The organism is Salmonirosea aquatica, from assembly GCF_009296315.1.
GTDB lineage: Bacteria > Bacteroidota > Bacteroidia > Cytophagales > Spirosomataceae > Salmonirosea > Salmonirosea aquatica.
Genome location: NZ_WHLY01000002.1, coordinates 6,357,024 through 6,414,269, shown reverse-complemented (window position 1 = coordinate 6,414,269; position 57,246 = coordinate 6,357,024). Strand labels below are relative to the sequence as shown.

The following is a 57,246-nucleotide window of genomic DNA, read 5'->3' as shown; positions in this document are numbered from 1 at the left end:
CCAGCTTGCGGCTCATGTCATCCTGAATGTACTCCATCGACTCGTCGAAGTAGAATTTCTTGTCAGGGTTGCCTTTGAAAATACTAATGGCCGTGCGCAGGGCGTTCGAACTTTCCTTGACGATCTTATACTCCGTCTCCTTCAACTTGACCTTGATTTCGGTTTCCTTGATAATATAGTCGGCGCTTTTGTTCACTTTTTCCATGAATTCCAGAATGGTCTTCATGTTGCGTTGGAGCGGGAAAAGTTTCTCGTTCATCTCCTGCAGGCCCGCACCTTCAATAGTGGCCAGTTGGGCGGTTTCGCGCATCCCGGGCTTGTGCGAGAGTTCGCTGGCCTTGTTGGCTTCAGCAAACTTCTGCTTGATCATCTCGTTGTTCTCATTGATTTTCTTATTGAGACGTACAAGTTGTCCGGCCAGGGTGTTGATCTGCCCCTGCATTTTCTCGCGCTTGTCTTTCAGGTCGCTGATATAAATTTTCATAATCGCGATCGGGTCCAGCTTGACAATGGTACCCGTGATTTTGCGCATGAGCGTCTTGAACAGAAAGAACACCGCCGTACGTACATCGCGGCTGGTAAACAGGAAGATGAGCCCAGCCAGGGCCGCCAGCAGAATGCCCAGGTACAGGGTGTTCTGCGTTACTTCAATGAGAAACAGCGCGATGATATTCCAGTAATAGAGAATCAAAGCACCTGCCGCGCCCAGAAAGAGCATGGACGTAATACCTTCTGGCTTCGACCAGTACGACTTTTTGGTATCCTCTGCGGAACCACCTATTTGAGAAAAGTCAGCCATTGTTTTGGAGTTTAAAGTGTATAAAGGGTCCGCTCTTGCGGATTGGGAGTGTAGGAGTCCAAGTGCTAGGGTATAAAAGTCTTTTTCTGACTCGTAAACCTTTCAACTCATACACTCATAAAATCTAGTTCAAATATTTCTTAATCTTTGCCAAATCAGAATTGATCTGCTCCACCATGCTATGGTAGGTGATGTCGTAACTATCGCGATTGGCGTTGATTTTCGCGCTTTGTTCCTGAATATCGCCATTGATCTTCTCCAGCCGTCCGTTGTTGGCGTTGATTTTTTCCTGCAACTCCACGATCTGCCGGGCATAGGTTTTATTGTCCTCCTGCAACTTGTTGAGCTCCTGATTGAGGCTGCCTACGCGGTCGCTGATCGCTTTTTCCACATCTTTCAGAAAGCTGGTCCGGTCACGATCCAGCACACCCACATACTGGTTGGCGGAAGTGGACAGGATCGAAGTATCCCGAACACCCTGAGCCATGGCCTTGAAGCTAGCCCAGGAGGCCTGGTACTGTTTTTCTTCGCTCAACCCCAATCCTTCCATGCTTTTCAGGGCTTGTTTGAATTCAAAGTAGTCGGGGCCAGGTAGGTTGGCTTTTTCGAGTAGCTCGACAAAATGTTCCACAAACTTGCGGTCTACCTCGGCGGTACCCGCCGCATTGACGACATTCGGGGTCTGTGCCGGAGGGACTGCCGGAGCAATTGGCTCGGAAGGGGTAGGGGTAGGGGATTTGCCTTCTGGATCCTTAATAAAAAAGCCCAGCAGTTTATCTCCCAAACTCTTTTCAGATTCAGGCATTTTAGTAGTGGTTTAGGCGTAATGGTAAGTAAATAACCAGTCGGTTCGCTTTTGCTTCCAAAAGGAAGGGGAGTATATTTACCCCGTCTTTCCCTGCTCCAGCGTTGTTTTGGTATGTCAATATTACTAAACCTGCGAGGATTTTTCAATATCCGATTTGGATGAGCGGTTGCGGGGTCTGATGATCCCTTGTAAAAAATGGACGGTTTTTCAACCTAATCTTCTCAACGGCATGTTTCAACTAGGTTTCAACAGCGCTATACTCGCCGATTTCAGTTTCGAGCATATGGTCGATTTCGCGGCTCAGCATGGTTTCGGTTGTGTGGAGGTCATGTGCTGGCCCAAGGATAATGCAGACGCCCGGCGCTACGCGGGAGTATCGCACATCGACGTAATGAAACTCGACGGTTCAAAAGTAAAGGACATTCGGCACACGCTGCGCACGGCCAATGTGGGCATTTCGGCGCTGGGGTACTATCCCAATCCGCTTGATCCGGAACCGAAAAAAGCGAGTTATTTTGTGGAGCATATCAAAGAAGTGATCCGGGGAGCGGCCAAGCTTGGGGTACCCACAGTAACAACCTTTGTAGGCCGTGACCCGGCCAAAAACATTACTGACAATCTCAAGACCTTTGCCGAGGTATGGCCGGGCATCGTGAAGGTAGCCGAGGATAATAACATCAAGCTGGCCATTGAGAATTGCCCCATGTTCTTTACGAACGACGAATGGCCGGGCGGTAAAAATCTGGCGATCAGCCCAGCGGTCTGGAACCGGATGTTTGAGATTATCCCTAGCCGGGCGTTCGGATTGAACTACGACCCCTCGCATATGATCTGGCAAATGATGGATGAGATCAAGCCTATCTACCAGTTCCGGGAGCGGCTGCACCACATTCACCTGAAAGATGTGAAAGTGTATAAGGATAAGCTGGATCAGGTGGGCATCATGGCCAATCCATTGGAATATCATTCGCCCAAACTGCCCGGACTGGGCGACGTGCGATGGCGCGATTTCTTCGCCGCACTCACCGACGTGCGCTACCGGGGGCCCGTGGTGATCGAGGTAGAGGATAAAGCCTACGAAACCAATATAACCGATGTGAAGTCGGCGATCCTGACAAGCCGCAATTACGTGAGCCAGTTTTTGGGATAAATGCCCTTATAACGGCAGCGCCCGGCCAGAATTGGCCGGGCGCTGCTACAATACATGAACCTCCTCCAAAGTGTTTGAAACACTACTTCAGTCAAGCCGCATGGTGCTATCCTGACGAGCTGGAGTCTGTTTTATTGCATATCGCTTTTCAGCTGTCTCAGGCATTACGGTACTGCCGGGAGTTTTGTAGTGGTGCGGTGAATGGAATGGGTTCAGGTATACTTCCCGGCCCGATTCTGTTCCCAACAAGACGCGAGAGCCTGGCCGGGATGCATATTTCGGTGTGTGACTAAAGCGATTGCCCCGGCGAGGCTCCACAATGGCATTGGCTGCCGTTCCTTCCGGAGCAGCCTGCATGGCTTTGGCCTTTTTTGCTTTATTGGGATGCTTATAGTTGTTTACCGAATAGCCGGGATCGACTATTGTATTGCTCTGGGCCGATACGGTATTGGCGATAAATAGAAATGTTGCGACCGCTAAGGCGCTATATAGTAGCTTTTTCATGTTTGTATGTTGATTAGGTGAGTTGTTAGGCCATTATACTATAATTGGCCCGAGGTCAAATAAAATATAATTTTATATTATAATCAAATTCGGAATATTAGTTGGATTCGTGATGATTTAGTGATAATATACAGAATATTATCCATTTTTCCGACTGAAACTGTTGTTTTGCAAACTACTTTATTGCGTTTTTGCAAAAAATAAGAGAAAATGACCCTTTTATGAAAGTGTTATTTGAAAAAAGGTAAATTTTAGAGCTTGAAAATTTTTTGCAATCTTGATATCTGCAATGAAAGCAGATAGACTGATTTCCTATCCCAAATCAAGTATCCTCGTGGCCGTACGTTTTATGAATCACCTGATTGTTACCATTTGGATCAGTATTTTGGCAGGAAATTTTATTTCCTGCTCATCGGTCTCATCGGACAAGCCCTACCGCTATAATGGGGCAAAAATAAAAGGCGTCTCGTTCGTGGCTCCGCGTGATTCGCTGGCCGATACCACCTATGTGCCGGTCAAACAAATTAACGCCGAATGGGTAGCCCTGATGCCCTATGGTTTTACCGAGGGAGGTACCCCCAATTTTGTATACGGTAAAAACAACCAGTGGAAATGGTGGGGTGAATCGCCCCTGGGAGTGGCGCACTGCGTGCAGATGGCCCACGCCCAAGGGCTGAAAGTGATGCTGAAGCCGCATATGTGGATTGGGCACGGTACTTTCACGGGGCACTACGACCTGACCAACGAGGAAGACTGGAAGACTTTTGAAAAAGGGTACGGAGAATATCTTTTGAATTTTGCCCGTATTGCCGATACCACGCATGTCGAACTGTATTGCATTGGTACCGAAATGCAAACCTTCGTGAAGAAACGCCCGCAGTTCTGGTTCCAGATTATCCGGGACATTAAGAAAATCTATAAAGGGCAGCTCACCTATGCCGAAAACTGGGATGTGTACCAGGAGGTACCTTTCTGGCAGGAGCTGGATTTCATAGGCATCGACGCGTACTTCCCCCTTTCAGAGGAGCAGTCCCCGACTTGCCGGAACTGAAAAAAGGGTGGCAGAAACACCTCAAAGCCATGGCGAAGTTAGCGGCCAAAGTGCAAAAGCCGATTCTGTTCACCGAATATGGCTATACAAGCAGCGACTACGCCACCCGGCGTCCCTGGGAATCCGAACGCGGTGCTGCCGAGAATGAAGCACTGCAGGCCAGAGCCTACGAAGTACTGTTTGGCGAAGTGTGGACCAGTGACTGGATGGCCGGGGGTTTTGCCTGGAAGTGGTTTCCCAATCTGCGGAGCGGCGACCGGGCTCGTGATCCTTTTTCACCCCAAAACAAACAGGCGCAGGTTGTGATGGGAGAGTACTATGGAAAAACCACTTATTGATTAGGTACCTCATTGAGCAATTGCTGGATCGACGTGCGGATGGTACGGCAAATCGTATCAGTCGGCAGATCGTTCGCATCCGTTCCGAACGGATCTTCAATTTCTTCGGCAATGACTTCCAGGCTACCCAGGATGTAAAAAACGAACATAACAAAAGGTACCACCAGATAGTGCAGGCTGAATACGAAGCCGAGGGGTAGGGTTATGCAGTATGTGAAGATGAATTTTTTGAGAAACGAGCTGTATGAGAAGGGGATCGGCGTATTCTTGATGCGCTCGCAGGCCCCGCAGATATTCATGAAGGCTTCGAGTTCGGGCTTGATCAGCAGCAGGTGTTCCGGCAGAAGTACCCCTTTCTTTTGCAGTTGAATGACTTTCTTTGAAATTGCCGATGAAAATTGCAACGGGACGTGCTCCTGGCTTTGGATCGCACTAAGCGGAAAAGCGGCACTATCTTCAAACTCTGAGGGCAGGTACTTCTTCCGCAAATGGTTTTTGAGCGAAAAAGCGAAATTGGGTATGGTAGCGTGAAAATAGGTTCTGTTTTCCCGATCGTTTTCATCCAGCAGCGCATCCATTTTCAAAGCCAGGTTGCGGCTGATATTGACCAGGGTACCCCATTGCTTACGGCCTTCCCACCAGCGGTCATAGGCGGTGTTCGTTCGGAATACCAGCAGTAATGAAATGACGAACCCCAACAGCGAATGCATCAGGGAGACATTTTTTAAATCCGAATTTTGGCCGATTTTCCAATAGTCGATGATGAGATAGGCGAGCAGGGTAGCATATACCCCGATCGAAATCAGCAGCGGCAGAAGCTTGCGTACCGTATCGGCCCGCGGGAAAAAGAAAATGAACCGGAACCACTCCTTGGGATTGTAATCAACCATAGGTTTTAAGCCATTTTTACGTCCTTGAGCTTGGTGAAAATTGCCTTGAAACACCGGGCGGTCAACTGAGCGTCTTCCAGGGCATTGTGGGTATCCTCTTCACGCTCAAATCCAAAAAAGCCCGATACCGCCCCTAGGCTCAGGGACCGGGGTACCGAGATGCCGTTCTTTTCCAATATCATAAAATACAGGTAGGAAACCGTGTGCAGATCCAGCATTTTGTTGTTATAGGGCCAGTGCATTTTCTCGTTCCGGTAGGCAAAGCGTAAGAAATTGATGTCATATATCACGCTCTGACCGCAGATGATTACTTTGGAAAGCGGCCCGCCGTTGGTTTTGGACTTGATCCATTTTTCAAATTCGGGAATCACATCGTAAATCATTGGAGCGTCTTCCAGATCGTCCAGCGAAAGACCATGCACTTCTTCCGATTTGGCCGTAAAGGCTTCCTCATTTTCGGGATACACATTCTGCAGGTAGGTACCCAGGGCGTTCCATTGATCGTCAAAGAGTTCGGCGCCCAATTGGATGATTTCATTCCAGCCGGGCTCGGGGCCCGTCATTTCAATATCGAGGACAAGGAAAGGCATTTTTTGTAGATATGAGATAGGAGATATGAATTATGAGATAGGTTAGGTCACGATCGGCGGCTATTTTTGCAACAAAAGTAGCTAATTCTGCTTCTTGGTTTGAATAGCTGGTACCTTCCTATTTCAGGAAAACTCTTATTGGCTACGAGCGATTCTCATAAATATCTAATAATTCATATCTCCTATCTAATGAAGCCGTCCATCGATTATACCAAAGTACCTTCCCCTTGTTACGTACTGGACGAAAAACTGCTCCGCGCCAATCTGGAACTTATCGACCGCGTGCAGAAGGAGGCAGGCTGTACCATCATTCTGGCGTTGAAGGCCTTTTCCATGTATAGTGTTTTTCCGATCGTGGGGGAGTACCTGAGTGGGGCCACAGCGAGTTCGCTGAACGAAATAAAACTGATCAACGATTTTCTGGGCGTCAAAGCGCACACCTACATTCCGGCCTATTTGGACCGGGAGTTCGACGAGGTGCTGCAACGCAGCAGCCATATTACATTCAACACACTCAGTCAGTTCAATCGGTTTAAGGATCGGGTAGGGGACTACAATGCCCAAAATCCCGAACAGAAAATTTCTATGGGGATTCGGGTCAATCCGCAATATTCGGAAGTGGAAGCCAATATGTACAATCCTTGTGTACCTGGTTCCCGGCTGGGCGAAACCTGGGATAAATTTGGGGGTACCTTGCCCGAAGGGGTGGAGGGAATTCATTTTCATACCCTCTGTGAAAATGGTTCAGACACGCTGGAACGTACGTTGGCCGCGCTGGAAGCCAAATTTGGCGATCTGCTTCACCAAGCCAAATGGCTCAACATGGGCGGCGGCCACCTGATGACCCGCGAGGGCTACGACATTGCCCGGCTAGTGCGGTTGGTGAGAGGAATTCGGGAAAAATACGATCTCGAGGTGATTCTGGAACCGGGCTCGGCCATTGCCTGGCGGACAGGTACCCTGGTGTCTACGGTACTGGATATCATGGATAGTCAGGGCATTCAGGTGGCGGTGCTGGACGTTTCCTTCGCCGCCCACATGCCCGACACGCTCGAAATGCCCTACAAACCCTACATCGTAGGGGCTCACCACGAACCTGTGGCTGGTAAGCCAACCTACCGCCTAGGGGGCATGACTTGCCTGGCGGGCGACTTCATGGGTGATTATTCGTTTGATAAACCCCTGGCGGTAGGTGATCAACTGATTTTTGAAGATATGATTCACTACACGATGGTGAAGACGACGACCTTCAATGGCGTGAATCTGCCTTCCATCGGGATCTGGCAAGCCGACGAAAGTTTTCGCCTGGTGCGAAGCTATGGGTACGAGAGCTTTAAGGATCATTTGTCATAAAACCAGAAACGAATAGCCAAAAGCCCATTGCTTTTTAGTACCTTTGTTTCCCGTAATCAAAGAAAAAAAGCAACGTCTTATGGCTTCTAACGGGCAAAAGACCGCTAAGTACATTTTCGTTACGGGCGGCGTCACTTCATCACTAGGCAAGGGTATCATTGCCTCCTCACTGGCCAAATTACTGCAATCCAGAGGGCTTTCAGTCACCATTCAGAAATTCGATCCCTACATCAATGTAGATCCGGGTACACTCAATCCCTACGAACACGGGGAGTGCTACGTCACGGACGATGGGGCCGAGACCGATCTCGACCTGGGGCACTACGAGCGTTTTCTGAATGTCCGTACTTCCCAGGCCAACAATGTCACCACGGGCCGTATCTACTACAACGTCATCATGCGCGAGCGGCGCGGTGATTTTCTGGGCCGCACCGTGCAGGTGGTACCCCATATCACCGACGAGATCAAGAAAAACATGATGCTGCTCGGGGAAACCGGGGAGTATGATGTAGTCATTACCGAAATCGGCGGCTGTGTGGGCGACATCGAGTCGCTGCCTTTCATCGAGGCCGTACGGCAGATCAAGTTTGAATTGGGTGAAAACGATACCCTGATTATTCACCTTACGCTGATTCCTTACCTGTCGTCGGCGGGTGAGCTCAAAACCAAACCTACCCAGCACTCGGTGCGCATGTTGCAGGAAGCGGGTATTCAGCCCGATATTCTGGTGTGCCGCACCGAACATCCACTACCGACCGACCTGCGCAAGAAAATCGCGCTTTTCTGTAACGTCCAGGTTAATTCCGTAATCGAAGCCATGGATGCCGAAACCATCTATGATGTACCCCTGCTCATGCGTAAAGAGCGCCTGGACCAGCGGGCGTTGTATATGCTCGATATTTACAATGATCAGGACGCTGAGCTGGATTCGTGGAAGGATTTCATTTCCAAGCTTAAAAATCCAACCGATTCAATCCGGATTGGACTGGTAGGTAAGTACGTCGAATTGCACGATGCCTATAAATCCATCGCCGAATCATTTATTCATGCGGGTGCCGTCAATGAGTGTAAGGTCCATATCGAATGGATTCATTCCGAGTCGCTTACGCCGGAAAATGCCATTGAAAAACTTTCCGACCTGGATGGAGTACTGGTAGCGCCGGGCTTTGGGGAGCGGGGAATCGAGGGTAAAATTGAGGCGATTCGCTACGTACGTGAAAACGGTATTCCCTTCTTTGGGATTTGTCTGGGTATGCAGATGGCCGTGATCGAATTTGCCCGTAATGTGCTGGGGCTTGAAGGAGCGCATTCCTATGAAATGGATAAAGAGGCCAAGCATGCTGTGATCAACCTGATGGATGACCAGAAGGATGTGACCAATAAAGGGGGTACCATGCGTCTGGGAGCCTATACGTGCAAGATTAAGAAAGATTCGATGGCCCACCGGATCTACGGAAAAACCAGCATTACTGAGCGGCACCGCCACCGGTACGAGTTCAACAACGCCTACCTCAAGGCTTTTGAAGAGGGGGGTATGAAAGCCACGGGCATCAATCCCGAAAACAACCTGGTGGAGATGATGGAGTTGCCGAATCATCCGTTTTTTATCGGAGTTCAGTTCCATCCCGAATTAAAAAGTACCGTAATGAGCCCTCACCCCCTGTTTGTGAATTTTGTGGAATCCGCTTTGGCTTACTCTTTGCAGAAACGCGCTGTGATGCAGTAGGTTAATGGAATCATCACGAACAATAATCCCAATCCATAAAAATCTTCCTTACCTTTGCAGTCCCAAATCCGGCAATCGCAGAAAGTATATTAGTTCGCTGCGTACCTCTAATCCCGGATTTGAGACTACTTTTTTATAATTCATTGCCTACTAATGGAAAGAAATCAAGTTATTGGCCTGGTGCTCATTCTGCTCATGCTGATCGGGTACCAGGTGTTGGTGCCGCGGGAAGAACCTACCCCTGTCACGCAGGAACAAGTTACCCAGGCTACCCCGGCCCCTGCCGTGTCCGATACCCTCTATGGACCTGCGGCGGCCACCGCGCCGGATACCGCCCGACTCAAAGAAACCTATGGTGATTTTGCGACAGCAGCCCAGGGGCAGGCGCAGGATCTGACGATCGAAACCAACGATGTTCGGGTAGTATTCTCGAATAAAGGAGGAGTGATGAAGGAGGTGATGTTGAAAAAATACAAAACCTATGATCAGAAGCCACTCTATCTAATATCGGATAAGCACAGCCGCTTTCAGCTCCAACTGCCCACCCAGCGGGGAAATATGGATCTGGCCAATCTCTATTTCACTACCACGGCCACCAACCGTACCCTGGCGGAAAATGATTCGGCCCTGGTCACGTATCGTTTGGCTTTATCTGATAATCAGTTTGTTGAGCAAACGTATCTGGTACGGGGATCAGGTTATGTGATCGATTATGGAATCAAGAACCAGGGGGTAGGACAAGCAGATAAGCCGATGTTGTTCAACTGGCAAAACGACATGCTCCAGTTCGAGAACGACATGCAGGAAAACCGCAAGGTCGTTACCATCAACTATTATACCGACGAGTTGGAGAGCCTGTCGCCGACCCCCGACAGTAATGTGGAAGCCGATGCCGAAAGTCCGGTGCAGTGGTTTACCATGAAGCATAAGTACTTTCTGGCCGGCCTGATCGCCAAAAATGCACCTTTACAGGATGTCAAACTGGAAGCGAAGGTCAATCCTGCCGACAGCACGATCGTGAAAACCCTCGACGTGAAAGCTACCCTGGCTTCCGCGGCTGCACAGGATGGCACTGCCCGATTCCAGTATTATCTAGGCCCTAACGACTACCAGATACTGAAAAACTTACCCATCGAGAACTTTGACGAAAACGTGTACCTGGGTTATGCTTTTCTTAAACCCATCAACAAGTATTTTCTGGTACCCCTCTTTACTCTGCTGGAAAATGTTTTCTCCAACTACGGTATCCTCATCATTTGCCTGGTGCTGATCGTCAAAACCCTGCTGACTCCCCTCACCTACAAATCGTACGTGAGTATGGCCAAGATGCGGGTACTGGCCCCCGAACTGGCCGAACTAAAGGAAAAGAACGGGGATGACATGGCCAAACAACAGCAGGATCAGATGAAGCTCTATCAGCAGGTAGGCGTGAGTCCGCTCAGCGGTTGTGTGCCCGTGCTGGCTACCATGCCCATCCTGTTTTCACTGTTCTTCCTGTTTCCCAATCTGATCGAACTGCGTCAGGAGTCGTTTCTATGGGCCAAAGATCTTTCGACCTACGATTCTTTCATCAAGCTACCCTTTACATTGCCCTTTTATGGTAGTCATGTGAGTTTATTCACACTAATGATGACCGCCTCCAGCATTGCCTATGCCTACTATAACAATCAGATGACGCCGACCCAGCCGGGACCCGTGAACATGAAGTTCCTGAGCTACGTCATGCCTCTGATGTTCATGTTCGTGCTGAATAATTTTCCGGCGGGTCTTACCTTCTACTATTTTGTCTCGAACGTCGTTACCATTGGCCAGCAGTTGATCATCCGCCGGTTTGTAGATGAGGACAAGATCAAGCGGATTCTTGATGAGAACCGTGCCAAGAATGCCAACGGACAAAAGAAGCAGTCGAAGTTTCAACAGTACCTGGAAAAAACGCTGCAAGCCGGGGAGGAAGCCAAAAAGAAGCAGGCTGAGCTTGAGAGAAAACAGGGAAAACGTAAATCAAAAAATTGATAGTCATCCAATTTGAAAGGTAGGGGTAGCGTTTTGCTTGGCAAACGGTACCCCTGTTTTTTAGATTGCCAGTCTTTTCGTATTTTACTGGTTAAACCATCACCCCGACAAAAGTCCCTATGACTCGGTTTCGTAATGTACTTTTTGCCTGTTTTGCACTGATTGCGGTGGAGGCACAGGCCCAGCTTTTCGATCAGCCGGAACGCAAGTTTATGGAGGGCATGAGCTTTTACCGCCAGGGGAAATTCGAAGCGGCCATGCGGGAGTTCGGTGATATTACCTCCAGCAATGCCAATGATACCTACGCGCCGCTGGCTCATTTCTACTATGCCCTGTCGGCCCATATGATGAAGCGGTACAACGAAAGCAACCTGATGCTGCGCCAGTTGCTGACCCGCTATGCCACCTGGCCCCAGCGCGACGAAGCTTACTACCTGCTAGCCAATAATTATTTCGAACTGGGAGACTTCCGGCGCGCCTTCGACTTCCTCAACCGGATTGGAGATCCTTCGCTGGGTAAAGACGTTCAGGGAATCAAACAACATTTTCTTGCGGGACAGAAAGACCTGCAGGTGCTGAAATCATTGAATTCGGAATATCCCAACGACCGCGTGGTGGCGCTGGCACTGGTGCAATTGATCCAGAAATCCTCGTCTTCCAAAGCCGATCTGGAACTATCCGATCGGCTGACCAATCAGTACGGTATCGAAGTAGCCAAGCCGGAACCGACAGCCGTAGATCCTACTGCTACCAAAAATCCACCCTACGAAAAGAAATGGACGAAGGGGTACTATAACTTGGCGGTACTGTTTCCCTTTCGATTGGACGAATTGAAAGCCAACAAGCGGTATCTGCCCAATCAGTACGCCTACGACTATTATTCCGGCATGCAGGTGGCCCGTCAGCAGCTCAAATCCGAAGGTATCCTGATCAATATCCAGGCCTACGACGTGGGAAATGAAGAGGATAAGATCCTGGAAATGGTGAACAATGTACATTTCCGGCAGGCGGACCTTATTTTCGGCCCACTCTACTCACAGACTTTCGAGATGGTAGCCGACTACGCCAATCTTAACAACATTGCCCTGCTCAATCCCCTGGCTACGGATAGCAGTATACTGGTCAATGGCAAACTGGTGTACCTCGCGCACCCTTCTCTGCAAACCCAGGTCCGACAGGCCGTCCGGCTTGCCAAAACCAAAAACCGGTTACCCCTGGCGGCCATTTACTATGGCCACAACGCCAAGGATTCGTCCATGGCTTTCGCCTACCGCAGCGAATTGATTCGTGCGGGGGGAAAAGTACTGGAAATAAAGGAAATAGATGGTTCGGCTTCGGTGTTGAATGAGCAGATGTCGAATTTTGAAAAGGAGAAACCTAACCATGTGGTACTGTTTTCCACCGATTCAAAAGCAGGACCTTCGCTCATGAACGTACTGGCGGGTCGGCAGCTGAACGGAATTCTGGTCATCGCGGTAGCCAACAGTTTTGATTTCAATCGAGTGCGGCCCACCGGCTACGGCGGAAATCTGTACCTGATCGAAACGGACTACGTGGATATTATGAAAGATAGCGTCAAAACTTTCCAGAAAGACTATTTTGACAAAACCAACACCCTACCTTCTGTGTATTCGTACCAGGGGTATGATCAACTTCTGTTTTTTGGGCGCATGATCGGCAAGTACAACGAGCGCATGAAAGACGGAATTGAGCTCCGGAAATATGTGGACGATTACCTGCTTTCGGGCTTTGATTATACCAAGTCACGCGAAAATTCCGTTTCCGCCATTCTCGAATACAACGACACGCGCTGGGTACCCTGGCCCAATTGACCCTTCTAGCCAAAAGTTTCCGCTGTAATTAGCTATCCCTAAATACTTTCTTACCAGCCATTCGCTTACCAATCGTATGAATATTCCCACCAGTCAGGCACTTTTCGAAAAAGCCAATCAGTTCATTCCAGGCGGCGTCAATTCGCCCGTTCGTGCCTTTAAGGCCGTAGGAGGTACCCCTCTTTTTATCAAGTCGGCCAAAGGACCTTATATTTTTGACGAAGACGGCAACCGGTACCTTGAGCTGATCAATTCCTGGGGTCCGATGATTTTGGGCCACGGGCACGAATTGGTGGAAAAAGCGGTTTCGGATGCCGTCCAGCATTCCTTTTCGTTTGGTGCTCCGACCCGGCGGGAGGTGGAAATGGCTGAGCGCATCGTCGGTATGGTACCTTCGGTCGAGAAAGTGCGTATGGTGAATTCAGGTACCGAAGCCACCATGTCAGCCATCCGGGTGGCCCGGGGCTTCACGGGGCGCGACAAAATCATAAAGTTTGAGGGGTGCTACCACGGTCATGCGGATAGCTTCCTGATTGCGGCAGGCAGCGGGGCGGTTACCTTTGGTACCCCCGACAGCCCCGGGGTACCCAAAGGGGTAGCTCAGGACACCCTGACCGCACCCTACAACAACCTGGAAGCGGTGCAGCTGTTGGTCGATGCCAATCCCGGCCAAATTGCTGCCATCATCATTGAGCCCGTCGTGGGCAACATGGGATGCGTCCTGCCCGAAACAGGCTTTTTGGAAGGATTACGGTCTATCTGTGACAAAGAAGGAATCATCTATATTTTTGATGAAGTGATGACCGGTTTCCGACTTTCGAAAGGCGGTGCCCAGGAGCGTTTCGGTGTACTACCCGACATGACAACCCTGGGTAAAATCATCGGGGGAGGTATGCCCGTGGGAGCGTATGGCGGAAAAGAAGAAATCATGAATTACGTCTCACCCGCTGGTCCCGTGTATCAGGCAGGTACCCTGTCGGGAAATCCCATTGCGATGGCAGCCGGCCTGGCGATGCTCGACTACCTGGACACGCATCAGGAAATATATCTGCAACTGGATCAATCGGGAGTGAAGCTGGCGCAGGGTTTTAGGGCGAGCATGGAGAAGTTAGGATTGAACTACACCGTCAACCAGATCGGCTCGATGTACACATTGTTCTTCACCGATCAGGTCGTACGTGATTTCCCTTCCGCCAAATCATCGGATCTGGGATTGTATGGCAAATACTTCCACGCCATGCTCAATCGGGGAATTTACCTGGGAGCTTCCCAATTCGAGAGTATGTTCCTGTCCACGGCCTTAGAGGATAGCCATCTGGAGGAAATCATGCGGGCAAATGAAGAATCCCTGAAAGAGATTCTGGCTGAACACCCGTGAACAAATCGCAATACAAGGGGAAGAGTTGACGTACAAGATAGAAAACACTGTCAACTGTCCCCTGTCAACTGACCACTAATTTGCGTACCTACTCCATTGTAGTACCCGTTTTTAATCGTCCCGAAGAACTGGACGAACTGCTGGAAAGCCTTACCCGGCAGCAGTACCGCGACTTCGAGGTCATTGTGGTGGAGGATGGCTCGACCAGGACGGCTTGGGAGATCGTAGACAAGTACAATACCCGACTCGACATTCACTATTTTTTTATCGAAAACGTCGGACAGGGTTTTGCCCGCAATTACGGTTTCAGCAAGGCCAAGGGCGACTACCTGATCGTGTTCGATTCGGATACCATCATCCCGCCCCACTACCTTACTACCGTCGACCAGCGCCTCAGCCGGGAATTTCTCGATGCGTATGGCGGCCCCGACCGGGCCGATGCTAATTTCACTACCCTTCAAAAAGCCATCAGCTACGCCATGACGTCATTTTTCACGACGGGGGGTATCCGGGGGAAAACCAAAAATGCGGGAGGAGCTTTTCAGCCCCGTAGCTTCAATATGGGGATGTCGCGGCGGGTATTCCAGGAAACAGGTGGTTTTGCCAAGCGTGACATGGGGGAAGATATTGAACTGGGCATCCGCTTGCGGAGCCATAATTACCGCATGGGCCTAATTCCCGACGCTTACGTATACCACAAACGGAGGGGTACCTTTCGTGATTTCTGGAAGCAGGTGCACTCCTTTGGCCGCACCCGTTTTTTACTTGACGAGCTGCATCCCGGGCTTGGTCTTATCAAGCCAGTTCACGCTTTTCCGGCGTTTTTTGTTGTATTTTGTGGATTTATTCCGCTATGGTACTTCGCATTTAGCCCTTTTTTCTGGATATCGCTGGCGGTATTGGGGCTTTTTGTCGGAACAATTTTCCTGGACTCCCTTGTTAAAAACAAGAGCCTGGCCGTCGCATTTTTAAGTATAGGGGCCTCTTTTGTGCAATTATTCGGCTATGGTACTGGGTTCCTGAGGGAAGGTGCCCGCCGTATTTTCTGAGGCAAGTGACTATTTGACGCAGTAATAGATCAATTCGCCGGCGGGTAATGCGTACCGTTTTACCTCTTCCTGGGTGAGTTCGTCCATCACAAAGCGATCTTCTTTGACCTTGAATCCGCCTTTGGCTAGTTCTTGTGCGTAATCCCGCCCAAACAGCCGTAAATGGTCGTTCTGCCAAAAATGCTTCTCCCGTTCCTGCGGATCAGTGATACTGTCGTCTTCGTACGTGGTGGCGCGAGCCAAATCCTGCGGGGACTGAATGATGGCCCAGCCGCCCGGCTTGAGCACCCGATGCAGTTCGCTGGTAGCCTTTACATAATCGTCCACGTGCTCCATGACGTGGTTGCAAAAAGCTACGTCGAAGGTGTTGTCCGGAAAAGGGATGGCATGAATGTCCATTTTTACCTTGGCGAGCGGCGATTCGATGTCGGCCGTGATGTAGTCCAGATTATTCATACGCTCGAAGCGGTCAATGAAGCAGTATTCGGGCGCTACGTGCAGTACTTTGAGCGGAGCGGTGAAGAAGTTGGTTTTCCGTTTGAGGTAGAGGTACATCAGGCGATGACGTTCCAGCGCCAGGCAGTTGGGACACAGGGCGTTGTCGCGACCTTTGCGGCCGTAGGGCAAGAATTTGCCGTACTGATGGTCGCAGACCGGGCATTCCACTGCATTGCCCGGATGAAAAATGCCCAGAAACCGAGCCGACCAATGACCGATCCGTTGCAGGAAAGGACGCGGAAAATGCCTCAGTACAAAGCTTATGATGGTTTTCATGCGCTATTTCGTAGGAATCCTATTATTTTTGATTATTCACACAAAACGATCCAAGAATGTATTTAGATAAATCTGACGCTACCCCCCCCGGAAAGAAATTGATTTCCAACATGTCTACCCAAACCAAGTGGATGCTCCTGGCGCCGCTGGGCCTGGTGCTGGTAGGCTATGGCCTGTGCGTATTCAGTGAGGCCGGGCACTTGAAACACACCGGCAGCCCCACCATCGAATGGGTGCTTCTGGGTACCTATAGTCTGGTTCTGATCAACGGCGGGCTCTGTATTTTTGGTCAGGCAATCCGATACCGGGTACTGGTGGATGTGCGCCGCGAAACCCGGAGGAGTATCCGCAAGCTGGAAACCAAGCTGTCGAGCCGCGAACGCAACAAGCGCTCACGCGACCGGAAAAGAAAAAGCTCCACCAAATCCAATTGACAGAGCTTCTTTCCACGTGTATCGTCCTTAAATAGTCCCTTCGGCTTATTTTTTCGTATTCTTGGCCGCAAATTCGGCTTTGATGGCTTCAACGTCCACGTTCTTGATGTCCGGCTTACGGAGCAAATCCTTGATTTGGGCCGTCCGATTATTGGCCCTTGTCTTGTTTTTCTGCCCTTTGCGTTTCAAATCCGTTACTCCCATGGTAGTCTGTCTTGTTTTTTGTTAAAGAACCGCAAAAGTAGCGGTTTATAATTAAAAAAAGCAGACATAGGGCGAAAAGTTGCCCATGCTCCCTACCTTTGCCCAAAATTAGAGGAATGCTATCAGCGGAACGCCGACCGGCCATCGCTTTTAGCCCGTAGCCACCCCCGTTATGTCAAAACCCAGCCTTGCCCGTGGTACGCGCGACTTTGGCCCCGAACAAATGGTCAAACGGACGTTTATCCTCGACACCATACGCCAGACCTTTCAGCGCTTCGGCTTCCAGCCCCTCGAAACCCCTACCATCGAGAACCTATCGGTACTGATGGGAAAATACGGAGAGGAGGGCGATCAGCTGTTATTCAAAATCCTGAATTCAGGCGAATTTTCGGCCAAGCTTACTGCGCAGGACTGGCAAGGCGATGCCAAACAACTTACCACTAAAATCGCCGAAAAAGGACTGCGCTACGATTTGACGGTACCCTTTGCGCGCTATGTTGTCATGAACCGGGGCACCCTGGCCATGCCTTTCAAGCGCTACCAGATTCAACCCGTTTGGCGGGCCGACCGACCCCAGAAAGGAAGGTACCGGGAATTCTACCAATGCGACGCCGACGTGGTCGGCACGGATTCGCTGCTGTGTGAAGCCGAAATCGTAATGATGCTGCACGAAAGTCTGCGGAATTTGGGTATTCAGCATTTTACGGTCAAGATTAACAATCGTAAAATTTTGACCGGAATTGCCGAGGTGATCGGTGCGCCCGGCCTCGAAGGGCCATTGTGTGTGGCTATCGACAAACTCGACAAGATTGGCCGGGAAAAAGTGATGCAGGAATTGCACGAGCGGGGCTTTACCGAAGAAGGTACCTCGAAGCTGACCCCTATTTTTGACATTTCAAGCGAAAAACAACCTTTTGCAATTTTGAAAAACTGGCTCAGTTCGTCTGAAATAGCCCTGAAAGGCATTGAGGAATTGAAGCAGGTGTGGAGTATGGTCGAAGATTTTGGACTGGAAAACCCCCAGCTTCAATTTGATGTTACGCTGGCGCGAGGGCTTTCGTACTATACCGGCGCCATTTTTGAAGTGAAAGCCCACCAACCCGATGGTACCCCCGTGCATATCGGCAGCATCAGTGGGGGCGGACGCTACGACAACCTGACGGGTACCTTCGGGGTACCGGGCTTGTCGGGCGTAGGTATTTCGCTGGGTGTGGACCGGATTTATGATGTCATGGAAGAACTTGACCTGTTTCCGGCCGACCAATCCATCACTACCCGCGTTCTGCTAACCAACTTCGATGAAGCCGCTGGACGGTACGGGTTACGGATTTTGAAAAGTTTGCGCGATGCGGGAATCAATGCCGAGATGTACCCCGATGCCGTAAAGCTGAAAAAGCAACTCGATTATGCCGATCGCAAGCAGGTACCCTACGTAGTACTGATTGGCTCCCAGGAAATGGAAACGGGACTTTTGACCCTGAAAAATATGAAAACGGGCGAGCAAAATGCCGTCTCTGTCAACGAAATTATTGAACTAGTCAAGGCGGGTCTGGGCAGTTGATTCAACAGCCGACAGCCAATAGCCGAAAGCCAATACAATGAACGAAGTACTACGCATTGCCGTACAGAAATCCGGGCGACTCAGTGAGGATTCGCTCAAATTGATCAAAGAATGCGGGATTCGCTTCGATAGCGGAGCGGGAAAACTCAAAACCGCCGCCTCGAACTTCCCCGCCGAAATATTGTTCCTCCGTGACGACGACATCCCCGGCTACGTGGAAGATGGCGTGGCCCATATCGGTATCGTGGGCGAAAATGTATCGGTAGAAACAAACCGCGAGGTGGATACGGTACATCGACTGGGCTTTTCCAAATGCCGCCTATCCATTGGTATTCCCAGGGGAGTACCTTACACATCCATTCATGACCTGGACGGCAAAAGCATTGCCACGTCCTATCCCCGTTTGTTGGGTACCTATCTGGCTGAAAATGGAGTGTCGGCGCAAATTCACGAAATCAGTGGCTCGGTGGAAATAGCCCCCAGCATTGGCCTGGCCGAGGCGGTCTGCGACATTGTCAGCTCGGGAAGTACCCTGCTGAGCAATGGCCTGCAGGAAGTCGAGGTGATTTTCCGTTCGGAGGCCGTGATGATCGCCAGCCGCAATCTGAACGGCACTCAGCAGAATTTGCTGGATCAGCTCTTGTTTAGGATCAAGTCGGTGCAGACGGCCAAAAACCATAAGTACATCCTGCTGAACTGCCCCAACGAAGCGGTGGAAGCCGTGACACGTTTCCTACCCGGCATGAAATCGCCTACTGTGATGCCGTTGGCGACCGAAGGCTGGTGTTCGATTCATTCGGTGATCAATGAGAATGATTTTTGGGAAAATATCGAGAAAATCCGTCTGGCTGGAGCCGAGGGGATTCTGGTGATTCCCATTGAAAAAATGATTTTGTAGTATAAAATGACGTACGATTGTCGACCTTTGATTTTTACCGGGTCGCACCGAACGGTTAAGTAAAGCAGCGATCAAAGGGTACGCATTTCGCCCAAAATAAATCCATGAAAATACTTTCGTTTCCCAAGCGCACGGAATGGCCCTATCTGCTGGCGAGGCTTACCCTGGATCTGGCCGACATCGAACAGAAGGTGGCACCGATCATGCAGCGGGTTCGCCAGGAAGGTGACCAGGCGCTGCGGGATTTTGCCCTAGAATTTGACCGGCAGGAACTCGGGGAGATTGCTTTTCCGGAGGCCGCCTTTGATGAAGCGGAGGGTACCCTGGATGGAAATTTGAAGAAGGCCATCCAACAGGCCTATCAGAATATCAAGAAATTTCACGAAGCGCAGCGCCAGCCGGTCGAGAAGATCGAAACCATGCCGGGTGTTACCTGCTGGCGCAAAAGCGTGGGCATCGAAAAGGTAGGTATTTACATTCCCGGTGGTACGGCACCGCTGTTCAGCACCGTCCTGATGCTGGGAATTCCCGCCCAATTGGCGGGTTGCCGCGAGATGGTCCTGTGCACACCCAGCGATCACCCGGCCATCCTGTACGCCGCCCGTTTAGTGGGCGTAACGAAGGCTTTTAGGGTAGGGGGGGCGCAGGCCATTGCCGCTCTGGCCTACGGTACTGAAAGCATACCGAAAGTGTATAAGATATTCGGGCCTGGTAACCAGTACGTTACGGCGGCCAAAATGCTGGCCAGCAAGGAAGGGATCGCCATCGATATGCCCGCCGGGCCTTCCGAGGTGGCTATCTACGCGGATGACACGGCGGTACCTTCGTTCGTGGCGGCTGATTTGCTTTCCCAGGCGGAACACGGGGCCGATAGTCAGGTGCTGCTGGTGTCAACCAGTAAGAAACTTCTGAGTAGTGTGAATATCACCCTTTCATCCCAACTGGAAGCCCTTCCCCGGCGGGACATGGCCCGCAAGGCTATCGAAAACAGCAAGGCGATACTGGTGGAAACCCCGGAGGAGGCAATCGACCTGTTGAACGAATATGCGGCCGAGCACCTGATTCTGAGCGTTAAAGATGCCGAGCAGGTATCCGAAAAAATCACGAACGCAGGGTCGATATTCCTGGGTAACTATACGCCTGAATCGTGCGGCGACTACGCTTCGGGTACCAACCACACCCTCCCGACCAACGGCTTTGCCCGTGCCTACAGCGGCGTGTCGCTGGATAGCTTCGTTAAGAAAATTACGGTACAGCACATTACCGAATCAGGCATCAAAAACCTCGGCCCCACCGTTGAAGCGATGGCTGAGGCCGAATCGCTGCAGGCGCACAAAAAAGCGGTCAGCATCCGGTTGAATTCCCTGATTTCCGATAGAAACGCATGAAAAAATCCTTTGACCTCCGGCGCGTCATTCGCCCCCACATTTTCGACCTGACTCCCTACTCCTCGGCGCGCGATGAGTATACGGGCAAGATCGGCGTATTTCTGGATGCCAATGAGAATCCACTGGGGTCCGTACTGTCCAAAGACTATAACCGCTACCCCGATCCGCATCAGGTACTGGCCAAAGAGAAACTTGCACCCATCAAAGGCGTAAAACCCGAACAGATTTTCCTGGGCAACGGGAGCGATGAAGCCATCGATCTGCTGGTCCGGGCTACCTGTACGCCGGGACAGGATTCGCTGATCATACTGCCACCCACTTACGGAATGTATGAGGTAAGTGCGGCGATCAACGATGTGGAGATCATCAAGGTACCCCTCACAACCGATTTTCAGATCGACACTGAGAAGGTACTTAATGCTATTCGGCCGGATACAAAACTAATCTGGGTATGCTCTCCCAATAATCCTTCGGGCAATCTGGTACAGCCTGAGGCCATTGAAACGCTGCTTGATGCCTTCGACGGACTGGTGGTGGTAGATGAAGCCTACATTGATTTTGCCGCCATCACTTCCTGGAATCAGCGGCTTGATGAATTCCCGAATCTGGTGGTACTCCAGACTTTTTCCAAAGCCTGGGGGCTTGCTTCCCTGCGGTTGGGCATGTGTTTTGCTTCATCCGAGTTGATCGCGATTCTGGACAAGATCAAGCCGCCTTACAATCTGAGCGGGCCCACGCAGCATTTACTGTACCAGGCGCTAGACCATGTGCAAACCAAGAATGAACTTGTGAAGCAGATTCTGGCGGATCGGGAAAATTTGGCACAGGCGCTGAGCACGTTGCCCGGGGTTGTGAAAATTCATCCCAGCGACGCTAATTTCCTTCTGGTGGAGTTCGATAACGCTGCGGGAACCATGAAATACCTGATCGATGAACGCATCATCGTCCGGGATCGGAGCAAAGTGACCCTTTGTGCGGGTTGCCTTCGTATCACCGTAGGAACCGAAGCTGAAAATGAGGTTTTGCTGAAAGCATTAAAGAAATTTCAACAAAATTCCGTTATTGCATAGTGGTCTTTTTCCCTAATCCTGTCATGGAGTAGGTTCTGTCAAACTTAAATTGCTATGAAAAAAATAATTCTTACCCTGCTTTGTATTTTTACTTTCACGCTGGCTCAGGCTCAATATGACAACTGGGCCGTCGGCGTAAAACTGGGTGAGCCATCGGGAGTCAACATCCGGAAATATTTCAATAATGTCAATGCCATCGACGTTACGGTAGGTTCATACGGGGGTATTTTATCCAACAACCGCGAATACCGGCAGGGAGTGTACCGAAGTGTTGGATTTTCGTTCCAGGCGCATTATTTGTGGCACAATGCGCTTTTCAATTCCGAGAAGGCGCACATTTACTACGGTTTTGGTCCCCAGGTCAACAGCCGTCGATACTATCCTGACAACCAGCAGAATCAGAAAATTAACTATCAGAAAAATGTCTCTCTGGGAGGCTCCGGTTTGGGCGGCTTCGAGTTTTTTCTCCCCGACGGCCGCCTGTCGATATTCCTGGAAGGCGGGCTTTACATCGAGCTCCTGCCTGGGCCTTTCTTCACAAGTCCTAATGTTTCAGGCGGGGTACGGCTGAATTTGTGAGGCAAGGTACCCTACTTTGGCATACAGGACCTACCTGCGGCCCGATGGGGTGTACATGATTCTTTCTATTGAACAAGGCAGGCGAAAGCCTGCTTTTTTCGTAAATTGTCGAATTGCTAAATTGAGTTGATGCTGTCGGACCGTACAAAACGGATGTCAACTGTCAACTGTCAACTGTCAACTGTCAACTATCAATTGTTCAAAGTATACAGTTCCTCCGCCGGTTCGGGAAAAACCTACACCCTTACCAAAGAATACCTGAAGCTGGCCTTACAGGCGGATTCGGATACCTACTTTCGTTCTATTCTAGCGGTAACGTTTACCAATGCCGCAGCCAGCGAAATGAAGGAGCGTATCATGACCATGCTGCGCGCCTTTTCTTCGCCGGAAGGGCAAAAACACCCCATGCTACGCGATCTGGTGACGGAGCTGTACCCTGGAATAGCTGACGATTCCGATTTATTCGCTCAAACTCTCGAACTCTACCGGATTCGGTCGCAGAAGCTTTTCCGAAAAATTCTGCACCGGTACTCCGATTTTTCGGTAATGACCATCGACAAGTTTACGCAGCGGCTCGTAAGCAGCTTCACGGACGAACTGGGTATTCCTTTCGCCTTCGAAACCCAGGTAGACAGCGACCAGCTGGCCAACGCGGTCGACCGGATGCTGGCCCGCATTGGCCAGGAAGGGGAAGCTATCCTGACCGAAGTGGTCGAAACCTACTACCGCGAAAGCGCCGAAGAGGGCAAAAGCTGGGGTAGCCTGCCGCACCGGATTCGTAAGGCCGCTTACGACCTGCTGAATGAGAAAAGCTACCTAGCGATGCAGAAGGTAAAAGACCTGACCATGTCCGACTGGATCGGCATTCGCGGAAAAATGAAACAGACCCTCGATTCCATCACGCAGGATACCTACTGCAAGGTACTGGCGCGGGAAGCCGTGGCTCTGGTACAACAAAATGGATTGGAGACGAGTGATTTTGCCGGGGGGCAGAGGGGGATCATCGGGCATTTTCAAAAGTTCAACCCAGATATAGAGGACAACGAGGAATGGTGGGAAAAACTAGCGACTGATTCGGTTATAAAGAATCTGGAAGAAGACAAATGGAATGGCAGCAAAGCCACCAAAGCCAATCAGGCTAGAATCGGGGAAATCAAAGGAAAACTGGAAGAGCTTTACCACTGTATCTTGTCCCATCAAACCCAGCAGCGGGAGCGGTATTTTCTTTTTAAACAAATCGAAAAGCACCTGTATAATCTGTCCCTGCTGGGCGAAATCAGAAAAGAATTCGATGCCCTGTTGAAGCAGGGTAACCAGGTACATATCTCCGACTTCAACCGGAAAGTACTGGAAATTGTGGCCCGCGAGCCGGTACCTTTCATATTCGAGCGGCTGGGCGAAAAGTATAACCATATTCTCGTTGACGAATTTCAGGATACTTCCAAACTCCAATTCGCTAACCTGCTGCCGCTGATCGATAATGCGCTGGGTTTTGGGCATTTTAACCTCATCGTAGGCGATGCTAAGCAGTCGATCTACCGGTTTCGGGGCGGCGATATGGATCTCATTCTCCACCTGTCGAAAAACCAGATCGGCCAACTCGCCGGGATTCTGGGCGATAGCCCCTTTACCGAAGAGCGACTCTTTGGCGTGGAAAGTAATCTTGAAGTAGCGCATCTGCGTACCAACCGCCGCAGCTTCCGCGAGGTCACGACCTTTAACAACGGCTTTTTCCGGCAAATCGCGGATTCGGTTCAGCACGAGAATCCGTCCGTCGGTCAGGTATTTGATGAGCATTTTCAGCAGGAAATGACCGCTGACGTACGTACCCACGGCCATATTCAGATCGAGTTTATCAACATTTTCCAGGAACAGGAGGAAACGGACACCAACCCGGTCGATCCAATGGTACAACGTACCCTAGAGCTCGTGGACGAGCTGAGGGTGAAAGGCTACGACTGGCGCGATGTCGCCATTCTGTGCCGCAAAAAGACCGAAGCAGCAGCCATTGCCGGGGCTTTGAAAGAACGGGGTACCCCCCTAATCTCGGATGATTCCCTGCTGCTGACTTACTCCCAAACGGTCAACCTGCTGGTGTCGTTCATGCAGGTACTGCAGACTCCCGACCACGCGCTGGCGAGGTACGAGGCAGCCTACCTCTTTCATCGGGTCATTTTGGCCAAAATCCCCGATTCTGCCCAGCACGAGCAGATCCGCCGGATGTGCAATGAACGCGACACGGGTTCGTTTCTGCATTATTTCGAGGCTTTTGAGGTGAATCTGAGTGCCTTCCGCTTACGGCAGTTGGGCGTATACGAATTATGCGAAAAGCTGATCACGAGCTTCAAACTGTTCGATGCGCAGGTCGAAGGCCCCTATCTGTTCCGGTTCATGGATGCGATTCTTGAATTCGGTACCCGGCGCAGCAATCACCTGGCCGACTTCCTGGCTTACTGGGAAACCGCCAAAGCCAAGATTTCCATCACCGTGCCCGCCAATGCGGACGCCCTCCGCATCACAACGATCCATAAATCAAAAGGGCTGGAGTACCCCGTGGTGATCGTACCCAATTGCGACTGGCAATTTACGTCCAATCCTACCCGCGATCGGATTTGGGTGGATATGGAGCACGTCGATGCGCCCGAGCTTACTATTGAAAGTGGGGTACCTGATGAGGAAATAGTAGTCAGGCGTCTGAATAGTTCGGTAGTTTCGGTGGTGAAAGAACTTTCGGAAACGGCCCTGGCTCCTGACTATGCCGATGAACTGACCCGCACTTTACTCGAAAATCTGAATTTACTTTATGTGGCCTTCACCCGGCCAGTACAGCGGTTGTATATCCTGGCAAAGAATTCGGAAAACTGGAACAGTTCAAAAAGCAAAAATGCGGTAAATCGCTGGCTGTACGACTATCTGAATAGCCCCGCTTCGCCGGTACCCTGGAACCCGACCCAAAGCCAGTACATACTGTGGGAGGGACAGGGCGATATTTTCCATAGCCACGCCAAAGGGGACGCTTTAGGCTTTCCTCTGCAAACTATCATCAGTACCGACCGTACCGACCGCCTGCGGCTGCGCCGGATGGCCGACCGGATATTCGACGTGGAGACTTTCGAAAAAAAGAAGGATCGTCTGCAAAAAATGCGCTATGCGCTGTCGCTGATCGGCACTCAGCAGGATATTCCCAAGGTAGTCCGACAATTGACCACCGAAGGCATTGTGGAGGCCAGCGAAGCCGGGCGGTTGCAGGGTACCCTGGCCGAATTGCTCAATCTTGAATCCCTTTCACCCTACTTTGCCCCCAATGCCAAGATTCGTCTGAAGCGAGAATTTCTGCTCCCCAAAGGCAAAATCCTCATCGCCGACCGGCTGGTGTCCTTGCCCGATGGTAGCGAAGCACTCATGAATGTCGTGGCCGGTACGGGTAGCGACGATTCCCGTCGCCAACTCGGTAGAGCCTTGCAAGCGTACCAGTCGATGGGGCATCCGCTTTGTCGGGGGCACTCCTCACCCTTGAGAATTCGGCGGTGGAATGGCTGGAGTAGTGGAGGGATCCTAGGGCCAGGCGTATTTCTTTATCAAAAAATAGGTACCATACATGTAAATTGAAAAGGTAGGCAATAGCTGAGCTGTTGCCTACGTCTTAAAGCATTTTCCATGAATTTTTCCCACATAGCCCGGCAGACGGGTATCTCAGAAAAGCAAGTTCGAAACACTATTCAACTTTTCGAGGAAGGCGCCACGCTGCCGTTCATTGCCCGTTACCGCAAAGAAGCTACCGGCGGGCTGGACGAAGTGGAGATAGGTACCCTCAAAGATGCCTGGCAGAAACAGCAGGAAGTGGAAAAACGTCGCGAAGCCATTCTGAAAGCCATTGATGAACAGGGAAAACTGACTGCCGAACTACGAAAAAAAATCGAAGGCGTTTTCAGCCTGACAGAGCTGGAAGATCTGTACCTGCCTTACAAGCAAAAACGTAAAACCCGGGCAGTTCAGGCGGTAGAGCGCGGCCTGGAACCGCTGGCCCTGACGATTTTTAAAGGCCAGGAAATGAACCCGGAACGAAAAGCTACTGCTTTTTTGAACAAAGAGGTACCTACCGTCGAGGATGCCTTGCAGGGCGCGCGCGACATCATGGCCGAGTGGATCAGCGAAAATGCCGACGCCCGCAACCGACTGCGCAACTTCTTTGAACGGGATGCCGTAATCATAGCCAAAGTCAAGAAGAAAAAGGAAGAAGAGGGTGCCAAGTACCGCGACTACTTCGATTTCTCGGAACCCCTGGCCCGCATTCCTTCGCACCGCTTGCTGGCTTTGCGCCGGGGTGAGGAGGAAGGGTACCTGAGTGTCAGCATCTCGCCGGATGAAGACCGGGCAATTTCCGCGCTGAGTCGACAATTTGTGATCGGTCCGCCCCTGGGCAAGGAGCAAATCGAACTGGCACTGAAAGACAGCTACAAACGGCTTCTGAAACCTGCCATCGAAACGGAATTTGCCAACCTGTCCCGGGAAAAAGCCGATGCTTACGCCATCAAAATATTCGCCGAGAACCTGCGGCAATTACTGCTGGCCGCACCCTTGGGGCAAAAGCGGGTATTGGCCATCGACCCCGGCTTTCGGACGGGCTGTAAAGTGGTGGTGCTGGATGAGCAGGGTACCTTGATCCGGGATACCGTCATCTATCCGTTCGACAAGCCTACCGAAGCACAGACGGTACTTCGACGGTTGCTGGAATCGGAAAAAATTGAAGCCGTTGCGATCGGCAACGGTACGGCGGGTCGCGAAACGGAAGATTTTACCCGAAAACTGCTGGTCACATTAGGCAAAGAGCGAGCGGTGGAGGTATATATGGTGAGCGAACAAGGAGCTTCCATTTACTCGGCCTCCGACGTGGCCCGGGAGGAATTTCCCGACAAGGACGTCACCGTGCGCGGCTCTATTTCGATTGGTCGCCGTTTGATGGACCCACTTGCGGAGTTGGTCAAGATTGACCCGAAGTCCATTGGGGTAGGGCAGTACCAGCACGATGTGGATCAATCTGCTTTGAAAGGTACCCTCGATACCGTAGTGGAAAGTTGCGTGAATTCCGTGGGCGTCAATCTCAACACGGCCAGTAAGCATTTGCTAAGGTATGTTTCGGGACTTGGCCCGGCGCTGGCGCAGAACATCGTGGACTACCGGGCCAAAGCGGGTGGTTTTCAGTCCCGCGCGCAACTCCTTAAGGTACCCCGCCTGGGAGCGAAAGCTTTTGAACAGGCGGCCGGATTTCTGCGGATCGAGGGAAGTAAAAATCCGCTGGACAACAGCGCCGTGCATCCCGAACGCTACGAACTAGTGGCCCAAATGGCCAAAGACTTGAACGCCACGATACCCCAACTGATGCAGGATCAAGCGCTGCGGAAACAGATTCAACCCAGTCGCTACGTCACGGACGACATTGGCCTACCTACCTTGCAGGATATTCTGAAAGAACTGGAAAAACCCGCCCGTGATCCGCGCGCCGAGCGAGAAACCTTTGCTTTCGATGCACAGGTACGCACCGTCGACGATTTGCGCGAAGGGATGATACTTCCCGGCATCGTAACCAACATCACCGCTTTCGGGGCCTTTGTGGACATTGGCGTGAAGCAGGACGGCCTCGTCCATGTATCTCAACTCGCCGACCGCTTTGTCAAAGATCCCAATGAAGTGGTCCGCTTGCAGCAAACGGTCAAGGTACGGGTAACGGAGATAGATTTGGCGCGAAAGCGGATTGCATTGAGTATGAAGGGGGTATAGAGGGCTGTTAGCTAATGGCTATTGGCTGATAGCTTTTTATTCCGGTTTGTGTACTAGGTGCCACAATTCTAGCCGCAGACGAGCAAAAAAAGCCAATAGCTATCAGCAATCGGCCAATAGCTAAAACAGCTTACTTCTTTTTCTTCCCTTTTTTCTTCTTCCGCTCCTCTTGTTCTTCCACTTCCTTCAAAAGTCCTTTCAAATCGAAGGTGATATTGTCCTGAGTCAGGTCGATGGTTTGCTCGTAATCTTCTTTGGGGATTTCCAGCACATTGATAGGATACCCCAGAAATCCTTCGATGGCCTCCAGCAGCGGTTGCTCCTCGGGGCTGCTGAACGAAACCGCTCGGCCCTTATGTACCCCCCGGCCGGTACGCCCCACCCGGTGCACGTACTTTTCAGTTTCTTCGGGTAGGTCATAATTGATCACAAAATCTACCTCAGGAATGTCGATGCCACGCGCGCTGACGTCCGTGGCGATCATCACGCGGAAGGTACCTCTCTTGAAATTTTGCATCACTTTCAGGCGGTCAGTTTGTTCCTTGTCGCCGTGGATGGTCTGATTTTCGAGTCCCATGCGCGTCAGGGCGGCGGCCACCCGCTCGGCCCGGACCTTGGTACGCACAAACACCAGAATTTTACTTTCCGGATTTTGTTTGATGATCCGTTCGAGGAAAAAACGCTTGTCGTCCATTGGAATGTGCGCCACCGAGTGCGTGATGTTTTTGGACACCCGGTCTTTAGGCGCAATCTCGATGCGGATGGGTTTGCTGACAATCGAGTAGGCCAGCTTCTTTATTTTGTCGTCGATGGTCGCCGAGAAAAACAACGTCTGCCGTTTGCGGGGGAGTTTTTTGATCAAATCCTCGATGTCTTTATAAAAACCCAGCGCCAGCATCTGGTCGGCTTCGTCGAGAATGAGTACCTCCACCCGGCTGAGGTCGATGTGGCCCTGACTGGTGAGGTCGAACATGCGGCCCGGCGTGGTGATGAGGATATCCACGCCCTTGTCCAGCCGCGCAATCTGCGGCTCCTGATCCACTCCGCCAAAAACGCAGACCGTCTTGACGCGTGTATGCCGGGCTATCTGGTCGAATACTTCGGTGATTTGCAACGCCAGCTCGCGGGTAGGTACCATCACCACGCAGCGGATGCCTTCGGTGCGGGCGTACTGCTTCCGTTCGTGGATCTGGCTGACGACTGGAATGGCAAAGGCCGCCGTCTTGCCGGTACCTGTCTGGGCTATCGCCAGCACGTCTTCCCCTTTCAGAATGGATGGGATGGCCTTAAACTGAATATCCGTAGGGCGGTTAAAGCCCATTTTGGCCAGGTTTTTCTTGATTTCAAACGCAATGGAATAATCTTCAAACTTCATATTGAGCCGGTAAACGCAGTACGCTACGTAGAGAAAGGCACAAAGATACGGCTTTGCCGCGGATTGGCGTGGGAAGAAGGCTAAGGATTGGGAATGTGGGTGGGAGGTACCTTGTCTTTAGGGCTTCATTGTTGATTGCGGGTTTTTTCGGAGTACATCAATTATTTTTTTAAAATGCCTTTGTCCACACTTTCATTAATCAAATTCTCTGCGTAGTTCCAAAGGGTCGCTGAACCATTTTTAATGGCCTTTTTCTTATCGTAAACTTTTTGATAGGGTACATCAAATTCTGCCCAGGTTCCCCCATTGTTCGATGTGTTTTGGAGTAAGGGTTCAAACCGATCCATCGATCTGGCAAATTTTGCTTCATCGGTAATTCCTTCTTCGAATTCCGTCCAGATGGTAATGAATTCTTCGGCTTGTTCGGCTGGTAAAAGACCAAAAATTCGTTTTGCGGCCATCAATTCTTCCTCAGTGTTGGTATGGCTTTTTGCCGTGTCGTAAATAAACGTATCACCCGCATCAATTTCTACGATGTCGTGGATTAAAACCATTTTCAACACTTTAAGCACATCAATGGGTTTATCCGAATGCTCCGCTAACACAATAGTCATCATGGCTAAATGCCAACTATGCTCAGCGTCATTTTCGTTCCGATTGCTGTTGAATAATTTAGTTTTACGTTGAATATATTTTAATTTATCAATTTCTTTGATAAAGTTTACTTGTTTTAATAAATTTTCAGTTTGCATTGTTTTATATTTTTTATTAGTACTGTTTTCTGCCTTAAATGCGTCAATAATTTTTGCATATATTGAATTTTTATACCCTAATAACTGTTTTCTTATTCTATTTTTCACGTTATAAAGGCAAGAGGCTACAACACTCAATCCCAATGTTAGGAGTTCAATATTTTTTGCTCTCCTGATTTAATTGGTATGTAGTCTTCATATTTGGTGAAATACTCTAAGCCTAAGACTAACAGCATCGAACTAATAACATATACTTTCTGCATTATAGCTGCCAGAATCCAATAACCAAAACTAAATACGAAAAAAAAGCAGTAATAAGTCATTAAACAAATAATACAGAAAACTTTGAGAAAATGAAGTTTTGATTTTAGGATAAACACTGTAATAGTAAACAAACCAAATAATGTAAAGACGATTGATATTGCTCCTAAGTCGTGCAAGGGTGTTGCGATTAAGAAAATAAAGATTATGTTGATAATGCCAATAAATTTTAGAATATTATCCCATGGCCTTGAATGTATCTTTTTAGACATATTGATAAAAAACATTCCATAACCAACCGAATGGAATGCCATTCCAATAATTGCCCATATCCTACCAGGGTTTTCTGAACCATTTATCGCATTTGCTGCAAACAAATTACTTACAAAATTTTTTGACCAGTCAAATCCAATAGAGTTTTTGTCAAGCAATGAACCGCCTGGATAGGAAAACGATGCTATAATCATTAATACTACCGAAGTAGCCAAGTATATTAAAACCGAATACTTATTGATCATCTGTTTAATATTCTGTTCAGGATTAGTTATGAATATTTATAACAAAGTCGTTTGTAATTACAGCTAACGTTTTTGGGCTTTGAGTTCGGGCGGGTTTCGGAGCACAAAACTGTCAACCAGAACTCAACTTGAATAGAAGTACAAAGTTCCAAGTTTGCACGTCACCCCGCCTGACGCAAAACCCATGTTATGCGGTCGCTATTCTATTTTTCCTTCAAAGTTCTTCAATCCGTTTTATGAATTTTCTATTTTCAGTTGCTATTAAGCCATAGCTTTTTTGTCCCAAGTAAAAAGTGGAAATTGACCAATTGTTTGTCAGAGGTTTGGATAAATCATCTATGTAATACTGCCCCGAAACCTCAAAGTCTAACATTGCAAGTTCAAATGGAAATATTTTATACAAGTCTTTCAATGTCTTGGTGAAAAAGTCGGTCAATTCTTTTGGGACTTTTGGATTTTCCGTCCAAGTCTGATACTCTGATCCAAAAACGTATTCAATCGCTGCTGTATAAAAACAGATGTCAAACCAATTAAAGCCTATATCAATTGGTTCTGTTTCTCGAACATTATAAGTCGTAAATGGAATGACAAAATTGTCAAGTCTTATAAGTCCACGGTGTTGAAAATTTTCAATGTCTGTTTGTATACTATTAAAGTCTTCGTCAAAAGGTCCTGAAACATTATTAAGTGTCCAAATAAAGTCAGTGTAGAGTTTTATTGGGTTATTGTCAATACTTGGGCAAACCTGAATAGCAAGTTCATAGAAGCCACCGCATCTTAAATCTTTGTCAAGGAATATGTTTTTTTGTTCTGTCATTCTTTATTATAGAGGAGTGAATTAACTTATAAAGTACCTAAGTTTCACGCCAGAGGCGTCGGCGGTTAATAGTAAATGTCCTTATTAACCAGTCTTTACACCCCGGAGGGGTCGACCCCTCCGGGGTGGTGATAAAATACATTCACCTGAACTATTAACAGATGGCCCCGCTGGGGCAATTACTTTAAGACTATATTCATCCATCAATAGTGGCTGTCGCCCTATGGTGCCGCATAACTCTTGCATATACGCAAGTTTTGCAGTAATTTTTGGTACTTTCCTTATTTTCTCTTGTACTTTTGATGTCGTACTTTTTGTATTGTTGTCTCCCGATGCATGGTCTGAGCTGTTTTTAGTACCACTTCATTATTCCTACCCATAGCCGTCAATAAGCACATGAAAAAGTATATACTGAGCTTTGTCGAAAGGGGGTAAAAAAGAGAGCCCAGGGTTCGGTTTCTACCTTTTTACTTCCAATTCTATATCATTACCTTTCAGGTAAAAAATGCACCTCACCGACTTTCAAAAGCAGCATCCAACCCCAAAAGATATGAAATACCTCTTTCTGATCATAATTGCTTTTTGCTCGGCCTCACTCATGGCTCAAGGTACCTTCGAAGAGTACCCCGTCGATTCGGCTTCGCTGGTTCAGCCGGGGGTACCTAAGGGCGAAATCTTGAAGTTTACCTTCGATCAATCCAAAATCTTCCCCGGTACCTGGCGGGAGTACTGGGTGTACGTCCCGGCGCAGTACGATCCGCAGCGACCTGCCTGCGTGTATGTCAATCAGGACGGTATTCAGTGGAACGCACCGACGGTTTTTGATAACCTGATCCATCAGAAAGAGATGCCAGTCACCATTGGCGTGTTCGTGACGCCGGGTCGGGTGCTGTCCCAAAAGCCCGACGAAGCGCTTGATCGCTTCAATCGCAGCTTCGAGTACGACGGGCTGGGTGATGCCTATGCTCGCTTTATTCTAGACGAAATTCTGCCGGAAGTAGAAAAGCAGAAAACCTCCGACGGGCGGGCCATCGTGCTGTCCAAAAACGGCAACGACCGCGCCATCGGTGGGTCGAGCAGCGGGGCGGTGTGTGCCTTCACCGCGGCCTGGGAGCGGCCCGATGCTTTTTCGCGGGTGTTCAGCGCCATAGGTACCTACGTGGGGCTACGCGGGGCCGACCGCTACCCGACGCTGATCCGCAAGTATGAACCGAAGCCGTTGCGGATTTTCCTGCAAGATGGCGAAAACGACCTGAACATCTACGCGGGCGACTGGTGGATGGCCAATCAGACCATACTGCGCGCGCTTACGTTTGCGGGCTACGAGGTGGATCACGTGTGGGGTACCGGCGCGCATAACGGGCGGCACGGTTCTGCTATTTTCCCCGAGGCCATGCGGTACCTCTGGAAAGGCTGGCCCACTCCCATCGAAGCCGGAGCTTCCAAAAACCAGATGTTTACGGAGGTACTTATTCCCAATGTCGATTGGGAGCCCATGGGCGAAATGATCAAAGGATACGATAAGATTGGCATTACGACGGCCGGCGACGTGTATTTTCAGAATGCCAAAGGCAAAAAAGCCAGTGGCTTTGGAGCCGATGGAAAATTGGCTGAACTGGACAGCCTGCCGCCCATCCCCGTGCGCCCGAAACTGGTGGGTAACCCAGGTATCAAGGTAGGGGGAGCCACTCTTTCACCCGATCAGACACAATTGTACGCTACGGATGCCGCCTCGCATTGGGTGTGGGTGTACCAGGTACAGCCCGATGGTACCTTCAGGTACGGGCAACGTTACGGCTGGCTTCATGCGCCGGATACGGCCGACAACGCCGGGGCCACCGATGTGGTGTGCGACCGGGACGGCCGGGTGTATGTGGCTACCGCCTTGGGTGTGCAGGTACTGGACCAAACGGGTCGGGTCAATTTAATCATACCTACCCCCGAAGAAAAGGCCGATCATGTGGTTCTGGGAGGGCCGGAATTTAATGAACTCTACGTGGCGGCCGGGGGCAAAATCTATCGCCGCAAGCTTAAAGTCCGGGGTTCCAACAGTTTTGAAGCCCCTGTAAAACCCGCCAAACCCAAATTATAGTACCCGAAGACTTTCGGTTTTGAGCTTCATTTCTTCGGGAATGTGGGTCAATATGTCCTCCCGCAAAACTTCGATTAACCGGGTTTTGACGTGTTCCCGGTTATAAATGAGATGAATTTCCCGCGCCGGGGCCGGAGCCTGGAACTCCCGCACGTGAGCCAGCCGGGAAGGTACCAGGTCCAGGACGGCCAGTTCAGGAATGATGGTGAGCCCCCCGCTGCGCTCCACCATCCGGATCAGCGTTTCGATATTCCCCGCCCGATAGCTTAGGCTGTGGCCGGTGGGTCCGGTTCGGCTGAGTTCGCACAGTTTCTGAATTTGGGTCCGGAAACAATGTCCTTCTTCCAGAAGCCATAATTCGTTCGGATCGATATCTTCGGGAAGGATGTACTTTTTTTCGTATAGGACGATCCGTTCGGAAGCATACACAAACAACTTCTCGCGGTAGAGCGGGGCACTTTGAAAGGTGTTTCCCTCGGCCAGAGTAGCCACAATGCCCACGTCGATCGTGCCGCTTTTCAATTCGTGCAGTACCCGATCGGTAATCATCTCCGTGATCTGTAAGTGAATTGCCGGGTATTTTTCCATAAAATTCTGGATGAACTGGGGCAACAGATAAGGGGCGATGGTAGGAATAATGCCTACCCGGAGCTCACCCGCCATCAGATCTTTGTATTGATTGGCCAACTCGGCCAGACGGGCGGATTCCCGTAAAATGACCTGAGCCTGCGCGATGACCCGCACGCCGATTTCGGTGGGTAGTATGGGCTGCCGGGCGCGGTCGAATATTTTGACACCCAGTTCGTCCTCCAGCTTACGGATCATCATCGAAAGGGTAGGCTGGGTGACATGGCAGTGCTCGGCAGCCTGCACAAAATGGCGATACCGATCGACTGCCACGATGTATTCTAATTGCTGGATATTCAAAGGGAATCCTGGATGGTTGGTGAAGGTCGTAGTAAATCTACCTAAAAGGAATTCAGAAAAGTCCTGAATTATAGGTGTAATCTATAGAAAAGCAATACCAATCGGTTTGGTTTATTTATCTCCGGGCTTATAATTTGAGATTTGTTCTTTTCAGACGGAGCACAAATAAAAAAAGGAGCCCAATCGGAACTCCTTCTCTGTCTTTCAGATATGGATATATGGCGTTTCTTTATCGGGCTCTTAGGGTACCCGTATTTTTGTTATAGGTGCCAAAAGGGAAGGAAATGCCCAAATTGACGCCAATATTATGATTCATGATGCTGGTGGAATTGGATTTCGTGATATCCACCAGGCCCAGGCCATACCGAATATCGGTGTTGAGCCAAACCTTATTTTTGATCCGGTAATTCAGGCCGACTCCCGCCGTAAGTCCGACATCAACGGGATTGTAATTGCGATTATTGCTTTCTCCATACAGGTCGTTTCCATTACGGTCTTTGGCGTTGAGGAGAAAATTGACATGCGGACCGATGAACAATTTCGGCCGGATGGGATTTCCGTATTCTCCCAGAAAGTAGGTCAATAACAAAGGTACCTGCAGATAATTGAGCCGGATGTCGTTGGTTTTGTCCAGTACCTGCGCCCCGAGTTGGGTATAAAGCACCTGACCACTGAACCCGAGTCCGGTTCGAGAACTATAATTGTAAAAGCCCCCGATAGTAAGGCCGGCTTTCCAGTCATTGTTAGCGATGTCGCCCCGCAAATTGGCAACTGATACGCCGACAATGGGCCCGATGGAAACATTCTCCTGGGCAAAGCTTATCCCTGAGATTCCAAGCACGAGTGCGGAACAAAGAAGGATTTTTTTCATGCAATTAATACGATAAATGAATACTGGTTTTATGGCCATACGAATGACGTATGTTAGGGAGGATAGGACAAATTCCTGTTCCAAGAAGGTAGGTGATTTTGTAAAACCGTATTTAAAAATCTGATTTTAAGAACATTACGATAATTTGCCAAATGTGGAAAATATAATACCCTTCAAAATGAGGGGTAATTGTTCTACACTTTTTGGGAGGAGTCTTACAATTTGACGAGCTATTCCAGCAGTTTGTGTTAATCGATCGAATTCAGCAAAGAGTTTACCAAAGTGTCAATCCCCTGACGTGTAGCAGAATCGTTAATCTGGCCAAGTGGTCCTACTTTCCCCTTGACGCCCTGGATAAGCAAGCGGGAGTCAAGGGCAATTTTTGCCTGAATCGTGGTCAGAATCAGGTTCAGCGATTGAAAAGCCTCAGCACCCGATGCAGAAGCTACGATGAATGCAGTGGGTTTGTCGGAAAAAACCGTCGTGGATACTGTCCATTCCAGCGCATTTTTCATACTACCCGGCAAGCTAAATACATACTCGGGCGTACATATCAGAATACCGTCGGCGGCCTGGATTTTCTCTCGGAATTCAATTACCACGGCGGGAGGATTTTCTTTAACCAGATCGGGATTAAAATGAGGCAGCAAGTCGATTCCTTCGTACAGCTCGACTTCCAGTACATCGGCGTAGTGCTGACCAATGAATTTCAGAATCAATTCGTTGGACGAGTTACGACGAGTACTGCCCGAAATGGCTAAAATCCGTTTTTTATTTTTTACAGTTTCCATTCATTTAAAATTGTGAGGGTACCCTCTTAGGGGGATTGGTACGACGTACTGATTCTAGTTCGACGCTTCCACGATGTACGCCGGTGTTTCGGGGTCGTTGGCGAAAAAATCGCGGGGTACCCCACGGCTGAGCGCCCAGCGATCGAGCCAGGAAATCCCGTAGCTGCCAAATTTGGTGATTTTTTCCCGGTAGGCAGCATCTTGCAAAGCAACGGGTAAGCTAATGAATTGATAGCCCCGACGCTGGTACATGGCGGCCAGCTCGCCCAGATAATCGGCATTCAGCAGACTGGCGTGGATGAGGAGTACCTGCGGAATTTCCCGGTCGAAAAGCTTTAAACTGGACGCCTCATAGAATTTCGCCTTTTCTTCCATATAGGCTACGTAATCGGTGCCAATCCGCTTCATTGCTGCCTTGTCGTTGACTTTATGGGCGTTGGAATACGCTTTGGCAAACAGATAATCGGTATTGTCAATGGTCACGGGTGCTTCAATGTAGCCGTGGTCGTCCAGAAAAACAGCCAGCGAATCGTAGGAAGCCTGGTTTTTGCCAATATGCAGGTAAGGATGTCGGAAGTACCGCCACGGCAATCCAGCGGCTTTGCTCAGGGGCGGGGTGATTTGTTCGCCTTTGAGCAAGTCGGTCGAAAATTCGGCAAAAGGTACCTCATGGTAATCGACATGGCCGAAGGTGTGGTTGCCTAACTCATAACCCTTGTCAAGCCATTGCCGAAGCAGGGCCACGTGGTCTGTTTGTATTTTGCCTCCTTCATAGAGCTTGCTTTCATTCACAAATCCGATAGCCGGGATGCTGTATTTCTGAAAGTTAGCCAGCAGCTTGCGGGTTATTTCTTCGTGATTCCCTTCGCCGTAGGCCACCGTGGGTAAATCATCCACAGTCACGCAAAGCTGTCGGCTCTGGGCCAAGGCGAGTTGAAAAAGGAGTAGGGATAAGGAAAGTAAAACGCCAGTTTTTTTCATGGTTCAGAGATATAAATCATTTGGTAAGTAGTCCTATTGTGTGAACATCGCGGAGTAGTCCGGTTCCCGACCGTTTACTCAGTATCGCCAACCGTTCACTAGATGGACGTGCTTCTGGCTTGCTATGAGCGGTAGACACCACTACTTTTAGTTCAAAAAAAGGAATGCTATGAAAAACACAACGAAAACATTAGCCGTCTTTGCGGCCTATTTCGGAATTATGCTGGTTACGGGTTGCGGTGGTAAAGATACAGCGCCAACCCCAGCCAACTGCTCGGCTAACTCCCAAAAAGTAGTGGATGCGGCTGTTGTCTATGGAGGAGCCCCCACGAAGGCCAACTGTGAAGCCTACAAAAATACCGTCCGGGATTTTTATAAAAGCTGCGCGAACTTCTACTCAGCCGCAGATAAGAAATCTCTGGATGAATTTTTGGCTGAGCCCTGCCCGAACTGATGAGCAGAACCTGTGAGGGTACCCTGTACTCCTGTACCCTCGCAGGTTCGTTTAGGCCGAAGCCCCTTTTCGTGTGTAGCCCTGCTTTTTCTGCTTTTCCAGCAATGCTTTGAGTTGTTGGGCTATGGCGGGATTGGCCTGAATTACATTTCGGGTTTCGCCTGGATCAGCCTCCAGGTCGTAGAGTTGCTCGGGTAAATCTTTCGTCGCTGATTCGTCCTTGGACCAGCCGCCACTACCTTGCCCGGCCACATACTTCCACTTGCCCTGTCGGATCGAAAACATACCTTCGATGGAATGGTGGATCAAGCTGTTCCGAATGGGAGTGGGATACTTTTCATGGAGCAGGATGGGGGAGAAATCGAAGCTGTCCTGTCCCGCATCAGCCGGCAATTTTTGTTGAGTCAGGCTGGCCAGGGTAGCCATGAGGTCGTTCAGACACAGCAGCTGGTCCGATTGGCGGGGCTGTTTGATAGTATTCGGCCAGCGAACGATGAAGGGTACCCGGTGACCACCTTCCCAGATATCCGATTTTTCTCCCCTCAATATGCCGTTGGCTTTATGGAGCGGGTACTTTTCCTTGTCGCCCGGTTTCCAGTCGGCACCGTTGTCGGAGGTAAATACGACCAGGGTATTATCTTTCAGCCTCAGACTATCCAGCGTTTTCAGTACCCTACCTACCACGGCATCGGTATGGGCCACAAAATCACCATAGGTACCCGCGCCGGATCTTCCCCGAAACTGCTCGGCGGGCAACCAGGGCGTGTGGGGGCTGGTGAGGGGTAGGTATAATAAAAAGGGCTTCGGATTTTTGCGTCTTTCTACCAGAAACTCCTGCGCTTTGGTACCCAGCTGATCCAGCGTTTCTTTCAGCTTAAAATCTTTCGAACCTTTACCCGTCCGCCAGTAAACACCCCGGGGCTGGTCGCTCCCTGCAATTTCTACGATTTCCCGGCTGCTGGGCTGGCCGTTTTCCAAATACAGGTAGGGTGGAATATCCAGCGAAGAGGGAATGATGTAGCTATATTCAAAACCTAACTCCTTGGGACCTTGTGTGAGGTCGGCTTCAATATTCAGATTATCTCCCTTGGGCCATTGGTGCGGTTCATGCGGCGGTTCGGGTTGGGCACCGGGAATTTTGGGCCAATCCAGACCCAAATGCCACTTACCGATGACACTCGTCTGGTACCCGGCCTGCTTCAGTAAATCGGCAATCGTAAAGCGGTCGGCCTCGATCAGCGATGGCGAGTAGCCACCCAGCACGCCTCTTTTCAAGGGCGATCGGAAGGCATAACGTCCTGTCACTAATCCATAACGCGTAGGTGAGCATACGGCCGAGCCGGAGTGCGCGTCGGTAAACCGAAGCCCCTCGGCGCTCAATCGATCCAGGTTTGGGGTTTTGACCTGCGAATCGGAGTTGTAGCATTGTAAATCCCCATAACCCAGGTCGTCGGCCAGAATGACGAGAACGTTAGGGCGTGTGGAAGGTGGTACCTGGGCTGTTCCAGTGTATTTGATGGACCTGGCCCCGAACGCCAGGAGTGCCACAATCGTCACTGGAATCCAGATAAAAATGGATTTTTTTAAAAATTTCATTGTGCAATTTTTCTTGGGAAATAATTCCATCCAATAAGGGAATGGGAAGGCATTTTTAATGTATGAATTTGTTTTTGTATTTTTTGCTTGTAAACTTGTATTTACAAAATATATCCATTCCCTGGCAAAAGAATCTTTATGAAACGCATTCTAATACTAGCGGGAGTTTTGGTTGGGGGGTGCCTTCCGGTTCAGTCGCAGCCTACGGTAAGCATGGGTCCGTTGCTGGCTCCTTTTTCGTCTTACGCAGGAGAGCCTCGCCAGCCAGATGCCAGTTTTCGGTACAGCACCGGGATTGCCCTGGGCCTACAGGCCCAAATCGATTTTACCAAAAAATGGTCAATTACATCGGGATTTTGGTACGAAACGGCATCGGTCAAAGCAGGAGATGGTATTTTCTCTTCCGCGTACCGTATCAATCAGCGTAATATAGCCATCCCTTTGCTGCTGAATTTTCGACCTGCCGACCGTAAAGTATCTCCTTATTTTTCAGGGGGTACCCTGCTGGTGTCGAAGCGGGAAGAACAGGGGCTGATTGCCAGGCTACTCTTGGCAGCAGGTCTTTCGTACCGAATCAACACGCATCTTACCTTCAATGTCCAACCCGCTCTGACCCTCGGGGCACCTAGTAAATTGGACCGGACTTTATACCCGAGTAACAGGCAACTGAGCCTGCAGGCCCAACTGCTGTATCAATTTTCAACCCGGACCGATGAATAAAGGTATGTTTTTAAGAAAGACACCGTCCATACTGATCCAAATCGGGATTGTCGCCCTTTTACTAGGAGCGAGCAAAAGAACGCTGGCACAAAGTCGCTTTTCTATGTCGGTGGAAGCTTCGCCCTTAAATGAATTTTTTCGGTATAAGTCCACAACCCCCAGTTTGAGACTATGAATATGGCGGGATTCCGAGCCGGTACCTCACTCCACGCACAGCTTGCGCCGCGCTGGTCGGTGTCATCGGGCTTGTGGTTGGAATGGAAGAGTGCCGGAAATGTAGATTATGGCTCACTTACCAAGCTTACCCATGACACTGTTAAGGTACCCCTATTGGTACATTATCAGCGTACAGACAAGCGCTTAACTCCCTACTTTTCGGCTGGACTGCTTTTGGAAAAGCTTATGTACTTTCAGCATTCCAACCCAAAGCCCAGTGAGAATATTGTGTTGATTGATCTGGCGATAGAGCCGCAACTCAAATATCTAGTGGGAGCCGGGGCCCGGTATCGATTCAATGAGCACCTGGCGGGTATCATCCAGCCTACTTTTGTGTTTGGTGCACGGGCAAGCGAACAAACGTATCAGCTAAGTCTGCAAACCCAATTGGTCTGTAGGTTCTAAAAAGCTAACGTTACTCTGTTTCGTGTTGAATTAATTCAATAAAGCCTTTGGACTTTCCCGTACCTTTCAAAACCCCCGAAAATACGGGCGACTGATGAGCGGAGAGAAGGCCCAGGGAATTGATGAAAGAATGATGAGCAGACCGATGGTAAACCAAATCGCCATCGTTTTGAATTTGTCGCGGTCCTCGGCCTTGCGTTTGGCCTTGGCCGAACCTACCGAAATCAGGGCGATGCCAATAAGCATCATAGTGATGTGTTCCATGCCAAAAAAACGGATTTGGCGTTCGTGCATGGCTTCCTGGAAGTGATGCAGGAAGTAATTGACGATGGGACTGATGAAATAAAGGGTCAGGCCCAACATAAACTGGAGATGGGCGATGGTAGCCGTGGTATGCCGGACCGTATCGTCGTGTTTTGTGAAAGTCCGCTGGCCCAGCCAGCCCCGGTACGCCAGGAAGAGGGCATAAAGCAGACTGATCAGAACCAGCCAACGTACCAACGAATGGAGGGCGAGAATAATGGGGTACATGGGAGAGGAGGGAAAAGGGTAGGTTAGCGTTTGAACTTGGTTTCATATAACCCGATCCACTCCTGCGCGCTCATTTTGCCTGCCAATTCTCCAATCAATGCAAAAGGAATCTGATCCAACTTTTTGAAACGCATACAGCTTTTGCCCATATCCAGTTTTGTTTTGGAATAGTGGGGGTACTCGCTGGTAAACCATTCCAACAATTTCTCATCCGCATAGATACCCATGTGGTACACCGCCACGAAGTTTTTCTGCGAAGCTATGCTCATAAAAGGCAGGGGTAAGTTCGGATCGCAATGGTACCCCGGCGGGTACACCAGATGCGGTACCACGTAGCCGATCATGCCGTAACTCATCGTTTCCATAAAGCCTTCGGGCAGGTTTTCGGAAATAACTTCCCGGAGTTTTTGCAATGCTTCTTTCCGGTCCTCGGGTAGGGAATCGATGTATTCGGCGGGAGTTTCGGCCTGGCTTTGCATGATCGAGGGGTTGAAAAGTTCAGAAAATAGAACGAGCCTAAAAATAGGAAATTGATGGGAACGGCTGAACTTTTGGCAGAAGTTATGAGGAAATAAATCATTTCACCAGACGCCCATCGAATCGAAAGTGGGTACGTTCGATCAGTTTCACGCGGGCGTAATCGGGATGGCGGCAGTTGAGGATATAATTGTGGGCCGCCGGGACAATGCTGCTAGGTACCTTCAGGGCGATGGTTTTTCCGCCCTGTATCCATTTTTCACCCAGTTCCGCCAGAACAGCCGGTGCGGGGTAGTCTTGCCAGTTTTTGGGTAGCTGCTTTTCGGTAAAGGCCGTGATGGAATCGTCGGGGATTTCCAGAATCAACAGATCCAGCGCGGGAACCAGCAGCGGCGGCGTGTGGACAACCGTTTCCAGCAGCGCGATTTCCCGGGTCCCACCCGTGTACAAAACGGGGGTGCCTTTGCGGTTCCAGCGGCCGCCAAACAGCGCCGCGCCCGTCCCTGACAGGTCATGGGCGTACTTTTTTCCGGTAATTCGGTATACCAGCATCCCTAACTATACACGCCGTATTCGATGCGCCCCAGAATGTCCTTCACTTTGGAGATGCCTTCAGGAATTTCGATCAGCGCCTGAGGTTCCATGCCGCCGAGGGCGGCATTGGGTAGGTTGAGCCATTTGAAGAAATTCTCCTGACTGCCAAACACTTCCGAGCCGTACAGAAACAGATCGGCCACCTCAAAGAGCTTGATCGTGAAGTTGCGGTCCAGGTTCCGGTTGTCGCGCGTCCAGCGGTAAATCGTCGGTTCCGAGGTGTTCAGCATACGGGCCGTGGCTTCTAAAGATAGGTTGAAGCCATCCCGGAAGTTCTTGATAATGTTGGCATTGACTCCCTGGGTAGCGATAAGCAGGAAATCGAACGAGCTTTCTACTTTTCCTTTCACGTACTCCTTGCCCAGCAGGTTAGTCAGGTTCCGGTAATGCTCCGTGGTAGTTTTGGTGGTAGGTATCATCTGATACATTATTTTATTGAATGAACGAAGATAGGGCGAAATTGATTATAACGCAAAAGAAGACGTAGCCGTAACGCGCTTATTGGCAGCCAGACAGGATAAAGCATCGGATTATGCAGTCAGTCAGGACTATTCGTCGTATTTTTGAGTAATTAATCCTTGAACCTATGTCCACGATCACTAACCTCTCGCAGCTCGACCTCGACGGTACCTATTCATATGCCGATTATCTGAAATGGCAATTTCAGGAACGGGTGGAGTTACTTCGGGGCAAAATTCTCAAAATGACGCCTGCTCCGAGTGTCCGGCATCAGAGAATTTCGGCACGATTGCATTTGCAAATGGGTCATGCTTTCCGGGAGGAATCCTGCCAGCTTTTCTATGCTCCCTTCGACGTGCGGCTATATAACCGGAAAAAGTCACGAAAAGCCAGTAAGGAAATCTTTACCGTGGTGCAGCCGGATCTGTGTGTCATCTGCGATGAAACTAAGCTCGACGAACAAGGCTGCAACGGCGCGCCCGATCTGGTGATCGAAATTCTTTCACCCGGCAACACCAAGCGCGAGATGAATGAAAAATTTGAATTGTACGAAGAAGCGGGCGTCCGGGAATATTGGCTGGTACAGCCCGCCGATGAAGTTGTTCTGATTTACGTACTTAACGAAGACGAACACTACATCGGCCTCCGCCCCGCCACGGAGGTGGTGCAATCCGCTATTTTTCCTGAGTTGCGAGTGGATTTGGGAGAGGTGTTTGGATGATGGAATTTGGGTTGATATTTTACCCGCTGCCGAAAGTAAGCAACATATTGTTTAAAAAGAGCAAAGCCTCACGCTGCCGCAAGTTTGCTAGTTGACACCTTATAATAAAGCAAGCCTCCAACTAGCAAAAGCCTAAAAATCACTTCAAACTCTGCCGCTCAACCCCTTCCTTCGTAATCTTCACCGGATTGATCTTGCCGTCTTGGTCAAACGACATTTCATCGATACAGGTCACGCGGTGGTTGCCGTCGGTTTCACCCAGGGGGCGGCGGTGGTAGACGATGTAATATTGGTCCTTGTTAGGTACCTGAATCACCGAATGATGCCCGGCGCCGGTGGCTACCTTGGGGTCCTGCTGCAAGATTTTCCCGATGCGCTGGAAAGGACCAAACGGTGAATCGGCGATGGCGTAGGCTACCGAATAGTTGGGGCCGGTCCAGCCACCTTCCGACCACATGAAGTAGTACTTGCCGTCGCGGATGAACATGAACGGGCCCTCCACGTAGCTTTCGGGCGTAATTTCCTTGAAGGTACTTCCGTCGGGAAAGGGAACAAAGCCCGTAAAATCGGCGTTGAGTTTGGCGATGTTGCAGTGCCGCCAGCCACCGTAGATTATGTAGTATTGCCCGTCTTTGTCATGAAACACAAACTGATCGATGGGCTGCGCACCGTTGTAGAATTTGTCAATGAGCGGCTTACCCAAGTGATCCTTAAAAGGCCCGGCGGGATTATCCGCCACAGCTACTCCAATGCCGCCGTATTCTTTATCTGACTGAATATCATTGGCTCCAAAAAACAGGAAATACTTTCCGTCCTTCTGCACGATGGCGGGTGCCCATACTGCCCGCTTGGCCCATTTGACATTCGTGGTGTCCAGAATATGCTCGTGCTTGGTCCAGTTGACAAGGTCAGGTGAAGAGAATGCATCAAAAAACACCTGCTTTTCGTAGGGAGCCGAATAGGTAGGATAGATCCAATAGTTGTTATCAAATATGATCCCTTCCGGATCGGCATACCAACCCGGAAAGACGGGATTGCCGGAGGTATTTTTTGGGGTTTGGGCGAACGCAAATGTTCCCAATAAAAACAATAAAACTAGTGAAAGTATTTTCTTCATGAAGTTCCTGTTTTTTGTAATAAAAAAAATGGTTTCTCGTTAAAACATCCCTTCCGCCTTCGCCAATGCCTTTTCCAGCCCGCTGGCATCGGAGCCGCCCGCGGTGGCGAAGAAAGGCTGACCGCCGCCGCCGCCGCGTATTTCTTTGGCGAGTTCTTTCACGATTTGTCCGGCGTTGAGGTTATTTTCCTGCACAAGATTTTCGGCAATATAGACCGCCAACTGGGGTTTGCCGTTGAGTTCGGTGGCGAAAACGGCCACCAGATTGTCTACCTGCGTCCTGAGTTCGTAGGCCAGTTGTTTCAGGGCATCGGCGTTGGGTACCTCCACGCGCTCGATCAGCAGGTTTTTGCCGTTCGAAGCTTTGACTTTCATGAGCAGGGTACCTTTCAATTGCTGTACTTTTTCGTTTTCCAGGGCCTCCACCTTTTTCTGCAGAACCGTGCGTTCTTCCAGCAGGGCTTCGACGGCTTTGGCCAGATCTTTCGGGCCTTTCAGCAGATCTTTGATCTGGGCCAGCGTCACTTCCTGCTCGCGCAGGCGTTCCAGCGCGGCTTCGCCGGTAATAGCTTCCACGCGACGTACCCCCGCCGAAACGGAGCCTTCGGACGTAAATTTGAACAGACCGATTTCACCAGTAGCCGGGATGTGGGTACCCCCGCACAATTCCAGCGAGTAGGCAGGGTCGAAGGCGACTACGCGCACAAAATCGCCGTACTTTTCACCGAAGGTAGCCGTTACGCCCATCGCTAATGCCTCTTGAATCGGGACGTTGGTCTGGACATTGAGCGCGATGTTCTCCCGGATTTTTTCGTTCACCATTTCCTCGATCTGGTGCAGTTCCTCATCGGTCACTTTGGAAAAATGGGCGAAGTCGAAGCGGAGGAAATTGTCGTCGAGGTAAGAGCCCTTCTGACTCACGTGGCCGCCCAATACCTTGCGCATGGCCGACAGCATCAGGTGCGTGGCGGTGTGATTGGCCATGATCTTATGGCGGCGCTGGGTGTCGATCCGGGCCGTGACGGAATCGGTAGTTTGGAGTACCTCATCCAGATTTTTATCGCGAGAAATGTGCACGAAAAGGTCGTTCTCTTTCTTGGTATCGGCAATCGTCACGATAAAGGGCTGACCGTCCACACGAAGTTCCAGCGAACCCGTATCACCTACCTGTCCGCCCATTTCGGCGTAGAACGGCGTGCGGTCCAGTACGATATGGTACTCCTCGCTGCTCTTGGTTTTGACCTTGCGGTACTTGACAATGTGGCTGTGGGTTTCGTGAAAATCGTAGCCCATGAATTCTACAGGTACCCCCTCATTGTCCTGCACCTCCACCCAGTCGCTGGCTTCGCGGGCGGCGTCGGAGCGTGAACGGGCTTTTTGCTGGGCCAGCGCCTGCTGAAATCCGGCTTCGTCGATTTCCAAACCTTTTTCCCGGGCAATCAGCGCCGTGAGGTCCATCGGAAAGCCGAAGGTATCGCTCAGTTCAAACACTTCGTCGCCGGGAATGGTGGAGGTACCCTGCGCCTGCAATTGGCTGGTGATAACGTCGAGTCGTTTCAGACCAGATTCTAATGTTCGTAAAAAGGAGCGCTCTTCTTCCAGGATCACCTTCGTCACAAACTCCTCCTGATCTTTCAGACCGGGGAACACATCGGCAAACTGCGCCGAAAGGGTAGGTACAAGGCGGTTGATGAAGGGCTCGGTGAGATTAAGGTAGGAGTAGCCATAGCGAATAGCGCGGCGCAAAATCCGGCGGATGACGTAGCCCGCCCGCACGTTGGAGGGTAGCTGCCCGTCGGCGATGGCAAAAGCCACGGCCCGCAGGTGGTCGGCAATGACGCGCATGGCGATGTCGGGCATGCGCTCGGCTCCGTATTTTTTATTGGAAAACTCCTCCAGTACCTGAATGGTGGGTTGGAAAACGTCCGTGTCGTAGTTGGAGGTTTTGCGCTGAATCGCCATGCACAACCGCTCGAAGCCCATGCCGGTATCCACGTGCGTGGCGGGCAAGGGTACCAGCGAACCATCGGCCTTACGCTCGAATTGCATGAACACCAGGTTCCAGATCTCGACGACCTGCGGGTGATCATTATTTACCAGCGATTTGCCCGAAACCTCCGCCACTTCGGCCTCAGGACGCAGGTCCACGTGTATTTCGGAGCAGGGGCCGCACGGACCCGTATCGCCCATTTCCCAAAAGTTATCTTTCTTGTTTCCCAAAATGATCCTTTCCTCGCCCACAATCGGTTTCCACAGGTCCCAGGCTTCCTGATCGAAGGGTACCCCATCCTTTTGATCTCCTTCAAACACCGATACGTAGAGGCGGTCTTTGGGAAGTTGATACACCTCCGTCAGCAGTTCCCATGCCCACTGAATGGCTTCTTTCTTGAAATAATCCCCAAACGACCAGTTGCCCAGCATCTCGAACATGGTGTGGTGGTAGGTATCGAACCCCACGTCTTCCAGATCGTTGTGCTTGCCGCTCACGCGCAGACACTTCTGCGTGTCGGCGATGCGGCGGGCGGGAGGGGTACCATTGCCGAGGAAAAAATCCTTAAACTGGGCCATCCCCGAATTGTTGAACATGAGGGTAGGGTCGCTCTTGGCCACGAGCGGAGCGGATGGAACGATGAGGTGTTGTTTGCTTTTGAAAAAATCCAGGAAAGCCTGCCGTATCTGATGCGAAGTCATTTATTTAATTGAAAATTGATAATGGAAAGTTGAAAATGAATGTTGGGGTTTTGGACACAGAACCTATAAATACCAAGGTACCTTATCACATACGTATTTCACCTGCGATCCTTTGTGCCTATGCCCCTTTGAAACTTTGTGCCTCAATATACCCCAAAGGTAGGGAAAATGCAGATTGTTCGGAATGGTAGGGGTGGAGTTGAGAAATGCTTTGTACTTTTGAATACTGCAACGCTTTGAATGAATGGATGGCATGGAAGAAAAGAATAAACGCTACTATGATACTAACGAAGTGGCCGAGATCGTAGGGTGCAACCCTTCGGCGCTACGGTTCTGGGAGAAAGAGTTTCCGCATCTCAACCCAAAGCGTGACTCCCGCAACCGCCGCCGTTACACGCAGGAAGACATCGAAATCGTCAGGAAAATCCTGCACCAACGTCGCGATCAGGGCCGGACGGTGCAGGGCGCGCGACACCAGATGAACCACCGCGAAACGGCCCAGAACCTGATCCACCGGCTGCAGCGGGTACGGTCGTTTCTGGAAGAAATCAAAGAGTCGCTCGAAGAAAGCGGGCGGTCAAAGAGTGAAAGCTGAAAGTTTTGCTAATCAATACCGTAAAATAATCCAGACTATATTTTAAAGAGTACATCGAATGAGATTCAACAACATCAGGACCCTTTTCATTGGGGCGGGAGTGTTCTTATTTTCGCTTTGCGCTGTCGCCCAGGACCTCGCTTCCCAAGATATTCTTGCCCATATACAGGTACTGGCTTCTGATTCGCTAGAAGGGCGGGGCACGGCGACGGTAGGTGAAATGAAAGCAGCCCGGTACATCGCCAGTTGGTTCAAGCGGGCTGGCCTGGAGCCTAAGGGCGGCAATGGTAGCTTTTTTCAGCCTTTCGGTACCGTAATCCATTACGAAGGCATCCCGCATCAGGTTACGGCACACAATGTGGTGGGATTTCTGGACAATGGTTCTGATCAGACGATTGTGATTGGAGCGCATTATGACCATCTGGGCAAAGGCTACCAGACGGGCTCACTGACGGCCGACAGCGAGGACCTGATTCACAACGGGGCAGACGACAATGCTTCGGGTACGGCGGGATTGATCGAACTGGCCCGGTACTTTGCGGGTAACAAAGTGAAGGAAAAATATAACGTACTTTTCATTGCTTTTTCGGGCGAAGAGTTAGGACTGCTGGGCTCCAAGTTTTTTACCAGCCATCCCACGATTCCGATGGAATCGGTGGCGTTCATGATCAACATGGATATGATTGGACGCCTGGATGAAAGCAAAGGATTGACCATTGGCGGCTGGGGTACCAGTCCAAGCTGGGGAACGCTTCTGCCCGCGCTGGCCCTTAAAAACACATTGAAATTTGCGGTGGATTCGTCGGGCATCGGGCCATCGGATCACACGTCTTTTTATCTCCAACAAAAACCCGTCCTGTTCTTTTTCACGGGGGTACATTCCGATTACCATAAAGTCACCGACGATGCGGATAAAATCAATGCACCGGGCGTCAGCAAAATACTGGGCTTGGTAGTCGGGTTGGTCACAGAGCTGGACAAAAAGGGTGGTATGCTCACGTTTACCGAAGCAGGAAACCCGCACACGCAGGAAGCGCAGACGAGCTTCAAAGTGACGCTTGGTATTATTCCCGATTATAGTTTCAACGGGCGCGGCCTACGCATCGACGGCGTCACCAAAAACCGGCCGGCCGCCAAAGCGGGACTGGCAACGGGCGATATTATCGTAAAAATGGGCGAGTATCCGATCAAGGATATTCAGGACTATATGAAATCGCTGGGGCAATTCGAGAGCGGCCAGAGCATCGACGTGGAGGTCAGGCGCAGTGAGGAGAGCAAAGCCTTCCGCGTGACCTTTTAGCGGCTTTACAAGACCGCCGCAAATGGATCGCCCGACCTGCCCAGTTCCTGAAATTTTGTGCCCGAAGCCGTTTCGGTGATGGTTAACGGAACGGGCCCCAGTTCATGCACCGTGGCTACTTTTAATCCACTCTTCAGGGTTTTCCAATCCGACCAGGTGGCTTTGATTCCGCCAATGGGAATGATGGAAACCCAAAGTTTGAAAGCATAGGGCAAACCGTTGGCATTCATCAGCCACAAATAAGAGTCGCCGGGCGTAACGCCGCCGCTGGTGTACGTGACGAGTAGGGCATCGGAGCCGTCTTCCTGTTTGACAACCGAGCGTTGCACGCCTTCATCGAATGCTTTCGTAGGCGCAATGAACCAGAACGAATCGTTGCAGAAAATCTCCCAGGCTTTTCCCCGTTTCTTGTCCAGCGTCCCCCGATCAGTAACTTCTTCGCCGCCATCGTAGGCCTTGCCTTTTTCCCATTCGTCTAGGTTCAGCAGGACTTTATTCTCCCGCCAAACTACCTCGACCAGATTCCGTTTTCGGTCCCAGAGGTAATGATGTGAACCGTTGAAAGTCCAGGTCAGAATGTCCGTATTATCCAGATCCCCACTGTGCACCGCAGCCATCATTTTGCGCGCCAGACGGTCGGCCTCCGGGCCAGAGGTACCCTCGGGGAGCGGTTCATTGTAGAGTAGGTAGGCTCCGATGAAAAGCAGAAAAAGTAGGGCTACCAGGCCACCCAGAATGCGAAGCAAAATTTTCATTTGTCAAATTTTTTGGATAAAAGTATATGTTTGAAGCGAGTATTGCCGGTAATTTGGAAAATTGAGAAACAAATCCAACGAAATCAGTAAGAATGGGTCCAGGCAATTCTTCTAGACTTACACCCGGAGGAGGCGACAAAACTGCCCCGCAGGGTTCAGAGAAAATCTTTCCCCATGCAACCTACCCATACATCAAATGAAGACCACCTTTTTATTTGTAGTAAGTATCGTAGGGCTGATGGCCTGCACAACCAACGACAAACCGACAGAAACCAACATGCAAGAATACAGCCCGGGCAGCTTTGGTTATGACCTGGATTTTTTACAGAAACAGGACAGTAGCCTTATCGTACTCACCAACACCGCACGCACGGCTCAGGTACTGGTTTCGGGCAGGTACCAGGGCAAAGTGTTTACGTCCACGGCCGACGGACCGACGGGACGAAGTTTTGGCTGGGTGAATTACAAGGCATTCAGCGGAGAAAAAGACGCCCACATGAATGCCTACGGTGGCGAAAACCGGCTTTGGCTGGGGCCGGAAGGTGCGCAGTTTTCGCTGTTTTTCAAGCCCGGGGTGAACATGGAGTTTGAGAACTGGTACACTCCTCCGGCTTTCGATACCGAAGCCTGGAACGTGGTTTCACAAAATGACAAAGCAGTGGTCATGGACAAAGTCATGAACCTGACCAACTATGCCGGCACGAAACTGGATCTGAAAGTGGAACGCTCGGTGCGCCTCCTGAACAAGGACGGAATCAACGACTTGCTGGAAGTGAATCTACTTCACATAAAAGCAGTGGGGTACAGCACCCAGAATTCCCTAACCAATCTAGGAACCGAAGCCTGGAATCAGCAGACGGGTGCTCCCTGCCTGTGGGTACTCGATATGTTTGCCCCTTCGGCCCAAACGACCATTGTAATTCCCTACCTCAAAGAAGCCAGCGGGAAGGTAGCCACCACGGATTATTTTGGTCAGATTCCACCTGATCGCGTCAGGTACCAGGAAGGGGTGCTTTATTTCAAAGCCGACGGGAAAAGCCGGGGAAAACTGGGCATGACTCCGCAACGGGCCAAAACCATAGCCGGAAGCTACGATGCCGAAAACCAAGTGTTGACGTTGACCGTGTTTAATGTCGATCAAAAGGGTACCTACCTCAATCAGGAATGGAAACTGGTGGACGAACCGTTGAATGGCGATGCTGTAAATGCCTATAACGACGGGCCGCTCGAAGACGGAAGCCAGATGGGACCCTTTTATGAATTGGAGAGCGTATCGCCCGCCGCATTTCTGAAACCGGGTGAAAAACTGACCCACAATCACAGCGTCATCCATCTGACGGGCGATGCGAGTGAACTGGATCAGGTGGCCCGACGCACCCTGGGTGTTTCCCTGGCGGAAATTCAGAATGCTTTTAAAGATTAAGCTTAAAATTCAGAGTGCCCTTCTTTCCCAAGGTACCTACCACGAAACCCGGATCAGGGAAACGCCCTGCCGGGGCAACTCGAACGGTAATTCCAGGCTACCTTTCTGTACACTCATCCATTTGGGAGAAGTGAGGAGCTCGAGCTGCCCGGCTTTTTCGAGCAAGGCGATTTGCTCGGGGGTAGGTTTTTGCGGCGAGCCCATTTTTTTCCAGGCTTCGTACGAATTGCTGTGTTCCTGGTCGATGCGATAGTGCTGTACCAGTACGCGAGAGGCGGTAAGATTTTTGATTTGTACCGAAACCGGAGCCGCGGCGGCAGGTACATTGTCGTCGTGGTAATTCCAGACCATCACGGCGGCTTCGCGGGTACCTTTGGCAGCATAGCCATTGATATCGGCCTCACCACGCACACTTTCTTTGGTTACTTTCTGAAACGAGTAGGACAGATCCCGCTGATTGACCTCCACCCGACGCTCGGGTAGCATCCCAAACATCCGGAAAGTATTGAGTACGGGTTTGTCCACGCCGTTGGTAGCCAGGTCGCGGAAACCCCTGAACCAGGGCTGATCTTCAAACTCGAAAGCCCAGGTGACGGCACCCAGCAGGTTGACACCCCGCGCCTCGGCCATGTCCTGCTTGCGGGCGTAGGAAGCGGCCGTATAGCTGCTGTACATCGTACCGTTGCGGTAGGCGTTGGAAGGGTGGAAATCTTCCGAGCAAGCGGCGCAGCCCTCGGGATCGGACTCACCGATGACGATGGGCAGGTTTTTGAGAGTAGGGTAGGAAGCTACGATTTCGAAGCCCTTATCGATGTTACGCAACTGCGCCCCCATGTTCATCTGCACGTGGCCGTCCACTACCCTGGGTGAACCTTTGGCGTGAAAAGTGATGAAGTCAATGGGCGAGCCTGTCTTACCCGTTACGTAATTTTTACCCTTGACGATATGATCCATAAAGGCCCGGAAAAAAGCGGTTGCTTTCTCGGAATTGGGCCCCGTTACCTCGGGGCCACCCATGCGGGCGGTGGGCAGAGCCCGCTTGACGGCATCGGCGGTGTAGTCATAGAGCTTGATGTATTCCTCGGTGGTACCTTTCCAGTAGGGGATATCGGGCTCATTCCATAATTCCCAGTACCAGCTTTCCACCTCAGCTTTTCCATATCGCTCCACCGAGTGTCTGACCCATTGGTACACCAGTTCGGCAAATTTCTTATAGTCGTTGGGTGGGTAAGCCCAGCCGGTAAATATATCGCCATAGCTATTGTCGGGCTTCCAGTAGTGCCGGTAGGGCTCCGGCTTGGTGGAAAGCGCCTCCGGCATGAAGCCAATTTGCGCCAGGGGTTTCATGCCACGCTCGACGTAGGTATCGAAAATTTTGTCGATGATCGTCCAGTCATATACTGGATTGCCGTTTTTATCTTCCGTGTAGGCATTGGTCGAGCCCCATTTCAGGGTCGCTTCGCCGTCGCCTGTCACCAGCAGACTGTGCGCCCGCACGTACACGGGTACCCGGTTGGCCTGCGCGAGTTCGGTGAGGAGTTTTTTCCCGTCTTTCATGTAAGTATAGTTCGGCTCGTCGTAGCCAAACCACGCCCAAATGGGTTTGGATTCGCCTTTTTCCTTATTCAAATCTACCTCGATGATTACGGGTTTAGGGGTAGGTTGCGCCGTGGCGTACGATAAAGGGAGAGCCAGGAAAGCAAAGAAAGCGACTACTTGAACGGAAATTCGGGGCATATCGAAAAGGTAAGGGGATTTCAATGAGGTTTTTGGTTGGGCATCAGTACATCGTATTTCCATTGGCTGTTTCTGGAGGTACCTGTTGGATGGCATCCCAATGCTCCACAATTTTTCCCTTTTCATCAAATCGAAAGAAATCCATGGTCACATACTGATCGTTTCCGGGCCATACCTGATGCGTGTGCAGTGCCACCAGATCTCCTTCGGCAACGGCCCTGACGAACTGGATGGTTTTGTCGGGGTACTCTTCCGCCATGCGTTCAAAGTAAGCAATAAATCCCTCAGTACCATCCGAAACAGAGGGATTGTGCTGAATATAGTCATCACCCACATAGTGTTCAATGGCTTTGCGAGGTTCCCCCTCGTAGGCTGTTTTATAAAAAGCAATGGCGTTTCGTTTGTTCTTTTCGGGATTCATCGAATGATACATTTTTTGGGTACCCTTTAACTTCTATTCTACCTGAAAACCATTTTTTAGCATCAATTCCCAGATATTGATTTCGTGGTCGTCAATGACTTTAATGGGTAATTCCCAACTGAGTAGCTCCCATTTTTTTGCATTGTCGGCCACCAAAACCCTTTGTGAAGCCGGGAAAACCCAAATAACCCGTTCGACGCCCCAAGCCAATAGTCGCTCCGTTTTTTTATTACTGTATTCTTCCTCTGTACGAAAAAATTCCGATTCGTCAATTTTGATATCGACTTCGATTACTACGTTGGGGATATCTTCGGAATAATTGGTTGAATGGAAGCCAACCGGGAATTGGCCCTCTCTAAATATCGCAATATCTGCCGCGAAATTGGTGTTTTTTTCCAGATGCAGCCCCAACTCAGAACTGGCCATGAAGTAAGTTTCAGGAAGGGATTTTATTAGATTTCTCAATATACATCCTATAATGAACGACTGGAGCTTGCTGGATCCCATATTGATTTCTTCGATTTTCTTGATGCCCATGACAAAGTCTTTATAGCCTTTCCGGTAGATCGGGTGGCCGTCGAATTCTTCGTATATCAGGATTTTTGGAATCTGTTTGGACTTTTCCATTTCAAACTGCTTTTTTCTTCAAGGTAAAGATTTTATGTCGACAAAAAAACTTCAAATGAGGGGTACCTTACCTGACCAGCGGCTGAGTCCAGGCGGTTTCTACATCGCCTTCCTGGAAGGGATTCTTCTGCGGCGTATCTGAAATGATTTTGGCCCGTATGTACAAATCACCAGAAGTCAGAGCAAAGCTGGCTCGGGTACCTTTGATTTCTTTCAATAAAATCCGCTGGCGTTCCTGGGTACCCTTTTTCGAAGTCCGCGAACCCCAGAACTGAATGGTATACCGCGTCCCGGGCTTCGCATCGACTTCTACCGAAAGTACCCCCTTTTTCGCTTGCACATCTTTGAGTAGTACCCCCGTAGTGGCGTAAAAATCACCTTTTTCTAACGCGCCAATCAAAGCTTCCGGAGTAAGGTCATTAGCGCGTACCATGATCCAGCCCCGCCCCGGATTACTGAGCCCTACCTTATATTCGAGGTAGTTGTGCGAATCGTCGGTGGCGAGTCCGTACAGGGGTGGTTTGCCGTCCTGGATGTAGCGGGTCAGGAGCGCATCCCACAGTTCATCCATACCGTAGGTGGTGCTATCGCCGTAGTTATGGACATGCGGATGGCCGTTGTAGACCTCGAAAAACCGCTCGCCACGCAGCCCCATCATGTCGTTGGCTTTTACGGCCCAGCCGAAGTTGGGGTGGTTGATGTGGGGAAACATGGGCTGTCCGGTGCGTTCACGCTGCTCCCAGACGGCATCGAGGTTGTTCTGCATGACTTCCGCTACGCTGCCACCGCCTCGGGGAAGAATCAGTTCTTTCACATTGACGGCATTCATGTGAATGGGCTTGTCGCCAAACTTGTCCGTCACCTCCTCGGCTTTGATGATCAGGAATTTACCTTTTTCTTCAAACAAAGGACGAAATTCATTGAGCGTTTTGAGCTTGACGCTGATGCGTCCGGCGGAGTCGGTTTTATAATTTACCCATTGGTCGCCATATTTTGCCAGGTACTCCCGGAAGCGTTCCTGCCGGAAGGGATGGGTAGGAATCTGTCGCCAGAATTCCTTATCAGCCAGAATGTTGTGATCGGACAGCGCGATGAAATCGTACCCCCGGGTTTTGTACCAATCCAGAATCAGCTCGGGGAAGTCGTCGCCATCGCTCCACAACGTATGGGTATGGGTGTTGCCCTTATACCAGCGGGTAGGGGACTGTGCCTGGCTGGAGAGGGAAAGCAGGAGCAGGAAGAAATAAGAAAACGTGCGCATAAAGTACCCTGATCGTTTTTAATTTCAGGGCAAGATACTGAATTTAATGCACCTGAATGGGCAGCGAGGTACCTTTCAACCTCAATCCTAGTTTTGATTGGTGGTTAGAAATGGTAAAGAACACTTATCAGAATTTGTAGCGTCCCGTTTTTTCCATTAAAGTCAACCCGCCTATGTAAAGCATCGGAACAAAAAGTAGCAAATCGGCTAAATGGGCAACCCATTCCACCCGGGGAATTCGACTGAGCGGAAATGCTATGGCCCCTAAGCCAAGTAACAATCCGGTCCAGGCCGGTATTGATTTGGCCCTAACCAAGACAATGGATAAGACAATCAGGCTGAGGGGAAACAGCGGACCAAGCCAGAACATGGTCAGGTTGAAAGACAGGGGATATTCGGCTGCTTTCTGTAAAAGTGCTTCTTTTGAAATTCCGAAGGCATCGGCATATAAGCCACGTATGCCGAAACTGCTGCCGCTCACACATCCGGCAATAGCAACCAGCAATCCCCAGGCAGAATACCGGGGCCAGGTTTTTTTTAAGCGGCTGAAGAGCCCTGTGCAGGCAGGTATCCAAAAGATACTGCCAAGTACAACCAGAGTTCCTGAGATATGGTTGTACTCTCCGTTCTGCCATGCAAAACTGGAAGCTACGAAAAACAGGGGGGCTATTACCATTGAGGTACCCCACATGACCTTTTCATGTGAATTTTCCATAATGCAAGAGGATGGTTTAGTAATAGGTTATGCAAAGATGCTAATACTAGCTTGTACTGGGTAATGCATAGTAGTACTTTATGACAAATGGAAAAATAAGTTTATGGATGGCTGAGAGACCGACTTATTATAACTTCTTAGTCAAGCCAAACGATTTGTGTAAAGGCTCCATTAGCAGCGGCATCCCAGACTTCCAGACGTACCCATTTGCGACCTTTCAGATTGGGGGTGAATGTGAAGGTTTCTTTGCCGAACGCCTGCCGGTCTTTCAGATCGATGATTTCATGGAAAACCTCCTTCCCGTCGCCGGAGATAATTTCGGCGCGGTTGAGCGGGAAAGTCCAGCTTGCATTTAACGTAATGGTAGCGTTGCCTCTGGCATCCAGTTGGGTGGTTTCGCCCGCACCTGCCTCGTTTACTTTAAAGGTAGGTAGCAGGATTTCACCCGTGGTCACGAAGAATTTTCCGCTCCGCATGACGTCCAGCACGGGTTGCCAGCCCTTTTCAAACTGGGGCATCTCGTTCAGTTGGATGTAATTGATATTCATATGCCCATAAAGCTCATAGTCAGGCTCGATCTTGAACAGGTCGGCTTCGCCGATGACATTCTTTTTCTGGCCCCAGTTAGCCATGTCGTCCATCAGGTCCAGTACCCTGCCATTGCCAAGTTTGGGCAGAGAAAGGTCGGCGGGCATGGCTTTCCAGGCGGCTCCGAGGAAGCGGTCCGATTTGTAAAAAGACTCATCCTTGTACTTATCGGGGTACCCCGTCGAGCCTTTGGTGCGGGCGTGCGCCGTCCAGGCGAGGCCGTTTTCCAGTTCCAGCAGTTTCAGCATTTCTTCCTTGTTGGCGATGCGGTATAGCTTGCCATACTCCGGG

The 57,246-nt window shown here is 50.3% G+C and carries 54 protein-coding genes (2 of these 54 running past the window's edge); 25 read left to right on the top strand and 29 right to left on the bottom strand.

The features are described from left to right. Together GBK04_RS27910 and GBK04_RS27905 are read right to left on the bottom strand one after the other, a co-directional pair. Positions 1-799, bottom strand: partial view of a hypothetical protein gene (locus GBK04_RS27910; RefSeq protein WP_152765551.1) — the 5' portion only. 212 nt of this gene lie to the left of the window's left edge; only the first 799 of its 1,011 coding nucleotides appear in the window; its start codon is at positions 797-799; its stop codon lies beyond the left edge, outside the window. Between the two features lie 124 nt (positions 800-923). Beyond that, positions 924-1,604, bottom strand: a complete 681-nt coding sequence (locus GBK04_RS27905) for a hypothetical protein (RefSeq protein ID WP_152765548.1) — start codon at positions 1,602-1,604, stop codon at positions 924-926. Between the two features lie 232 nt (positions 1,605-1,836). Between GBK04_RS27905 and GBK04_RS27900 the strand changes: the two genes are divergently transcribed. Continuing rightward, on the top strand, positions 1,837-2,757 hold the full coding sequence (locus GBK04_RS27900) for a sugar phosphate isomerase/epimerase family protein (RefSeq protein ID WP_152765545.1): 921 nt from the start codon (positions 1,837-1,839) through the stop codon (positions 2,755-2,757). A gap of 87 nt (positions 2,758-2,844) precedes the next feature. Here GBK04_RS27900 and GBK04_RS27895 read toward each other — a convergent pair whose 3' ends face one another. Next, positions 2,845-3,261 carry a hypothetical protein gene (locus GBK04_RS27895; RefSeq protein ID WP_152765541.1) on the bottom strand — a complete coding sequence of 139 codons (417 nt, stop codon included), beginning with the start codon at positions 3,259-3,261 and terminating at the stop codon, positions 2,845-2,847. Positions 3,262-3,550: 289 nt separating this feature from the next. On the opposite strand from GBK04_RS27895, the gene GBK04_RS27890 reads away from it, so the two are divergent. Both GBK04_RS27890 and GBK04_RS27885 read left to right on the top strand, forming a co-directional pair. After that, a complete protein-coding gene (locus tag GBK04_RS27890; RefSeq protein ID WP_152765538.1) occupies positions 3,551-4,312 on the top strand; it encodes a glycoside hydrolase family 113 in 762 nt (253 codons plus the stop codon). A 29-nt stretch (positions 4,313-4,341) separates the two neighbouring features. After that, positions 4,342-4,650: a glycoside hydrolase family 113 gene (locus GBK04_RS27885; RefSeq protein ID WP_152765536.1), complete on the top strand. Its 309-nt coding sequence runs from the start codon at positions 4,342-4,344 to the stop codon at positions 4,648-4,650. On the opposite strand, the gene GBK04_RS27880 is transcribed toward GBK04_RS27885, so the two are convergent. Together GBK04_RS27880 and GBK04_RS27875 are read right to left on the bottom strand one after the other, a co-directional pair. Then, entirely contained in the window at positions 4,644-5,540 is an 897-nt protein-coding gene (locus GBK04_RS27880; protein ID WP_152765533.1) for a bestrophin family protein, read from the bottom strand. The genes GBK04_RS27885 and GBK04_RS27880 overlap by 7 nt on opposite strands. A gap of 5 nt (positions 5,541-5,545) precedes the next feature. Next, a complete protein-coding gene (locus GBK04_RS27875; protein WP_152765530.1) occupies positions 5,546-6,130 on the bottom strand; it encodes a 3'-5' exonuclease in 585 nt (194 codons plus the stop codon). A 189-nt stretch (positions 6,131-6,319) separates the two neighbouring features. On the opposite strand from GBK04_RS27875, the gene nspC reads away from it, so the two are divergent. From nspC to GBK04_RS27845, 6 genes are all read left to right on the top strand, one after another. Continuing rightward, on the top strand, positions 6,320-7,483 hold the full coding sequence (gene nspC / locus GBK04_RS27870; RefSeq protein ID WP_152765527.1) for a carboxynorspermidine decarboxylase: 1,164 nt from the start codon (positions 6,320-6,322) through the stop codon (positions 7,481-7,483). A 79-nt stretch (positions 7,484-7,562) separates the two neighbouring features. Further along, positions 7,563-9,209, top strand: a complete 1,647-nt coding sequence (pyrG, locus tag GBK04_RS27865; protein WP_152765524.1) for a CTP synthase — start codon at positions 7,563-7,565, stop codon at positions 9,207-9,209. 153 nt (positions 9,210-9,362) lie between these two features. Then, positions 9,363-11,222, top strand: a complete 1,860-nt coding sequence (yidC, locus tag GBK04_RS27860) for a membrane protein insertase YidC (RefSeq protein WP_152765521.1) — start codon at positions 9,363-9,365, stop codon at positions 11,220-11,222. A gap of 119 nt (positions 11,223-11,341) precedes the next feature. After that, positions 11,342-13,054: an ABC transporter substrate-binding protein gene (locus GBK04_RS27855; RefSeq protein WP_152765519.1), complete on the top strand. Its 1,713-nt coding sequence runs from the start codon at positions 11,342-11,344 to the stop codon at positions 13,052-13,054. Positions 13,055-13,130: 76 nt separating this feature from the next. Then, positions 13,131-14,432, top strand: a complete 1,302-nt coding sequence (hemL, locus tag GBK04_RS27850; protein WP_152765516.1) for a glutamate-1-semialdehyde 2,1-aminomutase — start codon at positions 13,131-13,133, stop codon at positions 14,430-14,432. 80 nt (positions 14,433-14,512) lie between these two features. Further along, the gene (locus GBK04_RS27845) at positions 14,513-15,481 is read left to right on the top strand and encodes a glycosyltransferase family 2 protein (protein ID WP_152765514.1); all 969 of its coding nucleotides are present in this window, start codon (positions 14,513-14,515) and stop codon (positions 15,479-15,481) included. 9 nt (positions 15,482-15,490) lie between these two features. On the opposite strand, the gene GBK04_RS27840 is transcribed toward GBK04_RS27845, so the two are convergent. Next, the gene (locus tag GBK04_RS27840) at positions 15,491-16,255 is read right to left on the bottom strand and encodes a class I SAM-dependent methyltransferase (RefSeq protein WP_152765511.1); all 765 of its coding nucleotides are present in this window, start codon (positions 16,253-16,255) and stop codon (positions 15,491-15,493) included. Between the two features lie 56 nt (positions 16,256-16,311). Between GBK04_RS27840 and GBK04_RS27835 the strand changes: the two genes are divergently transcribed. Beyond that, the gene (locus GBK04_RS27835; RefSeq protein ID WP_152765508.1) at positions 16,312-16,689 is read left to right on the top strand and encodes a hypothetical protein; all 378 of its coding nucleotides are present in this window, start codon (positions 16,312-16,314) and stop codon (positions 16,687-16,689) included. A 45-nt stretch (positions 16,690-16,734) separates the two neighbouring features. Here GBK04_RS27835 and GBK04_RS31255 read toward each other — a convergent pair whose 3' ends face one another. Next, positions 16,735-16,893, bottom strand: coding sequence for a hypothetical protein (locus GBK04_RS31255; RefSeq protein ID WP_373331416.1), 159 nt, complete (start codon positions 16,891-16,893; stop codon positions 16,735-16,737). 172 nt (positions 16,894-17,065) lie between these two features. Between GBK04_RS31255 and hisS the strand changes: the two genes are divergently transcribed. The 7 genes from hisS (at position 17,066) to GBK04_RS27800 (ending at position 28,167) form a co-directional block, all read left to right on the top strand. Next, positions 17,066-18,454: a histidine--tRNA ligase gene (gene hisS / locus GBK04_RS27830; protein WP_152765506.1), complete on the top strand. Its 1,389-nt coding sequence runs from the start codon at positions 17,066-17,068 to the stop codon at positions 18,452-18,454. A 37-nt stretch (positions 18,455-18,491) separates the two neighbouring features. Continuing rightward, a complete protein-coding gene (gene hisG, locus GBK04_RS27825) occupies positions 18,492-19,352 on the top strand; it encodes an ATP phosphoribosyltransferase (protein ID WP_152765503.1) in 861 nt (286 codons plus the stop codon). A gap of 104 nt (positions 19,353-19,456) precedes the next feature. After that, positions 19,457-20,740, top strand: coding sequence for a histidinol dehydrogenase (gene hisD / locus GBK04_RS27820; protein WP_152765500.1), 1,284 nt, complete (start codon positions 19,457-19,459; stop codon positions 20,738-20,740). Then, positions 20,737-21,810, top strand: a complete 1,074-nt coding sequence (hisC, locus tag GBK04_RS27815; protein ID WP_152765497.1) for a histidinol-phosphate transaminase — start codon at positions 20,737-20,739, stop codon at positions 21,808-21,810. The genes hisD and hisC overlap by 4 nt, the downstream gene beginning before the upstream one ends. Positions 21,811-21,864: 54 nt before the next feature. After that, entirely contained in the window at positions 21,865-22,389 is a 525-nt protein-coding gene (locus tag GBK04_RS27810) for a hypothetical protein (RefSeq protein WP_152765494.1), read from the top strand. A 195-nt stretch (positions 22,390-22,584) separates the two neighbouring features. After that, positions 22,585-25,998, top strand: coding sequence for a UvrD-helicase domain-containing protein (locus tag GBK04_RS27805; RefSeq protein WP_373331415.1), 3,414 nt, complete (start codon positions 22,585-22,587; stop codon positions 25,996-25,998). Between the two features lie 48 nt (positions 25,999-26,046). Then, complete coding sequence (locus GBK04_RS27800; protein WP_152765488.1) at positions 26,047-28,167, top strand: Tex family protein; 2,121 nt, start codon at positions 26,047-26,049, stop codon at positions 28,165-28,167. Between the two features lie 130 nt (positions 28,168-28,297). On the opposite strand, the gene GBK04_RS27795 is transcribed toward GBK04_RS27800, so the two are convergent. The 4 genes from GBK04_RS27795 to GBK04_RS27780 all read right to left on the bottom strand — a co-directional run bounded on the left by GBK04_RS27795 (position 28,298) and on the right by GBK04_RS27780 (position 31,890). Beyond that, positions 28,298-29,542, bottom strand: coding sequence for a DEAD/DEAH box helicase (locus GBK04_RS27795; RefSeq protein ID WP_152765485.1), 1,245 nt, complete (start codon positions 29,540-29,542; stop codon positions 28,298-28,300). A gap of 161 nt (positions 29,543-29,703) precedes the next feature. Beyond that, positions 29,704-30,402 carry an HD domain-containing protein gene (locus GBK04_RS27790; protein WP_373331414.1) on the bottom strand — a complete coding sequence of 233 codons (699 nt, stop codon included), beginning with the start codon at positions 30,400-30,402 and terminating at the stop codon, positions 29,704-29,706. Between the two features lie 38 nt (positions 30,403-30,440). Further along, on the bottom strand, positions 30,441-31,073 hold the full coding sequence (locus GBK04_RS27785; protein WP_152765482.1) for a hypothetical protein: 633 nt from the start codon (positions 31,071-31,073) through the stop codon (positions 30,441-30,443). A gap of 214 nt (positions 31,074-31,287) precedes the next feature. Beyond that, a complete protein-coding gene (locus GBK04_RS27780; protein ID WP_152765479.1) occupies positions 31,288-31,890 on the bottom strand; it encodes a hypothetical protein in 603 nt (200 codons plus the stop codon). Positions 31,891-32,440: 550 nt separating this feature from the next. On the opposite strand from GBK04_RS27780, the gene GBK04_RS27775 reads away from it, so the two are divergent. After that, positions 32,441-33,982, top strand: coding sequence for an alpha/beta hydrolase-fold protein (locus tag GBK04_RS27775; protein ID WP_152765477.1), 1,542 nt, complete (start codon positions 32,441-32,443; stop codon positions 33,980-33,982). On the opposite strand, the gene GBK04_RS27770 is transcribed toward GBK04_RS27775, so the two are convergent. The 4 genes from GBK04_RS27770 to GBK04_RS27755 all read right to left on the bottom strand — a co-directional run bounded on the left by GBK04_RS27770 (position 33,977) and on the right by GBK04_RS27755 (position 37,552). Beyond that, positions 33,977-34,909, bottom strand: coding sequence for a LysR substrate-binding domain-containing protein (locus GBK04_RS27770; protein ID WP_152765474.1), 933 nt, complete (start codon positions 34,907-34,909; stop codon positions 33,977-33,979). The two genes, GBK04_RS27775 and GBK04_RS27770, sit on opposite strands and share 6 nt — an antisense overlap. 229 nt (positions 34,910-35,138) lie before the next feature. Further along, positions 35,139-35,780: a porin family protein gene (locus GBK04_RS27765; protein ID WP_152765471.1), complete on the bottom strand. Its 642-nt coding sequence runs from the start codon at positions 35,778-35,780 to the stop codon at positions 35,139-35,141. A gap of 248 nt (positions 35,781-36,028) precedes the next feature. After that, on the bottom strand, positions 36,029-36,571 hold the full coding sequence (locus GBK04_RS27760; RefSeq protein ID WP_152765469.1) for an NADPH-dependent FMN reductase: 543 nt from the start codon (positions 36,569-36,571) through the stop codon (positions 36,029-36,031). A gap of 54 nt (positions 36,572-36,625) precedes the next feature. Next, positions 36,626-37,552, bottom strand: coding sequence for a polysaccharide deacetylase family protein (locus tag GBK04_RS27755; protein ID WP_152765466.1), 927 nt, complete (start codon positions 37,550-37,552; stop codon positions 36,626-36,628). Between the two features lie 169 nt (positions 37,553-37,721). Between GBK04_RS27755 and GBK04_RS27750 the strand changes: the two genes are divergently transcribed. Continuing rightward, the gene (locus GBK04_RS27750; protein WP_152765463.1) at positions 37,722-38,006 is read left to right on the top strand and encodes a hypothetical protein; all 285 of its coding nucleotides are present in this window, start codon (positions 37,722-37,724) and stop codon (positions 38,004-38,006) included. 51 nt (positions 38,007-38,057) lie between these two features. On the opposite strand, the gene GBK04_RS27745 is transcribed toward GBK04_RS27750, so the two are convergent. After that, positions 38,058-39,602 (bottom strand): sulfatase family protein, encoded by a 1,545-nt coding sequence (locus tag GBK04_RS27745; protein WP_373331413.1) that lies wholly within the window; start codon positions 39,600-39,602, stop codon positions 38,058-38,060. Positions 39,603-39,740: 138 nt separating this feature from the next. Between GBK04_RS27745 and GBK04_RS27740 the strand changes: the two genes are divergently transcribed. Beyond that, positions 39,741-40,322: a porin family protein gene (locus GBK04_RS27740; protein ID WP_152765457.1), complete on the top strand. Its 582-nt coding sequence runs from the start codon at positions 39,741-39,743 to the stop codon at positions 40,320-40,322. Positions 40,323-40,493: 171 nt separating this feature from the next. Continuing rightward, positions 40,494-40,943, top strand: a complete 450-nt coding sequence (locus GBK04_RS27735; protein ID WP_373331412.1) for a hypothetical protein — start codon at positions 40,494-40,496, stop codon at positions 40,941-40,943. Between the two features lie 66 nt (positions 40,944-41,009). Here GBK04_RS27735 and GBK04_RS27730 read toward each other — a convergent pair whose 3' ends face one another. The 4 genes from GBK04_RS27730 to GBK04_RS27715 form a co-directional block, all read right to left on the bottom strand. Further along, a complete protein-coding gene (locus GBK04_RS27730) occupies positions 41,010-41,474 on the bottom strand; it encodes a hypothetical protein (RefSeq protein ID WP_152765451.1) in 465 nt (154 codons plus the stop codon). 23 nt (positions 41,475-41,497) lie between these two features. Next, the gene (locus tag GBK04_RS27725) at positions 41,498-41,953 is read right to left on the bottom strand and encodes a DUF1801 domain-containing protein (protein WP_152765449.1); all 456 of its coding nucleotides are present in this window, start codon (positions 41,951-41,953) and stop codon (positions 41,498-41,500) included. A 97-nt stretch (positions 41,954-42,050) separates the two neighbouring features. Further along, positions 42,051-42,503, bottom strand: a complete 453-nt coding sequence (locus GBK04_RS27720; RefSeq protein ID WP_152765446.1) for an RES family NAD+ phosphorylase — start codon at positions 42,501-42,503, stop codon at positions 42,051-42,053. 2 nt (positions 42,504-42,505) lie between these two features. Then, complete coding sequence (locus tag GBK04_RS27715) at positions 42,506-42,964, bottom strand: Xre family toxin-antitoxin system antitoxin (protein WP_152766422.1); 459 nt, start codon at positions 42,962-42,964, stop codon at positions 42,506-42,508. A 167-nt stretch (positions 42,965-43,131) separates the two neighbouring features. Between GBK04_RS27715 and GBK04_RS27710 the strand changes: the two genes are divergently transcribed. Beyond that, positions 43,132-43,725, top strand: coding sequence for a Uma2 family endonuclease (locus GBK04_RS27710; protein ID WP_152765443.1), 594 nt, complete (start codon positions 43,132-43,134; stop codon positions 43,723-43,725). Positions 43,726-43,864: 139 nt separating this feature from the next. Here the strand turns inward: GBK04_RS27710 and GBK04_RS27705 are convergent, their stop codons facing one another. Beyond that, positions 43,865-44,842 (bottom strand): glycoside hydrolase family 43 protein, encoded by a 978-nt coding sequence (locus GBK04_RS27705; protein ID WP_152765440.1) that lies wholly within the window; start codon positions 44,840-44,842, stop codon positions 43,865-43,867. Positions 44,843-44,881: 39 nt separating this feature from the next. Further along, positions 44,882-47,533 (bottom strand): alanine--tRNA ligase, encoded by a 2,652-nt coding sequence (gene alaS / locus GBK04_RS27700; RefSeq protein WP_152765437.1) that lies wholly within the window; start codon positions 47,531-47,533, stop codon positions 44,882-44,884. 253 nt (positions 47,534-47,786) lie between these two features. On the opposite strand from alaS, the gene GBK04_RS27695 reads away from it, so the two are divergent. After that, on the top strand, positions 47,787-48,128 hold the full coding sequence (locus tag GBK04_RS27695; RefSeq protein ID WP_152765434.1) for a MerR family transcriptional regulator: 342 nt from the start codon (positions 47,787-47,789) through the stop codon (positions 48,126-48,128). Between the two features lie 58 nt (positions 48,129-48,186). Beyond that, complete coding sequence (locus tag GBK04_RS27690; protein ID WP_152765431.1) at positions 48,187-49,428, top strand: M28 family peptidase; 1,242 nt, start codon at positions 48,187-48,189, stop codon at positions 49,426-49,428. 5 nt (positions 49,429-49,433) lie between these two features. Here the strand turns inward: GBK04_RS27690 and GBK04_RS27685 are convergent, their stop codons facing one another. Next, complete coding sequence (locus GBK04_RS27685; RefSeq protein ID WP_152765428.1) at positions 49,434-50,183, bottom strand: hypothetical protein; 750 nt, start codon at positions 50,181-50,183, stop codon at positions 49,434-49,436. Positions 50,184-50,379: 196 nt separating this feature from the next. On the opposite strand from GBK04_RS27685, the gene GBK04_RS27680 reads away from it, so the two are divergent. Next, positions 50,380-51,606, top strand: a complete 1,227-nt coding sequence (locus tag GBK04_RS27680; RefSeq protein ID WP_152765425.1) for a DUF6786 family protein — start codon at positions 50,380-50,382, stop codon at positions 51,604-51,606. Positions 51,607-51,642: 36 nt separating this feature from the next. Here the strand turns inward: GBK04_RS27680 and GBK04_RS27675 are convergent, their stop codons facing one another. The 6 genes from GBK04_RS27675 to GBK04_RS31250 form a co-directional block, all read right to left on the bottom strand. After that, on the bottom strand, positions 51,643-53,343 hold the full coding sequence (locus GBK04_RS27675) for a GH39 family glycosyl hydrolase (RefSeq protein ID WP_152765423.1): 1,701 nt from the start codon (positions 53,341-53,343) through the stop codon (positions 51,643-51,645). A 43-nt stretch (positions 53,344-53,386) separates the two neighbouring features. Further along, a complete protein-coding gene (locus GBK04_RS27670) occupies positions 53,387-53,776 on the bottom strand; it encodes a nuclear transport factor 2 family protein (RefSeq protein WP_373331411.1) in 390 nt (129 codons plus the stop codon). Positions 53,777-53,797: 21 nt separating this feature from the next. Further along, entirely contained in the window at positions 53,798-54,391 is a 594-nt protein-coding gene (locus GBK04_RS27665) for a Uma2 family endonuclease (protein ID WP_152765417.1), read from the bottom strand. A 67-nt stretch (positions 54,392-54,458) separates the two neighbouring features. Continuing rightward, positions 54,459-55,652 carry a CehA/McbA family metallohydrolase domain-containing protein gene (locus GBK04_RS27660; protein ID WP_152765414.1) on the bottom strand — a complete coding sequence of 398 codons (1,194 nt, stop codon included), beginning with the start codon at positions 55,650-55,652 and terminating at the stop codon, positions 54,459-54,461. A 127-nt stretch (positions 55,653-55,779) separates the two neighbouring features. Then, positions 55,780-56,367 carry a hypothetical protein gene (locus GBK04_RS27655; RefSeq protein WP_152765412.1) on the bottom strand — a complete coding sequence of 196 codons (588 nt, stop codon included), beginning with the start codon at positions 56,365-56,367 and terminating at the stop codon, positions 55,780-55,782. Positions 56,368-56,504: 137 nt separating this feature from the next. Beyond that, positions 56,505-57,246: the 3' portion of a CehA/McbA family metallohydrolase domain-containing protein gene (locus tag GBK04_RS31250; RefSeq protein ID WP_373331410.1), read on the bottom strand. The gene runs 431 nt beyond the window's last position; the window shows 742 of its 1,173 coding nt (coding positions 432-1,173); the start codon falls outside the window, past its right edge — the gene reads right to left on this strand; the stop codon is at positions 56,505-56,507.

What these genes read in the sequence shown, in the direction of transcription:
- GBK04_RS27715 (WP_152766422.1), bottom strand. Translation starts at nt 42,964, where the DNA reads ATGATACCTACCACCAAAACTACCACGGAGCATTACCGGAACCTGACT.
- GBK04_RS27840 (WP_152765511.1), bottom strand. Translation starts at nt 16,255, where the DNA reads ATGAAAACCATCATAAGCTTTGTACTGAGGCATTTTCCGCGTCCTTTC.
- GBK04_RS27890 (WP_152765538.1), top strand. Translation starts at nt 3,551, where the DNA reads ATGAAAGCAGATAGACTGATTTCCTATCCCAAATCAAGTATCCTCGTG.
- GBK04_RS27835 (WP_152765508.1), top strand. Translation starts at nt 16,312, where the DNA reads ATGTATTTAGATAAATCTGACGCTACCCCCCCCGGAAAGAAATTGATT.
- GBK04_RS27675 (WP_152765423.1), bottom strand. Translation starts at nt 53,343, where the DNA reads ATGCCCCGAATTTCCGTTCAAGTAGTCGCTTTCTTTGCTTTCCTGGCT.
- GBK04_RS27730 (WP_152765451.1), bottom strand. Translation starts at nt 41,474, where the DNA reads ATGTACCCCATTATTCTCGCCCTCCATTCGTTGGTACGTTGGCTGGTT.
- GBK04_RS27725 (WP_152765449.1), bottom strand. Translation starts at nt 41,953, where the DNA reads ATGCAAAGCCAGGCCGAAACTCCCGCCGAATACATCGATTCCCTACCC.
- GBK04_RS27880 (WP_152765533.1), bottom strand. Translation starts at nt 5,540, where the DNA reads ATGGTTGATTACAATCCCAAGGAGTGGTTCCGGTTCATTTTCTTTTTC.
- GBK04_RS27855 (WP_152765519.1), top strand. Translation starts at nt 11,342, where the DNA reads ATGACTCGGTTTCGTAATGTACTTTTTGCCTGTTTTGCACTGATTGCG.
- GBK04_RS27740 (WP_152765457.1), top strand. Translation starts at nt 39,741, where the DNA reads ATGAAACGCATTCTAATACTAGCGGGAGTTTTGGTTGGGGGGTGCCTT.
- hisG (WP_152765503.1), top strand. Translation starts at nt 18,492, where the DNA reads ATGAACGAAGTACTACGCATTGCCGTACAGAAATCCGGGCGACTCAGT.
- hisC (WP_152765497.1), top strand. Translation starts at nt 20,737, where the DNA reads ATGAAAAAATCCTTTGACCTCCGGCGCGTCATTCGCCCCCACATTTTC.
- GBK04_RS27760 (WP_152765469.1), bottom strand. Translation starts at nt 36,571, where the DNA reads ATGGAAACTGTAAAAAATAAAAAACGGATTTTAGCCATTTCGGGCAGT.
- GBK04_RS27810 (WP_152765494.1), top strand. Translation starts at nt 21,865, where the DNA reads ATGAAAAAAATAATTCTTACCCTGCTTTGTATTTTTACTTTCACGCTG.
- pyrG (WP_152765524.1), top strand. Translation starts at nt 7,563, where the DNA reads ATGGCTTCTAACGGGCAAAAGACCGCTAAGTACATTTTCGTTACGGGC.
- GBK04_RS27690 (WP_152765431.1), top strand. Translation starts at nt 48,187, where the DNA reads ATGAGATTCAACAACATCAGGACCCTTTTCATTGGGGCGGGAGTGTTC.
- GBK04_RS27875 (WP_152765530.1), bottom strand. Translation starts at nt 6,130, where the DNA reads ATGCCTTTCCTTGTCCTCGATATTGAAATGACGGGCCCCGAGCCCGGC.
- GBK04_RS27780 (WP_152765479.1), bottom strand. Translation starts at nt 31,890, where the DNA reads ATGACAGAACAAAAAAACATATTCCTTGACAAAGATTTAAGATGCGGT.
- GBK04_RS27680 (WP_152765425.1), top strand. Translation starts at nt 50,380, where the DNA reads ATGAAGACCACCTTTTTATTTGTAGTAAGTATCGTAGGGCTGATGGCC.
- GBK04_RS27905 (WP_152765548.1), bottom strand. Translation starts at nt 1,604, where the DNA reads ATGCCTGAATCTGAAAAGAGTTTGGGAGATAAACTGCTGGGCTTTTTT.
- nspC (WP_152765527.1), top strand. Translation starts at nt 6,320, where the DNA reads ATGAAGCCGTCCATCGATTATACCAAAGTACCTTCCCCTTGTTACGTA.
- hisS (WP_152765506.1), top strand. Translation starts at nt 17,066, where the DNA reads ATGTCAAAACCCAGCCTTGCCCGTGGTACGCGCGACTTTGGCCCCGAA.
- hemL (WP_152765516.1), top strand. Translation starts at nt 13,131, where the DNA reads ATGAATATTCCCACCAGTCAGGCACTTTTCGAAAAAGCCAATCAGTTC.
- GBK04_RS27750 (WP_152765463.1), top strand. Translation starts at nt 37,722, where the DNA reads ATGAAAAACACAACGAAAACATTAGCCGTCTTTGCGGCCTATTTCGGA.
- GBK04_RS27720 (WP_152765446.1), bottom strand. Translation starts at nt 42,503, where the DNA reads ATGCTGGTATACCGAATTACCGGAAAAAAGTACGCCCATGACCTGTCA.
- GBK04_RS27655 (WP_152765412.1), bottom strand. Translation starts at nt 56,367, where the DNA reads ATGGAAAATTCACATGAAAAGGTCATGTGGGGTACCTCAATGGTAATA.
- GBK04_RS27705 (WP_152765440.1), bottom strand. Translation starts at nt 44,842, where the DNA reads ATGAAGAAAATACTTTCACTAGTTTTATTGTTTTTATTGGGAACATTT.
- GBK04_RS27900 (WP_152765545.1), top strand. Translation starts at nt 1,837, where the DNA reads ATGTTTCAACTAGGTTTCAACAGCGCTATACTCGCCGATTTCAGTTTC.
- GBK04_RS27755 (WP_152765466.1), bottom strand. Translation starts at nt 37,552, where the DNA reads ATGAAAAAAACTGGCGTTTTACTTTCCTTATCCCTACTCCTTTTTCAA.
- GBK04_RS27735 (WP_373331412.1), top strand. Translation starts at nt 40,494, where the DNA reads ATGAATATGGCGGGATTCCGAGCCGGTACCTCACTCCACGCACAGCTT.
- GBK04_RS27795 (WP_152765485.1), bottom strand. Translation starts at nt 29,542, where the DNA reads ATGAAGTTTGAAGATTATTCCATTGCGTTTGAAATCAAGAAAAACCTG.
- GBK04_RS27660 (WP_152765414.1), bottom strand. Translation starts at nt 55,652, where the DNA reads ATGCGCACGTTTTCTTATTTCTTCCTGCTCCTGCTTTCCCTCTCCAGC.
- GBK04_RS27775 (WP_152765477.1), top strand. Translation starts at nt 32,441, where the DNA reads ATGAAATACCTCTTTCTGATCATAATTGCTTTTTGCTCGGCCTCACTC.
- yidC (WP_152765521.1), top strand. Translation starts at nt 9,363, where the DNA reads ATGGAAAGAAATCAAGTTATTGGCCTGGTGCTCATTCTGCTCATGCTG.
- GBK04_RS27895 (WP_152765541.1), bottom strand. Translation starts at nt 3,261, where the DNA reads ATGAAAAAGCTACTATATAGCGCCTTAGCGGTCGCAACATTTCTATTT.
- GBK04_RS27665 (WP_152765417.1), bottom strand. Translation starts at nt 54,391, where the DNA reads ATGGAAAAGTCCAAACAGATTCCAAAAATCCTGATATACGAAGAATTC.
- GBK04_RS27885 (WP_152765536.1), top strand. Translation starts at nt 4,342, where the DNA reads ATGGCGAAGTTAGCGGCCAAAGTGCAAAAGCCGATTCTGTTCACCGAA.
- GBK04_RS27800 (WP_152765488.1), top strand. Translation starts at nt 26,047, where the DNA reads ATGAATTTTTCCCACATAGCCCGGCAGACGGGTATCTCAGAAAAGCAA.
- hisD (WP_152765500.1), top strand. Translation starts at nt 19,457, where the DNA reads ATGAAAATACTTTCGTTTCCCAAGCGCACGGAATGGCCCTATCTGCTG.
- GBK04_RS27785 (WP_152765482.1), bottom strand. Translation starts at nt 31,073, where the DNA reads ATGATCAATAAGTATTCGGTTTTAATATACTTGGCTACTTCGGTAGTA.
- GBK04_RS27670 (WP_373331411.1), bottom strand. Translation starts at nt 53,776, where the DNA reads ATGTATCATTCGATGAATCCCGAAAAGAACAAACGAAACGCCATTGCT.
- GBK04_RS31255 (WP_373331416.1), bottom strand. Translation starts at nt 16,893, where the DNA reads ATGGGAGTAACGGATTTGAAACGCAAAGGGCAGAAAAACAAGACAAGG.
- GBK04_RS27745 (WP_373331413.1), bottom strand. Translation starts at nt 39,602, where the DNA reads ATGAAATTTTTAAAAAAATCCATTTTTATCTGGATTCCAGTGACGATT.
- GBK04_RS27685 (WP_152765428.1), bottom strand. Translation starts at nt 50,183, where the DNA reads ATGAAAATTTTGCTTCGCATTCTGGGTGGCCTGGTAGCCCTACTTTTT.
- GBK04_RS27710 (WP_152765443.1), top strand. Translation starts at nt 43,132, where the DNA reads ATGTCCACGATCACTAACCTCTCGCAGCTCGACCTCGACGGTACCTAT.
- alaS (WP_152765437.1), bottom strand. Translation starts at nt 47,533, where the DNA reads ATGACTTCGCATCAGATACGGCAGGCTTTCCTGGATTTTTTCAAAAGC.
- GBK04_RS27695 (WP_152765434.1), top strand. Translation starts at nt 47,787, where the DNA reads ATGGAAGAAAAGAATAAACGCTACTATGATACTAACGAAGTGGCCGAG.
- GBK04_RS27765 (WP_152765471.1), bottom strand. Translation starts at nt 35,780, where the DNA reads ATGAAAAAAATCCTTCTTTGTTCCGCACTCGTGCTTGGAATCTCAGGG.